A 43516-nucleotide genomic window follows, 5' to 3' on the forward strand; every position below is an offset into this window, starting at 1 on the left:
ACAACGGATGACAAAACGGATTTTCGGCATAAATCCCCAATCGGACTTTTTTCCTCTTCGTCAGTTCCTAAATTCCGAGCTTGTGGAAAAAAATCTGGTTCCGCATCTTCGCGTCCTTCAGAACCTTGTCCCAGCTAATAACTTCGACATACAAGTTAATATTGCCCATCCATTGAAACCAACCGAGACGGTCGGGCATCGGCTTGAAGTCCTTTTCGCGCTCAAGCCAGGATTCAATTTTTTGAGTCAAATCGCAGACCACATATCCGTAGAATGGGGTGTTGTCGCTGACCAGTATCTTGCGCCCTTCAGGTGTCTTGTATTTGCCGTCGCGGATATCGTTGACGTAGCGTACGATCTGCTGGACCGGGTCTTCCTTCGAAGACGGATTGACGAAATCGTCCCTTTGTGGTTTCTTAAACTCGAAAATTGTGATCGGGTTACTTGCTTCATTATCACCACGAAAAAGAACGCGTTTGTTGTAAACAATAAGGTCTGGGCGTTCTGTATTTTTTCCACCCAGTGGAATGTCGGACGAAACATAAGTGGTGAAATTCAAACGCTCATCTAAAATCCAAAGATTGTGATCCTTGAAGGACGTGATCTCCGTGTCACCCTTTCGCGGAAAGATGATGTCATGGACAACGCCCTCAGATGAATATGCGCCTGTATCATCCATCTCAAGACTCTTACTAAAGATGTCCAGTATTTTCCGGCGGAGCGCAATGTAGTGAATCAAGTCGTTCTTACTGGTGCCGGAGATATTGCTGACAATTTCGAGAACGCTTTCTTTCACGTTCTCGAAATTGCTCTCAGTTAGCAATTTCTCAACATCCTTCTTGATCTGGATTTCCTGTAGGAACTTCTCTTTTTGCAGTTGTATCTCGATCTCTTCATACGATGGATTGTAAGGCATCCCGCTGAGGTCAATCTTTTCAAGAATATCTTTGTGCCACGGTGCTTCCTCGTCCACATATAACTGGACACGCTCTTTTTTCTTTTCCTGTCTTAAAATGATATCGGCGCCCATAGATTCCTTGGCAATCGCTGCGGCTTCTCGCTCGATATCAGCCTGGCCTATTTCAGAGATAAGGTTCGACTCCATCGGGAACTCGAATCCGCCTCGTTCCAGTGACACGTTGCGATCAAGGTACGAACTGAACACATAGGCCTTGATGATGTAGTTACGCTCGTGGTTGATCTCACCGCTACTGTCTTTCTCATAGAATTCGTCCTCGAACTCGGGGATATACTTGTGGATCGCGGAGCCTGAGACTTCCCTCTTGTGCGCTACAAGGCTAATCCGGCTTTTTTGATTCCTGGGAGAATATAGCTTGAATACTCGAACAAGAAACTTTTCATCAACGTTATTATCATTCAGGGTATATGTTTTCCTTTCAACCTGGATTTCTTTGATTACGGCAGACAATTCATTGATGACATAATCATTCAGCTTGATGGCGTCGCTCCCATCCAATTCAGATAGTATGATCTCAGGACATACATAATTCTGCGTGATGAAGTAGGGAAGAATTCGCTCGACTAGGTTTCTGGCTATGGTCGAAAGTTTTTTGTCAAAGGACCGTCCCTTCTTCAAGGTACTCAAGGTCACGACAGTACCGGATTCCTGTTGCTCGCACGCCTCAACTTTTTCATGAACGATGATGTCGTTATCTTTACCCATTGAGAAACGACGCGCCTTGAAGCCGTCGCCGTCCCGAAAGATGCTCCTGACGAAAAGGTTTTCGAAGTATTTAAGGCAGGTAAAACGGCCAAAACCCTTGCCCCCTTCCTTGATCCACAGGTCGGTATAGAGTGTGTCGAACGAGTTCCGATGAACATCGGTAAATCCTATGCCATTATCCTCGATCTCAAAGCTGTTGATTTCCGGAAGACTGTCGTCAATCTCGATTTGGATACTTCGCTGTACACGAATTGAAACTTTTCCATCTGTCTTGCCGACTTCGTCAATCGCCTGGATGGCGTTTACGATCATCTCGATGACCGGTGTGTAGACCGTAGTATTGGCCCGGATGTTTTCGATTGCTCTTTTAATGTTGACGTTGCTCATAGTGGAACCATCACTTCGTTCTTCAGTTGCGGGGCTTGCGAGTACAGGATACCCCATTGCTAAGCGCCTCGATATGGTCCTTGTTAGGCTTGTCGCTCAACGGTAATGAGTTAGCGACATAATGCATGCGTCACCCGGGGCTGGTTGTTTCGGTGATCGGGTACACACGGTTCTTGAGGGGTATTTTCCCCGGATGTTCTCTCCGTCGTCTGTCAAGGCACTTCACTGAATGGTTCCCTAAGCATCTTTGTCACTGTCCCATCCAGATTTGCCGTCGCACACAGCACAGCCCCAATAGTAACTGTTCTCTAAGTTGCCGGTAGAGAGACTATTGCACCAATCGCAATAATCAATCTCTTCAGAATCGTACTTAGTAAAGCACTGTGAACAAATCCAGGTGTCATTGACTTGGACAACCATCTGGTAACCGCCGCATTCTCCACAATGAGCCGATTGGTCAGGGTTGTCTTTGTCATAATACATGCAATCCTTGGTAAAAAATGCCTGGACGTCGTTCTCGTCGAATTCATGGTGGCACTTATCACACTCATGCCAAGGCTCTCCGATTAATTTGTTTTGCTCACCGCATTCGGGGCATTCAACCACCAAACCCGTCTTTCGGACTTTACAGACTAAACATTCATAATCCAATATAGGCTCATCGCCTACGCCTTCTTCGAATGATTCAAAACCGCAAGAAGGACAGATACTAAAGGTAGTTCCACGATTCTTGATGTCTTCTGCAAGCGCGTCGAATTTTGCCTTGAGGTATTTTCGATGCTCGTGCATCGCCTTGTCGATTTTGGCGATTTCTTTTCTGTAACTTTGGAATTGTTCGCTCCATCTCCCGAATATTTGACTCATGTGGTACCAGGCCAAACACTGCTCAACTACGATTTTCTCCAATTCGGCTTTGTTACCTGTATAGCCTGGGTGATAAAAGTGGACCATACGGTTTCGGTGGTCAGAGAGGCGCAAGAAGCATTCGTACTCCGCTTTGTTCAGGCCATCCTGAACGACTGACTCGAGCCGGGCCTTCGCATCCTTGATGCTGACGGACTGAAAATCTCCCGAGCGAAATCTCTTCAGGTTCGCAGTTTCAGGTCGGGTAATGATCAAAGTCCAATGTTCCCAAAGCAGGCGGGCCTTCATGATTAGCTCAACGGCTGCATGGAAATGGATTACCGAGTACTTGGGTTCTTTGTCGAATTCTTCTAGTGATTTCTTGAAGAAATTGAAAGCATTTTCCACCACAAGATTGAAGTCGCTTTTTGCTTGTTTGGGTCTCTTCATGATGCCTCCCGCTTTAAAGAACCTGCACCTGTATATTCATTTTCACCGAACCCAATCATCGCACTTCCGTCTTCTGTTGGCAACGTTTGGAAATTGACCCAGGGCGACAGTTGGTTTTTGACTCACCCCCAATCAAGTGCAGGAAAGTGGGTGTCCCGTAACTGCGGGTAAGAAGATATCCCTAGACAGGTGGATCAATTTCCAAGCGGCGTGTACACCAGGTTAGATTTTTTGGTTCTGAGCTGTTAGGTGTGGATAGAGTTGGAGGACGCTGTCCCCCAAACCCCCTGGGATTTATCGCTTTCGTGCCAATCCCGAAAAGTTTAAAATTGGAAGAAGGACGGAAGATCCCGTCCCTCTTCGGTCTCGGCCTCTGGGTCGGCGCTCCGGTCGCGTCCCCGCGTCGCCGTATCCTCCGCCCAGGCCAAGCGCATTCTAAAACATACGGAAAGAATCCTCAAGAACATGAATGAGAAAGAATTGTTTCGTCTGGCGTTGGGGCTGGCTGCTCCCTGGCAAGTGAAGTCCCTGGAATTTTCGGCGGAAAAGAATCGTCCCCTCGGCGGAAAGCGCATCCTCACCCCCCAGGAAATCGCCGCTCTAACCAAAGCCGCCTATCAATCCTCCTACACCAGCTGCGGCTGCTACGATCCCGCGGTAAGCCCTTTTTGCCGGCGGGAATGCTCCTTGTTTTCAATCAATTCCTGAACGTCATCGGCGATGAGAAAGAAGGGGGATTTTCGCTCCGGGGGCAAGGGGTTGTTTTCTTGGATCAAGCGGCTGGCGGTTAAAAAAGCGAGAAGCCAGACCAAGTGTTCCTCGCCGTTGGAGTAGAGCACCGCCGTGGCATGGCTGCGAATCGTGGAATACATCCCCCGCCGGGCGTGAAAGACCGGATTTTTGATCCAAATCCATTGCCAGGTATTGAGAATGCTTTGGTAAAGCGGCGAGCGTTTTTCCTGGGGATCGATTTCCCGAAGCGCGTGGATGAGATCGAGGACCGTCGGATAGCCTTCGCGCAGAATGCGCTCCGGCGGCCACTGGGCCAGCAAGCGCTGCAGGGCTTTATAGCTGAAGGCGCGGCTGTCCTGTTTGCCGTACAATTCATGCGCCAGGGTGAGAGGGATCTCGAAAGCCCGGTGAAGATGGGCCGCGTCTTCGGTCTCAAAGAAAGCGTCGCGGATTTCGTCCAGGTGAAAAAGCGTGACCGCCTTGTCCGGTTCTTGCCGGAGATGTTCGAACTGGTTGAGTTTTTTCTGAAAAGCCAGAAAGGGGATCGAGAATTGGAGCAAGGCGCTCAACAATATTTTCAACAAATTCGTTTTCCCGGAGCCGGGGACGCCGACGACGATGACGTGTTGAAAGAAATCCTGCATGCGCAATGCGACGGGAAAAGCGGAACGGCAGTCATAGCCGATCAAAATCTCACCCGTAGAGACGGGGTCGCAACGCGTTACGGATCGAATTTGCCCCGGCGGAACCGGTTGCTGGCGCGCATACAAGGCAATCCGCCGTTTCATGGCCTCGTAGGCCGCCGGACTGTTTGTGCGAAGGTACGAATTCCACAGCGGCGTCAGATAGAGATCGCCCTGAAGCAGGGGGGATTCCAGCCACTTGGCGAGTTTGTCCGGATCGAAAGCATTTTTTCGTGATTCTTTCATCGCGATTCTCCCGAAAAAGAATTTTGCGCCAATCGAAACCAGGAGGCGGGATGAGCGCTTAACGCCGCATACACGGATTGGCGGAGAGCCTCGGCTTCGCGGGCGCAATCCCGATGGAATAGGAGTTTTCCGCGGGGAGGGATGAGAACCAACAGACCGCACTGCCGGCAGACGGGTTTGGCCGAGCGCGGGCAAAAACCGATCCATCCCTCCTGCTGGCAATATTGGCAATACAACCGCCGGCAGCAGCGGCTGATCCCTACTTTTTCGGGCTGGGCGGGATTGAGAAATTTCCCGCACGTGGGACAGGCCAATTGGCTCTGGAAATTATGGGTGTAGAGGCCTTGATTGGGGGTGAGAAAATTCACTTTCCCATTCGTGATCTGCACTTCTTGGGCGGCGGCGCAATGAATGATTTCAGTCCATAACTGCGCGTCCAGGAGATAATTCGGGTGGATTCCCAGTTTCCAACAAATCGCGGCTAACAGGGAAGGATCGTGGGAGCGGTCAATGAACATCGCGGACTCCTTTCGCCGGCCAAGCAATGGAGGGCTTTGCTAGTTTAATCCCCCAATCGACCGGCTCTTTTCGCAATAGGCTTCTCATCCTAAAGCCCGCCGTCGGGTAGTTTTGATATTTTTTTTAAAAAAAATCATTCCTTGCCGGATTCCCTCGGGGTTGATCTTCGCCAAAGACTGGGATTCAACCCCGCTCTTCGCATTTTTTTCCTTCAAAACTCACAAAAACAAACCCGTAGTTATAAGCCCTATTCCATCGGGAGAGACAGCTCGAATCGACGAAGGAAGGGAGAAGCCAAAAGAAAAATAAGGAGGAGTCAGACCATGAAAGGGGAAATCTCAACCCATCAATTGGATCTTTATAAATCGTTCTTCACCGGCCGCTTGGATGTCTATGGGACGTATGACTTGGCCGCTAGACGCGCGCGGGTGGTCAAGCAACCCGTGACCGATCGAGTGATCCTCGATCATTTGGCAGGGAAGCAACCTTACGGAGTTTTTCTGTTGGACGGGGAATGGACGCGGGCGGCGGCGGTGGATTTCGATTCCGGCGATGCCCATCCGCCGCTGGCCTGGGCGCGGCGGGCGAGAGAATGGAATATCGCCTGCGTCATCGAAAGGAGCAAATCCAAGGGATACCACGCGTGGGTCTTTTTCGAGCAACCCTGCCGGGCGGCTAACGCGCGCAGGCTCCTGCGGTCGCTCCTGCGGGACATTGGGCAACCAAATCCTGAAGTATTCCCCAAACAAGACCGGCTTACTCCAACCTGCCCGATCGGAAATTTCATCAATGCTCCTTTATTCGGAGCCCTCGTTCCCCAGGGACGAACCGTTTTTCTCGATCCGGAAGCCCAGTTGAAACCCTATCCCGATCAATGGGAATTCTTGCGTTCCATTCAACGCGTCCCGGAAGCGCTGGTTCGCCGCTTTCTCGCCGCCTATCCGGTCGAATCCCTCGCCCGAGAGGAAGTTTTTTCTTCCAGCGAACGGCCCAGCCAAAACCGGGATCTGCTTCCCTGCGCCCGCCGAATCCTGTCCGAAGGCGTGCAAGAATTCCAACGGGTTATTACCTTCCGTCTGGCCATTCATCTGAAAAATCGCGGGGACTCTTTGCAGACGGCCATCCGCTGCTTGATGCAATGGCGCAACAAAAACCGGCCGCGGAAGGGCCGAGGAATCATTCGCCCGGAAGAAATCGTCCAACAGGTCCAATTCGCTTATGCAAAGAATTACCGGCGCTTGGGGTGCGAAGACCCGGAGATTCGCCCTTTTTGCGATCCCCATTGCCCGATTTTTCGAAACCAACGCAAATAAAAATTTTCATAACAACGCTCCCGCCCCTAATTAATGAGGCAAGAGATCGATTTTCGCCATTCTCTTCCTCGATCCGAACGGGCCTGTCCCGCTCCATTCCCTCTAAGGAGATCAATCATGACGGAAGAAAACCTTGATTCCACCCCCTCGCCAACCATCCCGATGGACAAGCCGGAAAGCGAAGATTCGTTAGGGCGAATCCTGATGCGGATGGAGAAAAAACTCTCCTCATCGCAGGCCGACGCCCTCTGGGAAGAATTCCATCCCCTTTTGGAGGATTTCCGGCAACGAATTCTAGCCTTGCTCAATCCGATTCAGGGAATCGATTCCCTCTGCCGCCTGGCGGATTCGCTGCGCTGCGCCCAACAAGGGGACAAACGCGCCAAGCGAACCAAAGACGCCAGCGCTTGGCACGACACGCTCGTGGATGCGATGAAACGCATCGGCATCGAAATCATCGGCTCGAACGAACTGATCGGCCAGATGGCCGATCCCAAAATCGTACGCATTCGCAAAACGTCCCCCGCCGCCGCCGACCTTCCCCCCGGCGCCATCACCGAGATTCTCTCCTACGGCGCCCAAGTAGGAAGTTGCGTTCTGCGTCCGGCGGAGGTGGCGATTATTGCCTATTCGGAAAAGGAGACTTGCCATCATGTCTGAAAATACCCTCTCTCATAACCTGAAACCGTTTATAGCCGGAGAATTCCCCATCGATCCGCGCCGCTGCGCGCTGGGATGGGATTTGGGAAATTCGGAAACGAAAATCGTCATCGCGCATATGCCGCCGATGGACCAGCCGATCTTTCGCCTTCTCCATTTTAACGGAATCCCTTTTATTCCCAGTAAAGCCGCCCTCGACCGGGATAACCAGCTGCGTTTGGGCAGCGAGGCCGAAAACCTGGTTTATCTTGGCGAAGGGGCCATTTATTCGATCGGGAAAGACCTGCTGAAGAGCTTCGACGCCCCCTGCTTGTATTGGAAAAACCAACCCCTAAAACCGGCCGATTTGATCGAGAAATTCGCCGCCTTTATGATCCAGCAGGCAACCGCATCTCTTGGCTTTCCGGCGCAGGAACTGGATTCCTTCATCTCCTGCCCGGCCAATTTTGACAGTCAACAGCGCCAACTTTGGAAAGAAGCCATCGAACGGGCGGGAATTCGCCTGATCGGGATGGAAAATGAACCCAATCAAGCGGTCCGGTCTTTAATCGGATCTCTGCCGGTCAAAGGATACGTAAGCATCCTGGATATCGGAGGCGGCACTACCGACCTGTCGATTGGCGAGATTTCCCCGGAACGCCAACGGTTTTCCATCCTGGGGTCCGGGGCGTGCAATCTGGCGGGGAACAATCTGACTCAAATCCTGGTGGAAATCGTTCAGGACAAGGCGTTAGACGGCCAACCCTTAACCGACCCGGCGTTGCGCTCTCAACTTTATCAAAGCTGCGTCGCCGCCAAACACGCTTTGACCTATCAGCCCGATACCGTCGTTCCCGTTGCGGATGGAAAGCAATTCCAAGCCTGCCGCATTACTGGCGCGGAATTGGAAGAACGCTCCCGCCCTCTGCTCCAGCGCATTGGGGACGCTTACCAGGAAATCCTAGCCCAATCCGGCTTAGCCAGGAACCAAATCCCCACGCAACTCCTGACCGGCGGCTCCACGCTGACCCCCTTCATCCGTAATTACGTCCAACGGGAATTCCCGGACGCCGCCATCTATTTATCCAGCCATCCCCAGTTTGACGTTTGCCTGGGCAACGCCATGTCCGCTCTCGAGCAAACGGTGCGAACCGGCAAAGTCCCGCCTTCCCTTCACTATATTCCGCCGGTGGAAGTGCAAAACATCACTCTCCACGATATCTGCGTCGCCATTTGCCCGGATGCCTCCAAGCCCAGGGAACTCATCAACGACGGCCTGATTCCCCGGGGAACCTTGATTCCCACCGAGGTCTTGGCCGGGGAATACGCCCCGGTCTACCCCCAGCAAACATCGGCGCGAATTGTTGTTTCCAAAGGCGAACCGGAGACGCCGTTCACTCCCGATCAGGAACTGGGTTGGGTAAGGATCCCCTTGAAACCGCAATCCGGCGATCGGGTGGTCCAGGTCCGAGTCGAGATGCAAGTGGATTGCAGTTCCATCGTGCATATCAAAGCCCGCGATTTATTCACCGGCGACGAAAAGCAACTGGATTTATCCGTGGGAATCCGGGAAAAATCCTGAATTTTCCTCCCGCGCCTTTACGAGATTCGGCGAGTCGCGCCGATTCGCCGAATCCGGTAAAGACCGCCAAGCGCCCGGGAAAGCGTATTTAATCATGGCAAAAATCCATTCGACCGGAGAAGTCTCTCAGGCAATCCAAACGCTGGGCATCGGGCGCGAGGATTTACCGTTGACGATAGAAAAACTCACCCAGATCTACCAAACCCGCCTTATGGAGGCAGCGAATTATTTCACCACCGTCAACCGCGACAGCGAGGCGCATCGGGCGAAAACCGTTAAAATCAATGCCGCTTTCGTGATGCTGCGAACCACCTTCGCCCAAATCAATCAAAATCCCTCTCGGTTTTTCTGCTGGCAAGAGCCGCCTCCCGGCGCCCATCCCTCTCCGGCGCAGCCGCCAAGAGAGCATTCTTATAAATCCAGCACTCCGTTCTGGCAATATCCGGAGTTCTCTTCCGCTCGCGAAATGCTGGATTGGGAAAAAAAATTCTATCGTGCGTCGGCATTTTGTCTCGCGCAGGTTCGGCGGGGACTTCAACGGCTGCCGGAACAGGACAGACAATTTATCGGCATGGTGGGGATTATTGCGATTGGCTTTCTTCTGTTTCCCTCTTCGATTTTATTTCAACCGGCCAGCCCGGGACGAGGGAATCGCGCCTTGTCCGCCGGCGCGGCGTCCAGCAGTCCCGTCCAGCATCCTCCGCAAGGCTATGCGAAAACGTTCGATTCGCAAATTCATCCAACGCCGACTCGCTCTCCCAGAATTCTTCCGAATCCTACCCCCGCCGCGCCGACGGGGTATACCGCGCCCATTCCCCCCTCTCCTACGCCGATCTCCAACAAAGATCCGCCTCCGTCCGGGGTTGCTTTCCGCGCCCATTCCAATCCTTGGGGAGTGTTGCAAATTATCGAGAACCAGCGGGTCGTTTGGGAAGGGGAGGCGCCCATGCGAACGATCTATCTCCCGGCGGGGTCTTACCAACTGATCTTCGAATCGCAATCGCGGAGATTGATCCGCAACATCACCCTCCAGGACCCCATTTTCATCACGGCGAATTTGTACGAACAGACCATTCATATCGAAAGATTGGAGGAATAATCATGAACAAGACCGCTTTGTTTTTTTTACTCGTCATCCACTTCTTCCTGCGTGGATGCACAACCGCCGAATTGGCGGCGGGCGGGATTTTAGGGGGAGCGAGCTATCTGGCCATGCAAGACTCCCCCCGGTACGAGAAACCCGCGGCCGCGGAAAAGCCTCCCGCCAAAGAACCGAATACCTACGCCAAAGCAAATTCGGCCCCAGCCAGTCCTCCCGCTACGCAACAAAAACCGGCTTATTCCGTTCCGGAAGCGAACGCCCATTCGCCGGGAATGCCGGATGATTCCCCGGCAAGAGCGCGAACCCTCGTCAGCCAGGGAATTGACTTCTACCAAAAAGGGAAATACGCCCAAGCCTATGCCGCCTTGCGGCAAATCCAACTCAGCGGCCTCCCCGTATCCGACCAAATCCGCATCTATCTCTATTTGGCGGCCAACGCCTTGTTGCTCGGCCATTCCGCCGATGCGCGCTTTTGGATGGAAACGGCTTGGCAAAAATACAGTTACGTCGATCTCTCTCCCGTGTTCGACGATTTCCCGACCTGGCTTGGCAACGAATTAAAGGCGATGCTTCCGAAGCCGTAGAAAGGGAAATTCATCATGGACAAAAAAGCGGCCGTTAAAATTCGCGCGACGCCCGATCCCTTGATGGCGCCCGGCGTTTATCCGGCGGAGTGCCTGGGAGTGGAACTCTTCCAAGGTTATTTTCGATTTCGCTTTCGCATCCTCCATCCGGAGTTCAATACTCTGACCGTATCCGGTCTATGCCCTTCCGAGTTGTCTCCCCAATCGAAACTGAATGATTGGATCCAGGCGCTGACCCATAAAGAGTTGCTGGCCGGAGAGAAATTGGATCTGTAGGAATTGCAAGACGATGTCGTCCAAGCCCATTGCTTCGCTCAAATCGTCCACAAAGAGAAGAATGGCCGCGTCTACATGAACGTCGTTCGCTGCTATCCCAACAACGATCCGGGATTCATGACCCTGGGCAAGGGAAGGGATTGATCTCGTCTTTTTGCGCAAGGATTCATGCGGTTCCAATCGATCAATAAAAAACAACGGAAAGGAGAAGCGATCATGAAACCGGGAATTAACCTTATTAACGTATTCGAACGAACGACTGGAGAAAATGGGGAAGAACATTTCTCTGGGACTCTCGATCTGAACGCGCTCAAAAAGAGCAAAAAAGGGGAAGTGAGAGTCGTCTTGATGTACGGAGACCACTTGCCCGCCTGCCTTCACGGGCTGATCGGCAAAAATGCTGCGACGAAGTCCGGCCTGTTCCTGTTCGCCGAAACGGGACCGGAAAAATAACCATTAACCGAAGCCCTTCCGCTTTGGATGGGGGGCCGATGAATGCTTTCGTCGGCCCAGACGCAAGGCGGAGGAAACCAAAAACTGGGAACGAAGCGCCATGACCGAGACGATTACCCTGCTTACGCGCCCGGATGCGGCCAAATATCTGCGGATTTCTCTGCGTACGCTGTACCAGTTTTTGGCCGACGGCGAAATTCAAAAAGTCCAATACCGGCCGGGCGGCCGAGTCTTTCTCGACAAAGCCGATTTGGATGAATTCATCGAAAAAAGCAAACGCCGCGGCTAGCCGATCTTTTCAATATCGCTGTCCGTCGCCTGCAGATGGGCGTAAATTTGCGTGGTGGCCGCGTCCCGATGCCCCAGCCACGTCTGCACTTTGTACAGGCTCACTCCGGCAATGGCCAGCTGCGAAGCAAACGTATGCCGCAGAACGTGAGGTGTTATTCCTTCCAGTCCCGCGGCTTAGATGACTTTGTCAAATCCTCTTCGAAATTCATAGCGATATCGATCCTGTTTTCGTTCTTCCTCCCCTTCCGAAAATAGGTATCCTTTTTTTTTCTGATTAAGTCCCAAGATTTCTTTGATTTTCGAATGCATAGGAATCGTGCGGGAACGGCCGCTTTTGGGTTTAAAAACCTCCCCCTCCTGCACCACGATCATTCCCCGCTCAAAATCGAACCACTCCCATCGGGCAAAGGAAATTTCCCGCTTGCGCAGCCCTCCATATATCCCCAACAAAAACACCCAATGCCATTCCTGCTTCAAGGCCTTCGCCGCCGTTACTACGCGATCGATTTCTTCCCCCGAGAGAAATCGGGGCAGTTTTTTTTCGACTTTGAACTTCTCCACTTTCCGGCAAGGATTCTGGTCGAGATCCTCCCACTTGACCGCTCGCCCCAGAATCGCGCTGATATGGCGCAGGTAAATATTCACCGAAGAGGGCGCATCTCCCGCCTGGATCCGTTCCCGCTTCATCTGCTCAATCGCCGCGGGAGTAATATCGCTTAATCGTCTTTTCCCGCCCAACGCATGGAGTAAATGCTTTATCGCGCTGCGCTCGATTTCGATGGTGGCGGGCCGCTTGTGTTGAAGCGCGTATTCCCAATACCGATTCAAAAAAGAGAGAATTTCCCCCCGGCCTTTAGTCTCGTGATTCTCGGTAGAAATGGCGAGCTGATGTTCGAGTTCTTTGACTCGGGCGAGGGCTTCGGATTTGATCCCCGTTTGCAGATTCTTATGGAATTGTTTTCCAGCGATGGAATAATAACACCAAAAAGTCTTATCTTGTTTTCGGCGGGGGCGGATATGGACTTTGATCATGATCCTCTCTCCATTCTCATATTATATGGGAATTCTATGGAAAGAGGCAAGTGAAGGGAAAGTGTAAGTATGTAAGTCTTATAAAATAAGCAAGTTATTGGTCGGGGCGACTGGATTCGAACCAGCGACCACCTGAACCCCATTCAGGTACGCTACCAGACTGCGCTACGCCCCGAAAACGTTTTTAGTATATCCATCCATCTCCTTTCAGGCTAGTCCTATTTTATACCCGATGAAGAAAAAGAGACGATTTCCTTAGCGCATCGTCTCCGGCTTTTCGTTCCATGATTTTTCGATTCCAAGACGCTCTCTTTACAATTTGTTCATTTCATCGCAATATGATTGAATTCATAAGCATCGATTCATTCAGGGATAAATCGTTTCCCGCTTCCTGTTCCGGAAACGTTCTAAATTATCAAGGAGAAAGAATTATGGCAATCAACCGCAGAGGATTTTTAGGCGCCGCTGGCGCGGGACTTTCCACCTTAAGTTTCAATATCTCATCAGCGAGAGCGGCGGATATGGCCAGCGTGAAAATTGGAATGTGCGATTGGAATTTGGGCGGTTCCGCCAAGCCCGATTTAATCCCTCGCGCCAAGGAGGCCCATCTCGACGGCATCCAGGTCAGCGTGGGAACGGATCCCAGCAACATCCCATTGCGCGATCCTAAAGTGCGAAAAAAATATCTCGACCTGGGCAAAGAGAACGGCATTGCGTTTCATTCCGTCGCCGCTGGAAGCATTCTCAATATGATCCCTCTCGCCACGGAACCCCAATCGGCGGTTTACGTCATCGACGCCGTGGAAGCGGCGGCCGCTTTGGGCGCGGCGAACATCCTGATCGCCTTTTTCGGCAATGGCGATTTGCGGCTGCGGGATGGGATGGGACGTTATCGACTCTTGAAGAAGGAACCTTTTCAAGTTTTCGAGTTGGACAGTCAAAAAGTCAACCGCGTCGTCGAGGTTCTTAAGCAGATTGTTCCCCGTGCGGAGGAGGCGGGCGTGGCGCTGGGTTTGGAAAACACGTTATCCGCCGAACAAAACCTGGAGATCATCGACCGGATTGGTTCTCCGATCGCGCAAGTGTATTACGATATTGGCAATTCCACCACAAATGGCTATGATGTACCCAATGAAATTCGCCTCCTGGGCGCCGACCGCATCTGTGAAATTCATCTGAAGGATAATGGGAAAGACGTGCAAGTCTTCGATTCTCCCAATGCGGAGATCAAGTGGCCGGATATCGCCAAGGCGTGCAAGGATATCGAGTACGATAAGTGGTACGTTCTCGAAGAGAGCGGACGCGAAAATCGCCTCATCGAGGATACGCGGACGAATGTGGCCTTCGCCAAAAAAGTCTTAGGATGATTGGCGGCCCAAAATGCGGATGGAATGGGAGAGTGAGAGACTCCCTTCGCCCGAAAGGGATGGAGGGAGTCTTTCGTTTTTAGTATAATGCGTCTAAAGACGCAATTCCGAATCGCCGAAAAAAGAAGCGGATCTATTTATTCCGAATATGGGGGATTTGAACGATGCCCGACGCCATTCGCGTTCAATCTCCGCCAACGTTGACGGCTTCGGCGCAATCGTCCGGATTGGCGAATCTTCTTAAAGCGGGATCTTTGATGGGAACCGTTTTATCTCAGACGGAAGACAAAACCGTCGTATCGTTCCAGGGCCGGCCTTATCCCATCGATGTTAAGGGATTGGATATGAAGCCCGGCCAACAGGTATTGGCGCGCCTGGTTGGCGATCAAATTCAATTGGAACTTCGCCCTGAAGAGAGTCAAAATTCGGCAGCGTCCGCCTCGCGAACGCTTGGTTCAACGCTGGCCAATATGGGTCTGCCGCAAGCCAATGCTCAATTCATCGCGCAGGCGCTGCTCGCTGCCGGGATTCCCTTGGATCGCGCCGTATTGAATGAACTGTCGCAAATGCTTCGCAATTTGACGGGGGATCAGATTTCGGCGTTATCGTTCCTGTTTAGCCGTGGTCTTCCGGTCAGCGAATCTCTTGTTTCCTTTATCGCCCATCTCTTCGCTCAGCGGCGCCAACCCGCGCAAACCGCCGATCGGCTGTTAACGGAGCTGCAAGAGTTGGAAGAGGAATTGGATAAGGATGATGACGAAAAATCCGTTCCGCCGGATATCCGCCGGAAATTAAGCGAATTCCGCCATCTCATGCAAAGCCAGATGCCTTCGTTGCGAGATTCTTCCAGCCAAAAATTCCAGGAAGCGCTGGAGGAGTATTTGCGATCCGCTTTGAAATCTCCGGAAGCGTTTATTCAAAATGCCGGAGGAGAGGAAGTGAAATCGTTCGGCGAATTGGCGGTTCGGCTGTTGTCGCTGTTGCTTGAATTGCAGCCGCTTTTTGAAACGACGAAACATGGCGACGCTATCCATTCGCTGATCGAACAGGCGAAAACGCTGCACGAAAGCCTATCCGTACAGGCGTTGCGAAACCTGCCCTCGCAAGAGGATGGGAACGCGGCATTCTTTTTTCTGCAAGTTCCCCTGCGAGGCGACGGCGAAACGAAAAATCTGGAATTGCTTTATAAACCCAAAGGCCAAGATAAAAAATCCGCGTCCATCGAATTCCGCGTAGAGATGTCCAAATTGGGACCGATTCACGCAGACATGCAATGGAATCGTCCGAAACTGACGCTTCATCTGACAGCGAGCCAAGAAAAAGCGCGCCAATTTCTCGAAACGGCGTTGGATGAATTGAAAGAGGCTCTGATTCGTAAGGGGTTCGTCATAGACGGCGCCTTTGTGAAAACCGGAGAGATTCCCGATACGCTGCAACCAGAAAATCCAACGGCGTTCCCGATTTCTTCCAAAGGATTGGATGTCCGCGCTTGAGCCGATTTTTCCCCCGCATCATAATCATGTTTTTTTCATTCAAAATCAAATACGGATTCGCTTGCGAAACAATATCAGATCAACCGCCGCGAAAGGACAGCGCATGGAAACATTGACTTATTGCCGCAAGTGCGTTCTTCATTCCTCTCATCCGGGAATTGCCTTGGATGAAAACGGCGAATGCGATATCTGTCGTGGAGAAAACCGCAACCATTGGATCGAGAACTACGAAGAGATCGCCTCCAATTACGAAAAATTTCAGTCCTACAAGCCAGCGAACGGCGATTACGAATCCGTATTGATGTTAAGCGGAGGGAAAGACAGCATTTACATGCTTTGGAAATTGATCCATGAAGAACAAAGAAAGATATTGGTTTATACGTACAACCATCCTTTCGAAAGCGACAACGCTATTCAAAACGTCCAGAAAGTGTTGGATAAGATGGATGTCCAACATCTTTACTTCACCGCTCATGCCAAATATAAGGCCTTGATGCGAAGCGTTTTCGCGAAAGAGAATCGCTCCCATCAATATCAGAGTGAAATGACGCCGTGCAAGGTTTGCTCTTCGTATATGACGTTGACAGGCTGCCTGATGGCGTTGCGGATGAATATTCCTTTCGTGTTGTATTGCGCCGATCCTATTCAGATCATCGTTTCGGAATCGTTTTCCAGCATCAAGCGGCTGATAAAATTGTTGATGGAATACGTCGATATCGATATGTTGAACTATGTCTTCGATTGCGAAATCGCTTCCCTTCTCGAAAAGCAAGACGAGGAACTTCCTACTGTCGTCTTTCCTTACATTAGCATTATCAACGATTACGACAAAGATAAAATCGTATCCGTTATCAAAGCGAAAGGATTATACGATTCGAGTTCCATACAAACGTCCTGTTCGCTCTATCCTCTACTGGAATATTACGCCTATAAAAATTTCCGTTGTTCCACGGCTTCGGTGGAAATCGCCGCCGCCGTACGCCAGGGATATCTCCCGCGCGAGGCGGCGTTGAACAATCTGAAAGAATATAAAAAAATATTCTACGATATGCTTTCCAAACCCGACCTCTCAGAAGAAGATAAACTATATATTCGGGATTTCGCAGAAAGACAAATTCCGGAATCGAAGGAAGACGCCGATTACGTTTACGAAAAAATTATCGCCATCAAGGAAACCGCCAGGAAAATCGGCGTGGAATTATGATTTCCTACAAACATGGCCTCTTATTCGGAAGGCGGCGGATTGGGCGTTCGATCCGGAAAAATCAGTTCCGGATTTAGCGCTGGAGAATTATCTTCAATCGCTTTCCATTTGGGGAGATTCTTATCGCTTTCAAGGGCTAGAGCGCCGATCGCGAATAAGGATTCCTGAATTTTTTCCTGATCCCGCTGGGCGAGGGCTTCTTTGGCGTTTGCGATTTCCCGGCAGACGAGCAAGCGCCGCCGTTCCTCGCGGTCGGTGGATGCGGGAAGAGACAGATGGCGTTTTTCCAATTGGCCGATTAGGTTTTCGAGCTTGCCCCAGGATAAGGGTTGTTTCTTGCGCCGTCCAAAAAAATTCAAGGTACGGTCCAGATAATAAATGAACGTCCCGAAGATGACGATCGTAACTAAAGGCCAAACCAGCGCGGAAACCATTTGGGCATAGGCTTTTATGAATTCGACGATAAATTCGGGAATGCTCATTTTCGTCTCATGGCGCAAAACGTTTTATTCCCGCCGAACCGGCGGAACGAGCAAAGCAATTCTCTCTCGTATTCCATACGAGTTATTATGCGGATTTCTTTCCTTCCGTTCTAGGCGATAGGAGAGCGAACGGAAGTCTAGGGCAATTTTTTGGCTCTGGTTCGTTTATCCCCCCCGGTTAATTCGAGAGACCATCCCCGGGCGCGTAAAGCGGATAAGGCGATTTTTACCGCCGCATCCAGAGTTGTATTCTCCATATTAATCGTTAAATCGTAAACGCAGGGATCGTTGATATCGTGGCGATAATACCGTTTAATGAATTGGGCGCGTTCGCCATCAACGCGCTCGATCTCTTTCTCCGCCTCGGACGGTTCCACTCCGCGATAATCGGCCAAGTTGCGAATCCGGATTTCGATGGGGGCGATCAATCTCAAATGAAAGGCGTTTGTGCGGCGCAATAAAAAATTGGCTCCCCGTCCCAGGATCACGACGCCGCCTTGGAAGGAAATGGTTTTCACGGCTTCCGCCAAGGCGCGGAAATAATCGTCGCGCTCCACCAGCCGCTGGTTCAACATGCCTTGCACCCATATCTCCAACGCTGAGCGCTCGTGTTCGTCCAGCGATTCCACCATTTCGCTGCGTACGCCCATGTGTTCGGCGATGTAATTGACGATCTGCCGGTCAAAGAGACCGTAATGCAATTCATGGGCGAGCAGGTGAGCGAATTCCCTTCCCCGGCAGCCGCGCTGGCGGGAAAGCGTAACGACGGGTTTGGCTTTCGCGGGATGTTCCGCGCTTTCATCTAATTTCAGGCTTTCTTTATAAAGGGAGATTTCTTGGTTCCAGCGGTTGATTTGACGATTGACGATCTGATGAATATCGGTCATACCGGCGCCTCCTGTTTTGGAATCCTAGGGCGCCCTCTAAGGCCCCCCGCCTTTATTTTACTCGAAATCCATCTTTGGCGATCGAAATATTCCCTTTCCTTCGCAGCACGAAGAGTCGGGAGAAAATCTCAATTCCTCGCCGCCCTCAATTCTTCCAACCAGGAAAGGAATTCATCGAGACCATCGCCATTCTTAGCGGAAATTTTAAAAATTTCAATCTCCGGATTGGCGGCGAGAGCGTCCCGTTCCATTCGTTCTACATCGCAATCGACGTACGGAAGAAGATCCAGTTTGGAGATGACCATCGCGGCGGAAACTCGCAGGGCGACTGGATATTTCGCCGGTTTGTCGCCGCCCTCCGTAACGGAAATGACGGCGATTTTGATATCCTCGCCGATCTCGCAACTGGCGGGACAAACGAGATTGCCGACGTTTTCGATGAACAAGAATTGCTTGTCCGGGATGGGAAATTCCGTCAAGGCGTTTTCCACCATCTTGGCGTCGAGGTGGCATGCGCCGATAGTGTTGATTTCATAGGCGGGCAGGCCGCAGCGTTCGATGCGCCGCTTATCTTCGTCCGTCTGCAAATCGCCTTCGATGACCGCCGCTTTGCCTTGCAGGCGCGGCGCCAGCGCTTCCAAGAGGCTGGTTTTTCCCGCGCCCGGCGAACCGATCAGGTTCACGGCGTAAATGCCTCTCTTGCGGAAATCGGCGCGCAAAGCTTCCGCGATTTCCCATCCTTTGGCTTTCACTTTTCGATCGAGCTCAACCTTCGTCGTCATCCAATTCGATTTCCTTTACGTAAAGTTCCATTCCCTCCGTCAGGACGGCTTTTCCGCCGCAAGCGGGGCAAATCGGTTCCGCATAACCGTCTGAGGAATAGCGTCCGCAATTCGCGCAGAACCATTCGGCGGCGGTCTCTTCGATTTCGATTTCCGCTCCCTCCATCAGGGTGCCTGCGGAGATGGCTTCGAGACAGAAGAATAAACTCGCCTTTTCCAGCCCGGAATACTTTCCCATGCGCAATTTAACGCGCAACGCTTTGCGCGCCCCATGCCGGCGCGCTTCCTCTTCCACGCAATTCAATATTTGTTCCGCAAATCCCAGCTCGTGCATACGATCGTTCCCGTTATGGGAGAGCGATTATTCCCACTCCAAAAAAGCAGACGTTGGAGCAAATCCTCATTGGAAGATTCCCGGCGCGCCATTCGCGATTATGGCAAGAGATTTCTTTAGAACCTCGCCGGGAATAGAGTAAAATAAGGATAAAACTTATGTTTCATCATTGTAACCGGTTCGCTCAAGACTAACAACATTCGCGGATGGAAACCTTTTTCAATAACTCATGTTACGTATCCGGGAATACGGGCATCCCGCCCGCAAAAGCGAAAAACGATCGCATGAAAGCCCTTAACTTTTCTTGCGGGATATAGAAAAATGTTGACCGATGAGTCACTTACCGAGGAAAGGCACTCGGCGATGGCAGAAAGAAAAGCCCTGCCGCCCCGCCGTTGAAACGGCGGGCTATTGTCGTTTGCCCCTTTAAAGGGGCATATGAAAATAGCCCAGCCTTTCAAGGCTGGGATGGCGGTTTGCCCTTGCTACCCAACCTTTTGGGTACATTTTACGTGACTTATAAAAGTGTTTTCTTAGGAGTTGTCTTACGAAATAGACCCATAAAGAAACGGATTAAAATATCAGCAGTTAGATTCCATTGGAATTTTCGATGGAAGGCGGCTTTTTCTTTCGCCGAATTTTAACCTATTGGACCGGATTCCTATATCGGCGCTGGATATTTCGCGCCGCGATGCAGGATGACGTCATGGACGGTAGCTGTGGCCATCAAAGAAACGATTAACGCTCTCTGCGCCAAACTCGCTTCCGAAAACCTAGCCAATCCCCAGGTATTAGCGGGAATTCATTCGCAATTCGAAGAGATTGGCCAATGGGCGAAGGAGCATTCCGAGCCGAACGTCATCGTCGCGGCGGAAGAGATGGCGAACCTGGTCGAAAAAATCATCTTGGAAGAAGTTCCGGATCGCGATGACTCTCTCGAAGCCGTCCGAAAGACGGCGTCCACACTTCTTGAACTTTATGGCGAAGAGGAAAAATCTGGAGGCGAGGACGCTGCGCCTCGAACGGATGCGCCGAAGATCGATATACAAGAGATCATCGAAACTCTTTCGGAAACATTAGTCTTATCCAACCTCAACGATATGCAGGTTTTAGCGGGAATTCATTCCCAGTTCGAAGCTATCGAACGCTGGGCGCAAACGCAATCCCAAACGAAAATCACGGCGGCGACAGCGGCAGCGATGAATATCATCGAAAAGTTGATTTTTCGGGAAATTCCCGATCCTTCCAGCGCCATCGATACAATCAATAAGACCGTTTCCGTATTGCAAGCCGCGATTTGCGAAGGCCGAAGAGAAAGCCAAACCGAATTCCCGCCGGAATTGGAACAATATCCATTCGAGAAAAAATCGCAACTATCGGCGCTGCTAACTCAGAGTAAAGCTCCACGCCAGGAATCCGCCGCATTATCTCCGCCTCCCGGCGTAGAAGAAGCCATGTTCGCCGATTTTCTCACTCGTCAGAACAGCGCCTTGGAAGAGATGGAAGAACTTTTTCTCATCTTGGAGAAAGAAGACAATGAGGAGAATAAGCGCGCCCTGCATCGGTTGATTCATACCCTGAAAGGGGAATCCGGCATGTTAGGGCTGCACGACATCGAGCGCCTTTGTCATGCGGCGGAAGATTTGATCAAGCGAATTCAACCCAGCCTGATCATCGATATTCTTTTAAACGTGAAAGATTGGCTTTCGCAAACGTTCGACGCTTATGCGGGGAAAAAACCTAAACCTGAAGCGATCGACCGTCTCTTGAGGCAAATCGAAAAAGCGGAAGAACCGCTGGCGGAGGAAAAACCTGAAGCGCCGCCGCCTCCAGAAAGCGTAGAGCCTCCCGCCCCAATCGCCCTTCCCGCCGAAATGGATTTGGGAATTCTCCATGACTTCATTTCCGAGGCAATGGAGCATTTGGACGCTTCAGACGTGCATCTTCTCACATTGGAAACGGAACCCACTCATGAGGAAGCCCTCAACGCCGTCTTCCGCGCATTCCATACCATCAAGGGCGTAGCAGGTTGCCTGGAACTGGGGGAAATTCGTTCGTTGGCTCACGAAGCGGAAAGTTTGTTGGATCGCGCCCGAAAAGGAAATCTCGTTTTGGAAGGGGAAGCGATCGATATCACTTTCGCCGCTGTGGACGCGATGAAATATCTCGTCAACAATCTCAAAGAATCCTTGGCCTCTGGCGCTTCTCTATCTCCATACGAAGATTTACCCCAAGTCGTGGCCGGAATCCAGGCCGTAATATATGGGCGAAAAGAGGAAAAACCTCCCTCACCCATCAAAGCGGGTCCCATCCCGCATAAAGATGTTCAATTGCCGCCGAAAACACTAGCTGAACCCCAAATAAAACCAGCGCCCTCACCCGCGGTCCAATCCGCCGCCGTCCCAGCGACGGTGGAAAAATCGGTGACGGTTTCGCCAAGCGCCGTCACTCCCCCCTTGGCGGCGAAATCCTCGATGCCGGGTCAGGGCATTAAAATCAAGGAAGTGGTGAAAGTCGACGCCGCTCGTCTCGATCACCTGGTGGAAACGATCGGCGAGCTGGTCATCGCCTTCTCTATGGTGCGGCAATCTTTCGAAAAAGAGGACATACACGCCCAGCGGTTGGACCGTCATCTCCGGCAGTTGGATAAAATTACCCGCGAGTTGCAGGGAATGGGAACGTCTTTGCGCATGGTTCCCATCCGCGCCACGTTCCAAAAGATGGCCCGTCTGGTTCGGGATTTATCCCACAAAACGAACAAGCCCATCGAGTTCGTCCTTTTCGGCGAAGATACGGAATTGGATAAGGCGGTTGTGGATAAGATCGGCGATCCGCTTGTGCACATGATGCGCAACGCCGTCGATCACGGCATCGAGGAGAGCAAGGAAAAACGGCGGCTAGCCAATAAGCCCGAAACGGGACGGATCGAATTGCGGGCTTTTCACAAAGGGGGGAATATTCTGATCGAAATCGAAGATGACGGGCGAGGGCTTGACCGCGAAGCCATCCTGGCCAAATCGCGAGAACGGGGCTTGATCCGCGACGGCGACTCTCTCAGCGAACGCGATATTTTCAACCTGATCTTCGAACCGGGCTTTTCCACGGCGAAAAAGATCACCGAAGTGTCGGGACGGGGCGTGGGGATGGACGTGGTGAAACGCAACATCGAATCGCTGCGAGGGCAAGTGGAAATCCGCTCCGAATTCGGCAAGGGAAGCGTCTTCACCATACGGCTTCCGTTGACGTTGGCGATCATCGACGGAATGGTCGTCCGAGTGGGGAACGAGCGGTATATTCTACCCACACTTTCCATCATCCAATCGTTGCAACCGCGCCGCAGCGATCTTACCACCGTGATGGACCGGGGGGAGATGTTGAAACTGCAAGGCCGATTAGTGCCTATCTTTCGGCTGGGGCGACTCTTTCAATTGAAAAGACAAGAACCGGATCCTACGGAAGCATTGATCGTCGTGGTAGAAGACAACGAAAAATTGGCCGGGCTCCTCGTCGACGAATTGATCGGCCAGCAGCAGATCGTCATCAAATCCATCGGTGAAATTTTTCAAGGATTGCCGGGGATTTCCGGTGGAGCGATCCTTCCGGACGGCCGCGTTGGTTTGATATTGGACGTGGGCGGATTGGTGCGGCTGGCGAACGACAGTACCGCCAAAAACCGTTCCCTGCGAGAATCGGCGGCGATTCCAGATGAGTACTAGTGGTTCATTTCATTTGAAATAGTTCCCTCGCCCTCTGGGAGAGGGTTAGGGTGAGGGAGTTTTTCACAGTTTAATTACAAAAAATCAATTGAAATAGACCACTAGTCTCATACCGATGAAAAACAGAAGGAGTCACGGAAAAAATGAACGGCGAAAAAGTTTCCTCCCGCAATGGGGCCGATTCCGGCTTGGAGAGCAAAGCGGGTAAATATCTCACATTCCGGCTGGGCAAGGAAGAGTATGGCCTCGAAATTATGAAAGTCGTGGAGATTATCGGCTTGATGGAAATCACAACGGTGCCGCGCACGCCCGATTTTGTGAGGGGAGTGATCAACTTACGGGGCAAAATCATTCCCGTCATCGATTTGCGGCGAAAATTCGAATTGCCTTCAAAGGAAGATACGGAAAGAACGTGCATTATCGTCGTACAGATCGATCAATCCGTTTCCCAAGTTACGATGGGCGTTATCGTCGATGACGTCTCCGAGGTCGTCAATATCCGCGCCGAACAAATTGAACCTACGCCTTCTTTTGGGGCGAATGTGAATACGGATTTCATTTTAGGCGTCGGCCAGGTTGGAAAAAACGTTATCATGCTGTTGGATATCGGCAAAATCCTTTCCTTCGAGGAGATCAGATTAATCGACCAGGTCTCGCACTGATGGATTGTGGCGGATAAAACGAATGGGAGAATGCAAATTATGACGATTCATTTCAATTTACGGGCGAAACTCTTATCGATTGGATTAATATTATCGGTCGCGCCTATGGTCATTACCCTCGTTCTTGTATTGAAATCGAACCAAAAGATGGAGAAAGCAGCGTCGGAAGAGTGCATCCAATTGGCGAGGGCGGACCTCGACCATATCGTCAAGGGCGTTTATGCCATGTGCCAAAGCCACGCCGAAGTTCTGCAACAAGCGGTAGACGCTTCTTTATCCGTAGCGGATAGCGTGATGAAAACCTACGGCGCCGTCAGTTTTTCTCCCAGCGAAATGGTTTCCTGGTCGGCCATCAATCAATTTACGAAAGACGGCAGCGCGATCAACCTGCCCAAAATGATGGTGGGCAACGTCTGGCTCAAGCAAAATAAAGAGATCGACATAGACTCTCCTATCGTTGACGATGTGAAGAAGAAAGTAGGGGGAACTTGCACCATCTTCCAGCGGATGAACGAGGCGGGAGATATGCTCCGCGTCTGCACTAACGTTTTGAAACTGGATGGAACTAGGGCCATCGGCACTTATATTCCCAAAACCAATCCGGATGGCGCGCCCAATCCCGTCGTCGAAACCCTGCTCGCCGGCCGAACCTACAGAGGTTTGGCTTATGTCGTCAACGCATGGTATATAACGGCCTATGAACCGATATTCGATGGCGGCGGAAAAGTGATCGGTGCGCTCTATGTCGGCGTGCCCGAAACCGTCTCTCGGGAGATCAAAAATATCAAAATCGGCGAAAGCGGCTACGTATACGTCCTCGATTCCAAAGGAACCTACGTCATATCAAAAGAGGGAAAGCGAGATCAGCAAAATATATGGGATTCCAAAGACGATGCGGGCCGATTTTTCATTCAAGACATTTGCAAAATAGCCGTCAGTTTGAAACAAGACGAAATCGGCGAACAAATCTATCCTTGGAAGAACGAAGGCGAGGCGACGACTCGTTCCAAAATCGCCCGTATTATGTATTTCAAACCCTGGGATTGGATCATCGGCGCCGGAGCGTACGAAGACGAAATCTTTCGAGCGGAGAGAAAAATTTCCCAGATCGGCCGCACCAGCAATATCTTATTATCCATCGTTGCGGGCGTGAGCATTCTCGCCGCCATATCGATCTGGTTCTTGGTGACGTTGGGAATTACCCGGAAAATCGGTTTCTCCGTAAGTCGGCTGGCCGAAACGACGGAGAACGTTACGACGGCGGCGGACCATATCGCCCAATCCAGCCAACAGCTGGCCCAGTGCGCCAACGAACAGGCCTCCTCGTTGGAAGAGACGTCGGCTTCCTTGGAGGAAATGTCCTCCATGACCAAGCAAAATGCGGAAAACGCCCGTCAGGCCGACGCCATGACGATGGATTTGCATAAATCCGCCGAAAGTTGCCGCGATTCGATGCGGAAGATGACGAAGGCGATTCAGCAAATCAAATCGTCCTCCGATGAAACGGCGCATATCGTCAAGACGATCGACGAGATCGCCTTTCAAACTAATCTGCTGGCATTGAATGCGGCCGTGGAAGCGGCCCGCGCGGGCGAGGCGGGCAAGGGATTCGCCGTCGTGGCCGAAGAAGTGCGCAACCTGGCTCAACGCAGCGCCAAAGCCGCCCAGAACACGTCGAAACTCATCGAAGAATCGCAAAAGAATGCGGAGCACGGCGTTTCCGTTTCGGATGAAGTGGCGGACATTTTGGAAAAAATCGCCTCCGGAATTCAACGGGTAACCCAGCATATCGCGGAGGTATCCTCCGCCAGCAACGAACAGGCTCAAGGCATCGGACAGATCAACGAAGCCGTGATGCAAATGGATAAAATCACGCAATCCAATACGGCTTCCGCCGAAGAATCCGCCGCCGCCAGCGATGAACTTTCCGCCCAAGCCAAGTATCTCAGCGATACGATGAAAACCCTTGTTTCCTTGATCGGCGATCAAACAGCCCAAAAAACAATGGTGAACGAATGGGAACGCGGGAGAAAAGACAAGACGGGAAAGGATAAACAAGCGTTCCAGAAACGCCAACCCCTTATGCTGCGCCAAGAGACCAAGGAAAGAAAACAATTGCCGTTATCAAAGAAAAATTCCCAGAAACTCAGCCCGGATGAGAGAAAAAATCTCCGTCCGGAAGACGTGATTCCGCTGGATGACGATTTTGGGGATTTTTAAGGAAAAGAAGTAACTAAGTAGAGGCTCTTGCAAAATTAATGAAATCCGTCTTAAAATTCTCCCCCCAAGATTGGGGGGAGTTAGAGGGGGTTGATTTTAATGGACTTATGTCAACCCCCTCCTAACCTCCCCCAAGCTTGGGGGAGGAATAAAGGAATTTTGCAAGAGGCTCTATATAAAACAAAAAAATAGAATCGATGCGATCGCAATAATTTTATTCTATTCGCGGGAATGGGGACTTTGAATAACAATTATATTAATCCATTCGTGGAAAGCGTTTGCGATTTTTTTTCCACCATGCTGGGCAGCGAAGTGAAGCGCGGCGACATACGACTTACGCGCCGCCAACCTGTCGGCGCACGGGAAATCGCTGTTAAAATCCAATTTGCGGGAACGACCAATGGCATATTGGTCTTTTTTCTTCCCGCCGCTACGGCGATCGAAGTTGCGCATCGGTTCATCGGATTGGATATGGAAACCGTAGACGATTGCGTTTTGGACGCCGTCTCCGAGTTCGCCAATATTGTGGCGGGAGGCGCGAAATCGAGAATACAGGCGGGATTGAACGGTCCGCCCCTTGATCTTAGCCTTCCAGAAATCATTCGAGACAGCCATAATTTCACCCAAATTCTCTCCCGCTCCGCATGGCTGGAAGTTCCTTTCGCCAGTGAGATTGGACCTTTTGAAATCTTGATCCACCTTGAAATGAATAATCGAAAGAGGAGAAATGATGAAAGCGTTGATTGTTGACGATTCGGACGCCATGCGCAGGATTCTGATGCAATCTCTAATCCAGGCGGGCATTAACGAATTCGGACAAGCTTCCGACGGATTGGAAGCTATGGCCGAAGTCGAGAAAAATCAATACGACGTCATTTTAATGGATTGGAATATGCCAAAGATGTCCGGTTTGGAGGCATTGAAGAAAATCCGCGATGCGGGAAAAACGATGCCGGTCATCATGGTTACGACGGAAGCGGAAAAAGGCCGAATCATCGAAGCGCTCAAAGCGGGCGCCAACAATTATATCGTGAAGCCGTTCAAAACGGACACGATTATCATCCGCGTTCAAGAGACGCTAGGGAAAAAATAATCGAGCGTAGAATCCCCTACAGCATTTAACGCTAACGGACTGGAAATTGGATTCAAGGAGGCTCGACGATTCCCTTTCGACGCCGAGGCCAACGCGAATCGGCGGATGTTGTTACATTGAGCAAACGACTGAGGTGGTGAATTTTTTTGACCATTCAAACCTACAACGCCAATCTATTGAATCGTTTTCCGCAAGAATCTCAAAATCTTCCTTTTCGCTTTTCGGAGATGGACGCTGCTTCCTACGAGCAGTTCCGAACCATCATCTACGAAAAAAGCGGCATCTCTCTAGGGACGGGGAAAGAGTCGTTGGTTTCCGCCCGCATCGCCAAAAGGATGCGCACTCTCGACCTAAAAGATTACAAAGCCTATCTCAACCACTTGTATTACGACGAAACCGGCGAGGAAATTTACAATCTCCTAGACGTCATTTCCACCAACGTTACCAGTTTCTTTCGCCAACCTGACCACCTGGATTTTCTAAGCCAGGTTTTTTCCCAATGGATCGAAGAAGGCCGCAGCCGGTTTCGTTTTTGGTCTTCCGCCTGCGCTACGGGAGAAGAGCCGTATTCCTTAGCCATGAAACTTCTCGACGCGGCCGATAGACGGCGCGTCGACATTAAGATTCTCGCAACGGATATTTCCACTCGAGTAATTAAAGAGGGAATGCAAGGACTCTACGAAAAAGAAAAACTGAAGCCGGTTCCCGGTTATTACATTCCGCAGTATTTCCAGGCGCTTCATGGAGAAGGAAAATCGTTTTACGAGATCAAGCCATTCGTGAAAGAATATATCCTATTCCGCAGGCTCAATTTATCCGCTCCCCCCTTTCCGATGCGTGGACCTTTCGACGCCGTTTTGTGCTGCAATGTTCTGATCTATTTCGACGACGCCGTGCGCAAAAGACTGCTGGAGAACATCCATCGGCTCCTAAAACCCGATGGATATCTCTTTATCGGCTATTCGGAAAGCATAAAGCTTCTGGCGAATAACTTTCGCATGATTAAACCCTCTATATATATAAAAGAATGAGGATCCTAGAGAAAGATGGTTCGAGTTTTCGATCGGCCACTCAGGAATTTTTCGAGCATTCGTAAAAAACCTAACCATCTTTATCTTTTTGAGGGATAACCGCGGCTTGATATAATCAATAATAGAATCTGCTTTATCCCGACAATCGACGGCCATGAAAAAAATACAAGTCCTCATCGTTGACGACTCGCCGCTGGTGCGAAAAATATTTACGGAAGAATTGTCGCGCGATCCTGACATTGAAGTCGTTGGTTCGGCTCCGGATCCCTATATCGCCCGCGATATGATCGTCTATCTCCAGCCGGACGTCATTACCCTGGATATCGAAATGCCGCGTATGGACGGCATCACCTTTCTGCGCAAACTGATGCACTATTACCCGCTGCCGGTCATCGTCATCTCCTCTCTGGCGCCTGAAGGAGGGGAAGTGGCCCTCGAAGCGATGGAGGCGGGAGCGGTGGAAGTGATGTGCAAACCGAAAAAAGGGTACTGGATCGGCGACATGTCTGTGGAATTGATCGATAAGATCAAGGCGGCGGCCCAGGTGGACGTGCAAAAGCGGGATGTCCGATTAGCAAGTCCTTCCGCACAAGCGAAGCGCCTCCCATTAAAGAAAACTCCCAATAAAATCATCGCCGTTGGAGCGTCCACCGGAGGCGTCCAAGCCTTGCAGATTCTTCTTCATAAGATGCCGGAAAACGCCCCGGGCATGATCGTCGTCCAACATATGCCTGAACATTTCACGTTATCTTTCGCCAACCGCTTAAACCAGATTTGCCAGGTCGAAGTTAAGGAAGCGGAGAATGGAGACTCCGTCGTTCCTGGCCGAGCGCTGATCGCGCCCGGCAATCGGCACATGACGCTGCAAAAAAACAAGAACCAGTTTCAGGTGGAAGTAAAACAAGGGCCGCTGGTGTGCCGGCATCGCCCTTCCGTCGACGTGCTCTTCCAATCCGTAGCCCGAAATGCAGGAGGTCAAGCCATCGGCGTCATTATGACCGGAATGGGAAAAGACGGTTCCAAAGGATTGTTGAAAATGAAAGAGAACGGCGCATCGACCATCGCTCAGGACGAAGCCAGCTGCATCGTCTTCGGGATGCCGAAGGAAGCCATTAAATTGAACGCCGTAGATTACGTTTTGCCCCTAGAGCATATTGCGGAAAAAATACTGCAACTCTGCGACTCGACTTAATCCGCTGTCAGAAATAAGAAATAATCGGCCCAAATAACCCGTCTGTGAAATCGCCATTTCTTTACTCTTCCTGGCCGCGATAGGTCATAAGGCGATTCTCATCCACATAATCCGTCTTGAACGTAGACATAGTCTGGGAAAGGGATGTCGATTGGGCGGCGTTTTCCTGGGTGGATTGGTCGATTTCAGATAAAGCTTTGTTGACCTGATCGATTCCCTGGGCCTGTTCGTTGGAAGCAACGGCGATTCCTTCGACGAGATTGGAGGCTTTTTTGCTTTTATCAGAAACATCGGAAAACGCTTCGCTTGTCGTCTTCAACAAATTGCCGCCATATTTGATTTTTTTCACCGTGTCTTCGATGAGCGCCGCCGTATTTTTCGCCGCTTCGGCGGATCGCATCGCCAGGTTGCGGACTTCATCGGCCACAACGGCGAAACCCTGCCCCGCTTCGCCCGCTCGCGCCGCTTCGACGGCCGCATTCAAGGCGAGAAGATTGGTCTGAAAAGCAATTTCATCGATCGTTTTTATGATTTTCGCCGTTTCGGCGCTTCCTTCCGAAAGTTCCTCCATCGATTTATTCAGCGAGAACATCGAACTGTCGGCCTGGTTGATTTCCTTGATGATATTCTGCATGAGTTCGTTAGCTTCCTGAGCTTTGGAGGCGTTGTGCTTGGTCATGCTGGCGATCTGGTTGATGGAAGCGGAGGTTTGTTCCACGGCGCTGGCCTGTTCCGTCGCGCTGCTGCCTACGACGAAAGCCGCTTGTTGCGCTTGCGTAATTACGGCGTTCAGTTTTTCGATAAAAGAATTGAACAAGTTCGCTACGATGCCGATTTCGTCATGGCTCTTGATAGGGATGCGGCGCGTGAGGTCTCCTTCGTCCTGTTCGAAGAGTTGCAGTAAATTCACGAATTTTCCCAGAGGTGCGCCTACGAAGCGCCGCACAAGAATAAACATGGCGACGACGATGACGACGATGACGCCTAATATCGTATAAACGGAATTATGAAAGCTGCCTTCCTTCATGACGGCTATGGTAGCCGTCGCTTGCCGTTCGACGTCCGCCAAGGCCTTGGTCGAGAAGCGAAAATAGGTAGTGCCTCCATTTTCTCCCATTTTCCAGGCATTGTGGCAACGAATGCAATCTTGAACGACGGGTTGGGGCTGGAAGATTTCGATCGCTTCGCCAATATGCCGCATAATCATATCGGGATGGCTCAACAAACGGTCTTTGAGGTCATCCGGCGCTTTTTTTCCGATATTGGCGGCGTCCGAGGAGTGTGTAACGACGCCATTGCGGTCGAATAAAGAGAATTCCAACAATCCTTCCACTTCTTTTTGTTCTTGGAGCAGTTGAGTGAATTTCTTCATTTCACCCCTCTCCAAAGATCCGGCGATGGAACGGTCCACCGATTTGTAGATATTTTTTGCGTTTGTCTCTTCCCGTTCGCGCAAAATACGGATGTTGCCGTCCGACAGGCCGGTGATTTGCTTCACCATGCTTTTATATTGGAGGAGTTGGGCAAACGTGACCACGACGATCAAGCCTGCCAAGAGCGATAAGATCAATTTCGTATGAATTCTCATGAGCTCACTTCCCTAGGCCTTGTTGGACTCGCCTTTCCGATAGAAGGGAAAGTCGGCTTTGGATGCGAAAGTTTCCGAAGCGCAGCCGATGCAAGGAGCGCCCGCCTTGATGCAAGTGTTGGTATGGGAGTTCCAATAGCGCAGCGTACAATCCGCATGAGTCTGCGGACCGAGGCATCCTAACTTAAAAAGACAGCCTTCGGAGGACAAGGTCTGGGCAAAGGACTCCCGCTCGTAATCGGCGAAGCGGGGACATTGTTCGTGGATCAGCCGGCCGTAAAACATCTTGGGACGATTAAAGCCGTCTAGTTCCGGCAGACCGAATTGGAGAAGATGAACCAGCGTACCCGTCAACCAATCCGGATGGCAAGGACAGCCCGGCAGCCGGATAAGAGGCTTCGCTATTCCCTCGTTTTCCAGAAATCGGGGGACGCTGACGGCTCCGGTCGGATTATTCTCGGCGGCGGGAATGCCGCCAAACGCCGCGCAAGCCCCAATGGCGATGACGGCGTTTGCTTTTTGCGCGGAACGGGAAACCAGGCTGGCGATGGACTCTTCGCCCATTTTGCAGGCTTCCGGCATTCCCGCGGGAATGCTGCCTTCCACGACGAGATAAAATCCCCCCTCTTGAATCATGCGATGAACGATCTCCATTCCAATCTCGCCCGTGGCGGTGGAAAGCGTCGAATGGAAGCGCAGAGAAATCGATCCCGTGAGTATTTCGGCGGGAGTGGGGCTGTCTGCGTTTAAAAAAGAAACGGAACAGCCAGAGCAGCTTTGACCTTGCAACCAAACGACCGGCGCCTGGCCGGCGGCCAGTTGTTCCAACGATTCCGCGATGCGGGGAGCGGCGGTTGCGCCCAGACCCATCATAGCGGCTAGTTTTACGCTCCGTTCCAAAAATTCCCGGCGGGTTATACGCGGCATGGGATCACTCCTTCTCAATGTACGGCGCAGGCGATGCATGGATCGAACGAGCGCACGACGCGCGCCGCTTCGATCGGATTCTTTTCGTCGGCGATCGGCGTATTCAGTAACGCTTCTTCCACAGGCCCCCGCGCGCCGCGATCGTCGCGTGGAGAACAGTTCCACGTCGTAGGCACTACGCATTGGTAATTGGCGATGCGGCCGTCGCGAATTTCCAACCAATGGCCCAATGCTCCCCTCGGCGCTTCATGCAAACCGGCGCCCGTCGCCGATGGAGGAATCTCGAAATCGTGATAAGTGGGGGCGCCGGGCTTCAATTGTTCAACCCATTCCGCACATCGATCGGCGACGATTTTCGTCTCGATCGCCCGCGCCGCATGGCGTCCCAACGCGGAATTCAACACTTCCGGACCGCTGTAGAATCGAGTCAATACGGAATCGACCAAAGATTTCACAGCGGTATTTGTCCCTCTATGATAGGCGACGAGAATGCGGGCCAAGGGGCCAACTTCCATCGGTCTTCCGCCATAGCGAGGCGCTTTAAGCCAGGAATAGGCTCCGCTCTTTCCTGGCGCGGGAACCGTCGCGCCTTCCGAAGGACGCAAACCGGAAGGAGACGAGAAGAAGGAGCTGCGGACGTCTTCGGCAATCTTGCCGGCTTCGAATTCTTCCAATTTTCCGTCGATCATCGCCCCGGGAGGGAAAAGCCGGGCGGCGCCATCGGACGATTCGGGGAAGACGCCGTAGGCGAGGTAGGCGCCGATGCCTTTGCCGATGCTGAAATAATCGGGAAAGACGCTCGCCACAGCCAATACGTCGGGGATATAGCATTCATCGATAAAGGTTTGCACTTTTTTCAGTTTCGAACGATAAGCGGCGATTTTAACGGCGTCGATGGTTTCCGATACGCCGCCGGGAACCAGAGTGGCGGCGTGCGGCAATTTCCCGCCGAACAAAGCGGCCATTTGGTGAGCCAACGCCCGCATGTCGAGCGCTTCCAGATAATGTTTGATGGCGGAGATATTGATTTCGGCGTCCGAAACGTATTGCGCATCGTATCGGGGCAGAAAAGGCGCAGCGGGATAAAGCGCTTTGGATTCCAATTGATGCGTTACCCAATCTTTTAGACTGACTAATACGGCATCCTTGCCCTGATAATTCGCAATAGCGGCGATGTCGATGAAATCGAGCGCGCAAAGGTGATAAAAATGGATAATGTGCGATTGGATAAAGTTGGCGCCAAGGATCAAGTTTCGAGCCAGGCGCCCATTATTAGGAGGTTGTACGCCATAGGCGGCGTCCTGAGCAAGAATGGAAGCCACTCCGTGGGAAATAGGGCATACGCCGCAAATGCGTTGAGTAATTTGTTGGGCGTCCAACGGATGGCGCCCCCTTAGAATGACTTCAAAACCGCGAAACATTTCCCCGGAACTGAAAGCGTCCGTCACGCGGTTATTTTCCACCTCCACGCGAATGGCCAAATGGCCTTCGATTCTAGTAAGCGGATCGATATGAACCGTCTTAGCCATGAGTTGCCGCCTCTTTTCCGTCTATATATCTCTTGATAAAAGAAAAGCGTTTCCGTTCCCAATTAAGAAATATTTTCGGCTTTTCCCTAATTTAAAAAGAAAAAATCTTCTTCTCTTTATATGAAATAAACATGACGTTTTTACGGATTAAGTATTATTTCTTAATAATAACAGAGAAAAGGGTTTATTTTATAGGGGCTGCGATCGGAATTATGTCGATAAATTTTCCGGATTTGGGCGTTATATAATCAAAATTCATTATCTCATGCCGCGCGTCTGAAATCGCGGGCATCGCATCCCTAAAAAACAAAAAAAATCATGGCGGGAACCTTTATCTCCGCTCCTTCGTATAAAGAGACGAAATGGATGAACGAGGCGAGGCGCAGGGTATGGAAGAATGGGTCGAACAGTGCCGCAACGGCCAGGCGAGCGTTTACGCCAAGGTCGTCAAGGCGCTGCAACCGAAAGTGCTGGGATTTCTCTACCGCATGACCCAAAACCGCGAACTGGCGGAAGATATCGGTCAGGAAGCATTTTTACGCGCTTTCCGGCTTTTGGATCGATACGATCGGAAGAAGGCCGCCTTCTCCACCTGGTTGTTTACGCTGGCTCGAAACCTGTGCCTCGATGAGTTGCGTAAAAGCCGAATTCGTTCGGTCAGCCTGGAGGAGGCGGCCGCAATTCCAGCGGAATCGGAATCGAATCCGCATCGCGCCGTCCAGGAAAGGGAATGGGAGCAACGCATCGCCGAAGCAGTCGGACGATTGGAACCGGAATACCGGGAAGTCTTCGTCCTGCGGGAATATCAGAATCTGCCGCTTGAAGAGATTGTTCAAATCACCGGTTTTCCGTTGGGAACGATCAAATCCCGGCTGCATCGGTCGCGTCTGCGGCTGCAAGAAATCCTGGCGCCGATGATGAACGACTTGTAAAAACGGGACTGGGTGACAAGGAGCTGGGAGACTGGGAGACTATGTCCCCAAGTCTCAAAGTCCCAAAGTCTCACAGTCTCAAAAAAAAGGGGCGAATCATGGACGAATTATGCCGTCGATACCAAGAAAACTGCGGAGACGCCGATATGCCGGAGGAACTGGCCAACCACGGCGCGTCGTGCGAAAAATGCCTGGCGTTTTGTCAGCGGCAAGAAGCATTGGCTAAGGTCTTGCCGTCGTGGAAAACGCCCGCCTTTTCCGAAGATTTCACCCTCGGCGTCATGTCGCGTCTGGCGGAGGAGCGCGCGCCGCGCCGCGTTCGCGATTGGCTGCGCGGTTTATTTTCGGCCCGGTTAACGGCGCCGGTTCCCGCCGTCGCTCTCGCCAGCCTTCTGCTCGTCGCATCTTTGGGATTAAACCTGTTCTTCTGGACTAATTCCGGAACGGATAAGACGAACATTTTGATCGCGCCTGGGGGGGTCTCCACGATTCCCAACGCCATACCCGCTTCCGGTCCCTATTCGCTATTTCCGCGAGAATGGAATGCGGCGGGCGCATTTTTACTCATTCCAATGGTGGATATCGACCTGTTGAACTCCGAAAAAGAATGGCTCGTTCACCCGACCGTCAAACCATCGAACAAAATATAACGAAACAAGGAGAAAGAGAAATGAAAAGGTCTGTTTATAAAATAAGTTCATTATTGATAATAGCGATTTTTTCCGCAACGGTTTGGGCGGAAGACGCCGCCTTGAGGGCGAAAGTGGAGGCGTTATACGCCAGCTACAAACAAGCGATCGAAGCCAAGGACGTCGACGCCGTCATGGCGAATTATTCTTATGATTATCTTGCGATTTTCATGGGCATCCCTAAGGAATCGCAGCGAGATATGATCAAGGGTCTTTTTAATCTATGCCAAGGCGATATTCGGTGGTCGGCTAAAATCGAATCGGTCGAGCAGAAAGGCGATTATATCAAGGTCGTATCCAATATCCTGCTCGAAGAGAAAAAAGACGCGAAATGGACGCCGATTTCCAAAAATGCGTACGTGGAATTCCTGTCGGAGGAAAAAGGCGCGCTCAAGATCCGGTCCAACGCCGCTATTAATAAAGAGCGGTTGAAATGGATCGACGGCAATCAATACAAAGATGGAAACACTGGCGTTTCGTTGACGGCGCCGAAAGATTGGACCATCATTCCTATGATCGTCCCCAATATGAATGACGGCGTGGCCGTCATCGCTCCCGACGCCGTCTGCGTCGGCGTACTGGGGATGTTGGAGTTACCGGGAAACATTGGAGGAAAAGAAGCGGTGGAGGGGGATGACGCCGCCGCGAAACGGTTGGCGGGCGATTCCTACAAATTGTTCCAATCCGGTCCGCGAACGGTCGGCGGCGCGGAAGGATACGAGAGCGTAAGCCAATTTCAATTGGTAGTCGATAAAGCCGTATTCCCCGAACGGAAGCGATGGCGTGTTTATTTCAAATCGGGTGGATTGCTTTACATATTCAATTTCGACGCCTTCCCGCCGGATCGATGGGAAAAAGTGAAGCCGGGATTCGAATCCATCCTCAATTCCTTCGCTCTCTCCGCCGACGCCAAGGCTAACGCCGCGAACCGGCTGCGGGAAAAAAAGGCGGGCGGCGAAGTAACGGGACGCATCTATACCAACCGCGAATACGGCTGCCAAATCGCCGTGCCTGAAGGGTGGAAACAAAAACCGACGACGTTGGGAGATGCGTATCTTTTCACGGTGGAAATGGCTCCGCCGCAAGGGAAAAGCCTAGTTCGCTTTTTAGCCGTGGACACGAAAGGCAAACTTGGTTTGGACGATCTCGTGAAAGGCGATATCGAAACGATTAAGATATTGACGAAAGATTTTACCAGCGAACCCACGCAGGATATTCAAGTTGGATCCCTCAAAGGCAAGACATACAACATTCAATTCTCCTTGGAAGGATTGGGAACCGTGAAACGGAAATGCGCTATGTTCATCGTCAAGAATATCGCCTATTTCATTATCTGCGACGCTAATCCTCCAGCGGAATATCCGACGTTGGAATCTAAATTTAATGAGATTATCGAATCGTTGACCATCAATTGAGGCGAAAGGAAATGCAGGGGCGGCCGCGGAAAGGCCGCCCCTGCGGAATCATAAAATTTCAATAATCGATTGAAAAAAAATCGAGGCATAAGATGGAAGCGGCGATCGTCATAGAAAACGTCACAAAGCGATTCCGGCATACCGTCGCGTTGGATCAGGTGAGTTTTTCGATCCCGCGAGGCGAAATCTTCGGTCTTCTCGGTCCCAACGGGGCCGGGAAGACTACCCTTATGAGAATTCTCGTCGGCATTTTGGGAGCAGATGAAGGACGCATCCTATTCCGCGGAGAAAGCGACAAGCCCTTGAAACACCGTCTCGGCTATTTGCCGGAAGAACGTGGGCTTTATCAAAAAATGAAAGTGATGAAATTCCTTCTGTATTGCGCTTCCATCAAGGGCGTCGGCAAGAAAGAAGCCTTGCGCCGGATTGATAAAGGCTTGGCTCGGCTCAACCTGCCAGGCGTAGAGAACCAAAAGATCGAAGAATTGTCTAAAGGCAACCAACAGCGGATTCAGTTGCTTATTACTCTCCTGCATGAACCAGACCTCTTGATCCTGGACGAACCTTTTTCCGGCCTCGATCCCGTCGGTTCCGACCTGATGAAGCAAATCTTGATCGAGGAAGCGGAGCGGGGCGCGGCGGTGATGATCTCCACGCATAACATGGAAACCGCGGAGCAATTATGCCGCCAAATCGCCTTGATCCATCGCGGACGCCTCCTTCTCTCCGGTTTGCTTTCTCGCATCAAGCAGGAACAAGGCCAAGGCGAATTGATCGTGAATTATCAAGGCGATTCTCATCAAGCGGAAAACCTTGAGGGCGTCGTCCTAGAGTCCGCCGAAGATCATTGCCTGCGCTTGCGCTTGGCGCCGGAAGCTTCTACGCCGCAAATCGTCAGAGCCTTGTCCAACCAGCTAGACGTATTCAGCGTAACGCGCCGCGAGCCGTCGTTGCACGATATCTTCGTGCAACTCGTAGGGGGAGAGGAGAAAATATCATGAACATGAGTATGCGCAACATCATTCTCGTCGCCAAACGCGAATTGGGAGAAATTATTGGAACGAAGGGATTTCTCTTAATGTTGTTTTTGCCGATGGCGATGTTGTTTCTCATGGGCGCCTTGATTCCATTAGCAGACAAAATGATGCGCAAAGCTAACGCAACGCGGACGCAATCCTATCGCATCGGCATCATCGGCTCCACTCCGGAAATCGTCAAAGCATGGCGCGAGAAAATTCTGGATCGCAAACTGGCCAACGGGCTTCCTATGTTCGAATTAATTCCTCTCTCATCCCTCACTCTTCCCAAAGAAGCGCTGGAAGCGAGCGCCAAAAGCAAAGTGCGGGGCAAGGAATGGGACGCCTATGCTATGATTCAAGGCGACATCCTCGAACAAGGACGCTGCGACTTCAACAGTATGCGCGGCTTCGATATGCGGTTGACGGGCGATTTATCGCGCGCCTTGGCCGACGTGACGCGGAAGGAGCGATTGAAGGCGGAAGGATTGGATCCGGCGCGCATCGACCATCTTACGCGCTGGATCAATTGGAACGAGTACGAACTATCGCCTGCGCCGGCGGCGGATGGAAAAGGCGGCGATAAAAGCCGCGCCGGTTTCGATAAGTTGTTCATTCCCGCTTTAGTATGCATCATGCTGATGTTCTTCTTGACCTTCGCCACCACCCAGCGCATGTTGCGCACCATCGTGGAGGAGAAAACATCGCGCGTCGTCGAGGTGCTGCTTTCCTCGCTCTCTTCCACCGAACTCTTGGCGGGAAAGGTTTTCGGCTATTACTTGATTGGTTTAATTCAATTCGCGGTTTGGGTGGGATTCGGCCTCGCCGCGTTATATTATAAGCAAATTCCTATCGCCAATTATGTTCCTGCCGGTTATTTCTTTCATTTCCTCATCTTTCTCACTACAGGATATCTCTTTTACGCCGCCGTATTCGCCGCCATTGGAGCGGTTGTTGGCGACGAGACGGAATCGCAGCAACTCCAAGGAGTGGCGACGATCGTCATCGTCATTCCCTTGATGTTCAACATCGTACTGATTACTCAGCCGAATTGGTGGCCGGTGCGGCTGCTCAGCTTCGTGCCATTCTTCTCGCCCACCGTCATGGCGGTGCGGATGGTGGTTGTTTCCATTCCCTGGTGGGAAATGTTGGCGATCGCTTCAACTACTTTATTATTCGCCATAGCGGGGATTGGCTTAGCGGCGCGCTTTTTTCGGATTGGCGTATTAATGACAGGCAAACGGCCTTCCCTCAAGGAATTATGGCGATGGTGTTGGCTGCGGGAAGATCAAAGCGTTGTGGAAAACGAATAGAATCGAGGCGATGAACATGCGTTCGAATCTCCGGAATTTTTGCAAAATGAAAATAATCGTTTTGGCGGGAATCGCCTTGTTCTGCTTCGCTCGCGCCGGTTTTTGTCAGGACGTTTCGCTGAAAGAAGGCGAAGCCATCATCGAAACATTGGATGGCATGATCTTGGCGGGAAATATTGAAGAGAGTACAAGCGGCGAAGCGGCGCTGCGGACAGAATACGGATTGCTGCAAATCCCATTGAACTGCATTCGCCGCGTCAATGGCGACCGCTACGATCCCGCTATCGGCATCGTGCGGGAACAATCCATCGCCATCGAATCAGACGGAGACGTAGTCTTCGAATCCATCGTTCCCATTTCCAGCCGTTCGCAAGACGGCTACGTCAATATTCTCATTGAGGGAAACGTTTTGGACATCAAGGACCTCAACGACCATTCCTTGCCTTTCATGGGCCGCCAATTCAGCGGCTTTACGCGCTGCGCCGTTCAAGTTCCATCCTATCGCCTATCCGCGCTGCTCGTGCGATCGTTAATCAAAAAGGGCGCATTGGCTGACAACGATAACATTCGTTACGCCTATCAATACATTCCCCAAACCAACCAAAATTACCGGCTGAGGCTTACGCTCCCGCCCAATAGCCTTCAAGTAGAAGCGGCCCCCGAATTCGTGCGCGACGCTTCGGGAGCGTTGATATGGGAGCGTTCCTTGAAACGGCAAGAGAAAACCGATTTCGAAGTATCTTTTTGTTTGCCTCCCAGCCAACCATAGTTATGTAGTTGTGTAGGGTTGACTCAAAGCGAAGCGTAGCCCACCATTTTCCCTTAATCCCTTTCTGGACATAGCGCAAAAAAATCTCTCTAACCGTTTGCATCGGATTTTTTTTGCGCTATAATGCAAGTAAGCGCTTGCTTTATAAAAGGAGCATGAATATGGATGCAAATCAAACGCACGAACGCATTCTCCAGGCGGCTTTGAAAGTATTCAGCCAATCCGGCTACAAGGGCGCATCGACGCGCGCCATCGCCAAGGAAGCGGGAGTCAACGAAGTTACGCTCTTCCGGCATTTCGGAAACAAGCAGAGCCTCTTCGCCGAGATGATCGAAAACTATTCCACCATCCCCTATATCAAGGCGGCGCGGGAAAATGGCGGAAAATCCCTAGAAAACCGCATCTCCCGCCTTGGAGTACAGGTCATAAAAGTTTTGGAGGAACGGCGGGATTTATTGTCCGTTCTCCTTTCCGACGGCGCCCGGCTTAAAAACCAAGGCGAAGATTTGCTGCGAGGAGGGCCAGGAAGAGTATTGGAACATTTGATTTTATGGTTTCGCGAGGCGAGAAAGGCGGGAGAGATCAGAAAGATCGAACCGGAAGCGGCGGCGCGGGTTTTTATGGGCATCTTTTTCTTTTATATGATCTTTCAAAAAATATTGCCGGGAGAAAAATTTTTCCCCGTGAATGAGAAAGCGATGGTTGGCGAATTCGTTGAAATACTGCTGCGAGGCATTTTGCCATTGGAGAAAAGAACATGAAGCGTTTAATCCCTCTAGCGATTATCGCCGCGCTCCTCGGCGCCTGGTGGCGGCATGAAAGCCTTCGTTCCGAATCGGCGCAATACTCGGGAACCGTCGAAGCGGAAGATGCGGCGTTAGGGTCGAAAGTCGGCGGCCGCGTCGTTTCCGTTCCGGCTAAGGAAGGCGACGCCGCCAAAACGGGGGATGTTCTCGTGCGGCTCGAACGCAATGCGTTGGAAGCTCGCGTCAAAGAAGCGGAAGCGGAGCTGGAACGCTCGCGGCAGCAGCTGCTCGAACTCGAACGGGGCAGCCGCCCGCAGGAGATCCAGCAAGCCAAGGCATTACTGGAGGAAGCGCGTTCGAATCTACTGCTCATGCAAAACGGATCGCGCCAGGAAGACATCCGCGCCGCCCAGGCCAACGTGGATGCAGCGAAAGCGGAGATCGAACTCGCTGCTTTGACGGAGAAGCGCCAAGTGGAATTATTCGCCAAGAAAAACACTAGCGAGGAAAATCTCGACCGCGCCCGCAAGGAACTGCGCGTCGCCCAAAACCGGCTGCGGGCGGCGCAAGCGGAACTGGATCGGCTGCTAAGCGGCTTCCGTACGGAAGAGATACAACAAGCGCAGGCGAAAGTGAATGCGGCATCCGCCGCGCTGACGTTGATGGAGGAAGGTGAGCGGGAAGAAACGATAGCTCAGGCCAAGGCGGATGCGATGCGCTTGGAATCGGCGCTGCAGCGCGCCCGCATCGACCTGCAGGAAGCGGATATCCTCGCGCCGTCGGAAGGCGTGGTGGAAACATGCCGCTTGCAACCCGGCGACTTGCTTTCGCCCAATCAGACGGCGTTGACCATGATTCTCTATCAACCGTTATGGATTCGGATTTACGTTCCCGAAAGCCGCTTAGGACAATTTTCCGTAGGGGAAGAATTGGAATTGACAGCGGCTTCTTTTCCCGGACAACGATTCAAAGGCCGCATCGCCCAGGTCAATCGCCGCGCCGAATATACGCCGCGCAACGTGCAGACGCCGGATACGCGGGACGATCTGGTTTTCGGCGTGAAGATCGATATCGAAGATTCGAAACGTCTGTTGCGGCCCGGCATGGTCGCCGACGTTTTTCCAATGTCTAAAAATGAGGTTGCGCCATGAAGCCCGTTATCGAAGTGGACAATCTAACCAAGCGTTTCGGCCATTTTACGGCGGTGGACCGCGTCAGTTTCAGCGTCCCGCGCGGAGACATCTTCGGTTTTCTCGGCCCCAACGGTTCAGGGAAATCGACGGTCATCCGTATGCTTTGCGGGCTGCTCTCTCCCACGGATGGCGACGCGAGATTGTTGGATTTCAGCGTGAATGACAATCCCGCCGAGATCAAAAAACATATCGGGTACATGTCCCAACATTTTAGCCTCTACCGAGATTTGACCGTACGCGAAAATATGCGCTTCTTCGGGCGTCTTTACGGATTATCCTGGCCGAAAATCGACGAACGCCAGAAGGTCCTTTGCGATTACCTGGGACTGACAGACTATCTGAATCGGCAGGCAGGGATTCTTTCGGGAGGCTGGAAGCAGCGGCTGGCGCTGGCTTCGGCGTTGATGCACGAGCCGGAAATCGTCTTTCTAGACGAACCGACGGCGGGAATCGATCCTGTGGCGCGGCGGGAATTGTGGGACCTTCTGTTCGATCTTTCCGCTAACGGCATCACGTTTTTCGTCACCACGCATTACATGGACGAAGCGGAGCGTTGCACGCAAGTCGCTTACATCTATCTTTCAAAACTGATCGCCTGCGGCGAACCATCCGCGTTGAAACTCAATCCTGAAGTAACGCCGGAAGGCTGCCGGCGCCTGGAAATTTCGGCGCAGCCGGTAACGCGGCTTTTAGAACGCTTCCGCCGCCATCCCCAAGTCCGATCCGCAACGATCTTCGGAGAGGCGGCGCACGTAGTAGTAGAAGAGTCGTTTGACGAAAACGCCGCCGCGAATTATGCGCGGGAAGAAGGTTTTCCCAGCGCAGATATAAGAGAAGTGTCGCCGACGCTAGAGGATGTTTTCGTTTCCTTGACGCTGGCGGAAGAAAGGAGGCGGCGATCATGAGAACGACAGGATGTCTCGCTATACTGCGTAAAGAAATCATCCACATGCTGCGCGATCCAGCGACGCTGATTTTTTCCATGCTGCCGCCGATCGTGCAAGTCATCGCCTTCGGCTTCGCCATCAATACGGACGTGCGCAATCTCTCGACGGTGGTTTACGATCAGGATGGACGCGAATCGAGCCGGGAGTTGATTCATTCGTTCGTTAACACGGGAACCTATAAGATTACGGGCTATGTCTCTTCGCATGAAGAATTGATGCGCAGCCTGATAGAAGGACGCTCCACCGTCGGCGTGGAGATTCCGCCGGATTATACGGATCGTTATAAGCATGGGAAAAGCGCTTCCGTCGGGGTTTTTCTGGACGGGAGCAACAATACCATCGCGCTGCAAGCCATGTCCACGGCCAACGGCATCGGTTTGCAATCGTTGATGAAACAGTTGACGCAACTAACCGGCCAGGAAAATCCGGAACGGCCAATTGACATTCGTCCGCGCGTGTTGTTCAATCCCGACCTACTCTCCGCCGACTTTTTCGTGCCGGGAATCATCGGCGTGGCTATTCAACTTTCGTTGACGATGCTGGTCGCCTTCGCCATCGTGCGCGAGCGGGAGGTGGGAACGCTGGAGCAGCTCATGGTCAGTCCGGCAACGCGCCTGGCGCTGCTTTTGGGAAAACTGATTCCCTACGTTTTCCTGGCGTTTTTCCAGATGAGCGTTTTGATCATCGTCATGAACGCCGTATTCAACATCGAAATTCAAGGCGATGCGGGACTCCTATTCGCGTTGTCCGGCATTTTCGCGCTCGCTGTCGTCGGCATCGGCCTTCTCATCAGCACGGCGGCGAAGAACCAGGTTCAGGCCACCCAAATGGCGATAGCGACGCTGCTGCCATCGATCTTCTTTTCGGGATTCATCTACCCCCGCGATACCATGCCCTTCATTTTCTATGCATTCAGTTATCTTTTGCCATTGACGTATTTTCTCAATATTCTCCGGGGAATCGTTCTGCGAGGCGCGGGGATTGTAAATTTATTGCCATCGGTTATTCCCCTCTCGGTTATGGGAATATTGCTCTTTACGATGTCGGTGTTGAAATTCCATAAACGGTTGGATTGAGAAAGGAATGATGAGTGATAAGCTTCCTTACCGAGGAATTCGGCGATGGTAGAAAGAAAAAGGACCGAGGAGTCTTGGCTCGGCGGGAGCCTCGCCC

43 protein-coding genes and 1 tRNA gene are annotated in these 43516 nt (G+C 51.7%); 30 read left to right on the forward strand and 14 right to left on the reverse strand.

Annotated elements, in window-relative coordinates; genetic code table 11:
* Positions 1-67 precede the first annotated feature (67 nt).
* Positions 68-2128: an ATP-binding protein gene (locus AB1656_24580; protein ID MEW6238574.1), complete on the reverse strand. Its 2061-nt coding sequence runs from the start codon at positions 2126-2128 to the stop codon at positions 68-70.
* A gap of 180 nt (positions 2129-2308) precedes the next feature.
* On the reverse strand, positions 2309-3364 hold the full coding sequence (locus AB1656_24585) for a hypothetical protein (GenBank protein MEW6238575.1): 1056 nt from the start codon (positions 3362-3364) through the stop codon (positions 2309-2311).
* A gap of 465 nt (positions 3365-3829) precedes the next feature.
* On the opposite strand from AB1656_24585, the gene AB1656_24590 reads away from it, so the two are divergent.
* The gene (locus tag AB1656_24590) at positions 3830-4072 is read left to right on the forward strand and encodes a hypothetical protein (protein ID MEW6238576.1); all 243 of its coding nucleotides are present in this window, start codon (positions 3830-3832) and stop codon (positions 4070-4072) included.
* Here AB1656_24590 and AB1656_24595 read toward each other — a convergent pair.
* Complete coding sequence (locus tag AB1656_24595) at positions 4009-5025, reverse strand: hypothetical protein (GenBank protein MEW6238577.1); 1017 nt, start codon at positions 5023-5025, stop codon at positions 4009-4011. The genes AB1656_24590 and AB1656_24595 overlap by 64 nt on opposite strands.
* Positions 5022-5543, reverse strand: a complete 522-nt coding sequence (locus tag AB1656_24600; protein ID MEW6238578.1) for a hypothetical protein — start codon at positions 5541-5543, stop codon at positions 5022-5024. Before AB1656_24600 ends, AB1656_24595 begins: the two co-directional genes overlap by 4 nt.
* Before the next feature lie 324 nt (positions 5544-5867).
* Between AB1656_24600 and AB1656_24605 the strand changes: the two genes are divergently transcribed.
* From AB1656_24605 to AB1656_24645, 9 genes are all read left to right on the forward strand, one after another.
* Positions 5868-6857: a hypothetical protein gene (locus AB1656_24605; GenBank protein ID MEW6238579.1), complete on the forward strand. Its 990-nt coding sequence runs from the start codon at positions 5868-5870 to the stop codon at positions 6855-6857.
* A 117-nt stretch (positions 6858-6974) separates the two neighbouring features.
* Positions 6975-7517 (forward strand): hypothetical protein, encoded by a 543-nt coding sequence (locus tag AB1656_24610; GenBank protein MEW6238580.1) that lies wholly within the window; start codon positions 6975-6977, stop codon positions 7515-7517.
* Positions 7510-9078 (forward strand): Hsp70 family protein, encoded by a 1569-nt coding sequence (locus AB1656_24615; protein ID MEW6238581.1) that lies wholly within the window; start codon positions 7510-7512, stop codon positions 9076-9078. The genes AB1656_24610 and AB1656_24615 overlap by 8 nt, the downstream gene beginning before the upstream one ends.
* A gap of 94 nt (positions 9079-9172) precedes the next feature.
* Entirely contained in the window at positions 9173-10177 is a 1005-nt protein-coding gene (locus AB1656_24620) for a hypothetical protein (GenBank protein ID MEW6238582.1), read from the forward strand.
* Positions 10178-10179: 2 nt separating this feature from the next.
* Positions 10180-10764 (forward strand): hypothetical protein, encoded by a 585-nt coding sequence (locus AB1656_24625; GenBank protein ID MEW6238583.1) that lies wholly within the window; start codon positions 10180-10182, stop codon positions 10762-10764.
* 15 nt (positions 10765-10779) lie between these two features.
* A complete protein-coding gene (locus AB1656_24630) occupies positions 10780-11040 on the forward strand; it encodes a hypothetical protein (GenBank protein ID MEW6238584.1) in 261 nt (86 codons plus the stop codon).
* A gap of 3 nt (positions 11041-11043) precedes the next feature.
* Positions 11044-11184 (forward strand): hypothetical protein, encoded by a 141-nt coding sequence (locus AB1656_24635; GenBank protein MEW6238585.1) that lies wholly within the window; start codon positions 11044-11046, stop codon positions 11182-11184.
* A 72-nt stretch (positions 11185-11256) separates the two neighbouring features.
* Entirely contained in the window at positions 11257-11493 is a 237-nt protein-coding gene (locus AB1656_24640) for a hypothetical protein (GenBank protein ID MEW6238586.1), read from the forward strand.
* 100 nt (positions 11494-11593) lie between these two features.
* A complete protein-coding gene (locus AB1656_24645; protein ID MEW6238587.1) occupies positions 11594-11782 on the forward strand; it encodes a helix-turn-helix domain-containing protein in 189 nt (62 codons plus the stop codon).
* Here AB1656_24645 and AB1656_24650 read toward each other — a convergent pair.
* The 3 genes from AB1656_24650 to AB1656_24660 form a co-directional block, all read right to left on the reverse strand.
* Positions 11779-11949, reverse strand: coding sequence for a tyrosine-type recombinase/integrase (locus tag AB1656_24650; GenBank protein ID MEW6238588.1), 171 nt, complete (start codon positions 11947-11949; stop codon positions 11779-11781). The two genes, AB1656_24645 and AB1656_24650, sit on opposite strands and share 4 nt — an antisense overlap.
* 9 nt (positions 11950-11958) lie before the next feature.
* Entirely contained in the window at positions 11959-12816 is an 858-nt protein-coding gene (locus AB1656_24655) for a hypothetical protein (protein ID MEW6238589.1), read from the reverse strand.
* A gap of 98 nt (positions 12817-12914) precedes the next feature.
* Positions 12915-12991 (reverse strand) — tRNA-Pro (locus tag AB1656_24660).
* Positions 12992-13247: 256 nt separating this feature from the next.
* Between AB1656_24660 and AB1656_24665 the strand changes: the two genes are divergently transcribed.
* From AB1656_24665 to AB1656_24675, 3 genes are all read left to right on the forward strand, one after another.
* Positions 13248-14183, forward strand: a complete 936-nt coding sequence (locus AB1656_24665) for a TIM barrel protein (GenBank protein MEW6238590.1) — start codon at positions 13248-13250, stop codon at positions 14181-14183.
* A 164-nt stretch (positions 14184-14347) separates the two neighbouring features.
* Positions 14348-15676, forward strand: a complete 1329-nt coding sequence (locus AB1656_24670) for a flagellar hook-length control protein FliK (GenBank protein ID MEW6238591.1) — start codon at positions 14348-14350, stop codon at positions 15674-15676.
* A 103-nt stretch (positions 15677-15779) separates the two neighbouring features.
* Positions 15780-16880 (forward strand): hypothetical protein, encoded by a 1101-nt coding sequence (locus AB1656_24675; protein ID MEW6238592.1) that lies wholly within the window; start codon positions 15780-15782, stop codon positions 16878-16880.
* Positions 16881-16900: 20 nt separating this feature from the next.
* Here AB1656_24675 and AB1656_24680 read toward each other — a convergent pair whose 3' ends face one another.
* The 4 genes from AB1656_24680 to AB1656_24695 all read right to left on the reverse strand — a co-directional run bounded on the left by AB1656_24680 (position 16901) and on the right by AB1656_24695 (position 19365).
* A complete protein-coding gene (locus AB1656_24680; protein ID MEW6238593.1) occupies positions 16901-17362 on the reverse strand; it encodes a hypothetical protein in 462 nt (153 codons plus the stop codon).
* A gap of 137 nt (positions 17363-17499) precedes the next feature.
* Entirely contained in the window at positions 17500-18249 is a 750-nt protein-coding gene (locus AB1656_24685) for a cytidylate kinase-like family protein (protein ID MEW6238594.1), read from the reverse strand.
* Positions 18250-18377: 128 nt separating this feature from the next.
* Positions 18378-19031 carry a hydrogenase nickel incorporation protein HypB gene (gene hypB / locus AB1656_24690; GenBank protein ID MEW6238595.1) on the reverse strand — a complete coding sequence of 218 codons (654 nt, stop codon included), beginning with the start codon at positions 19029-19031 and terminating at the stop codon, positions 18378-18380.
* On the reverse strand, positions 19015-19365 hold the full coding sequence (locus AB1656_24695; protein ID MEW6238596.1) for a hydrogenase maturation nickel metallochaperone HypA: 351 nt from the start codon (positions 19363-19365) through the stop codon (positions 19015-19017). Before AB1656_24695 ends, hypB begins: the two co-directional genes overlap by 17 nt.
* Before the next feature lie 698 nt (positions 19366-20063).
* Here AB1656_24695 and AB1656_24700 point away from each other — a divergent pair.
* The 7 genes from AB1656_24700 to AB1656_24730 all read left to right on the forward strand — a co-directional run bounded on the left by AB1656_24700 (position 20064) and on the right by AB1656_24730 (position 29279).
* Positions 20064-23081, forward strand: a complete 3018-nt coding sequence (locus AB1656_24700; GenBank protein ID MEW6238597.1) for a chemotaxis protein CheA — start codon at positions 20064-20066, stop codon at positions 23079-23081.
* Between the two features lie 143 nt (positions 23082-23224).
* Positions 23225-23743, forward strand: coding sequence for a chemotaxis protein CheW (locus AB1656_24705; GenBank protein MEW6238598.1), 519 nt, complete (start codon positions 23225-23227; stop codon positions 23741-23743).
* Between the two features lie 39 nt (positions 23744-23782).
* On the forward strand, positions 23783-25963 hold the full coding sequence (locus tag AB1656_24710; protein MEW6238599.1) for a methyl-accepting chemotaxis protein: 2181 nt from the start codon (positions 23783-23785) through the stop codon (positions 25961-25963).
* A gap of 240 nt (positions 25964-26203) precedes the next feature.
* Positions 26204-26713 carry a chemotaxis protein CheX gene (locus AB1656_24715; protein ID MEW6238600.1) on the forward strand — a complete coding sequence of 170 codons (510 nt, stop codon included), beginning with the start codon at positions 26204-26206 and terminating at the stop codon, positions 26711-26713.
* The gene (locus AB1656_24720) at positions 26691-27056 is read left to right on the forward strand and encodes a response regulator (GenBank protein ID MEW6238601.1); all 366 of its coding nucleotides are present in this window, start codon (positions 26691-26693) and stop codon (positions 27054-27056) included. The genes AB1656_24715 and AB1656_24720 overlap by 23 nt, the downstream gene beginning before the upstream one ends.
* Positions 27057-27202: 146 nt before the next feature.
* A complete protein-coding gene (locus AB1656_24725; GenBank protein MEW6238602.1) occupies positions 27203-28087 on the forward strand; it encodes a CheR family methyltransferase in 885 nt (294 codons plus the stop codon).
* Positions 28088-28241: 154 nt separating this feature from the next.
* Positions 28242-29279, forward strand: a complete 1038-nt coding sequence (locus AB1656_24730; protein MEW6238603.1) for a chemotaxis response regulator protein-glutamate methylesterase — start codon at positions 28242-28244, stop codon at positions 29277-29279.
* Positions 29280-29340: 61 nt separating this feature from the next.
* Here AB1656_24730 and AB1656_24735 read toward each other — a convergent pair whose 3' ends face one another.
* Genes AB1656_24735 through AB1656_24745 form a run of 3 tightly spaced genes read right to left on the reverse strand, consistent with a single transcriptional unit; the run spans position 29341 to position 33323 of the window.
* Positions 29341-30867 (reverse strand): methyl-accepting chemotaxis protein, encoded by a 1527-nt coding sequence (locus tag AB1656_24735; protein ID MEW6238604.1) that lies wholly within the window; start codon positions 30865-30867, stop codon positions 29341-29343.
* A 12-nt stretch (positions 30868-30879) separates the two neighbouring features.
* Positions 30880-31794, reverse strand: coding sequence for a hydrogenase small subunit (locus tag AB1656_24740; GenBank protein MEW6238605.1), 915 nt, complete (start codon positions 31792-31794; stop codon positions 30880-30882).
* 14 nt (positions 31795-31808) lie between these two features.
* Positions 31809-33323 (reverse strand): nickel-dependent hydrogenase large subunit, encoded by a 1515-nt coding sequence (locus AB1656_24745; protein ID MEW6238606.1) that lies wholly within the window; start codon positions 33321-33323, stop codon positions 31809-31811.
* Between the two features lie 362 nt (positions 33324-33685).
* On the opposite strand from AB1656_24745, the gene AB1656_24750 reads away from it, so the two are divergent.
* The 10 genes from AB1656_24750 (at position 33686) to AB1656_24795 (ending at position 43419) form a co-directional block, all read left to right on the forward strand.
* A complete protein-coding gene (locus AB1656_24750; protein MEW6238607.1) occupies positions 33686-34255 on the forward strand; it encodes a sigma-70 family RNA polymerase sigma factor in 570 nt (189 codons plus the stop codon).
* Between the two features lie 98 nt (positions 34256-34353).
* Entirely contained in the window at positions 34354-34905 is a 552-nt protein-coding gene (locus AB1656_24755; protein MEW6238608.1) for a hypothetical protein, read from the forward strand.
* Positions 34906-34925: 20 nt separating this feature from the next.
* A complete protein-coding gene (locus AB1656_24760) occupies positions 34926-36359 on the forward strand; it encodes a hypothetical protein (GenBank protein ID MEW6238609.1) in 1434 nt (477 codons plus the stop codon).
* 92 nt (positions 36360-36451) lie between these two features.
* The gene (locus tag AB1656_24765; protein ID MEW6238610.1) at positions 36452-37360 is read left to right on the forward strand and encodes an ATP-binding cassette domain-containing protein; all 909 of its coding nucleotides are present in this window, start codon (positions 36452-36454) and stop codon (positions 37358-37360) included.
* Positions 37357-38688 carry an ABC transporter permease gene (locus tag AB1656_24770; GenBank protein MEW6238611.1) on the forward strand — a complete coding sequence of 444 codons (1332 nt, stop codon included), beginning with the start codon at positions 37357-37359 and terminating at the stop codon, positions 38686-38688. The genes AB1656_24765 and AB1656_24770 overlap by 4 nt, the downstream gene beginning before the upstream one ends.
* A gap of 46 nt (positions 38689-38734) precedes the next feature.
* On the forward strand, positions 38735-39457 hold the full coding sequence (locus AB1656_24775) for a hypothetical protein (protein ID MEW6238612.1): 723 nt from the start codon (positions 38735-38737) through the stop codon (positions 39455-39457).
* Between the two features lie 161 nt (positions 39458-39618).
* A complete protein-coding gene (locus AB1656_24780) occupies positions 39619-40218 on the forward strand; it encodes a TetR/AcrR family transcriptional regulator (GenBank protein ID MEW6238613.1) in 600 nt (199 codons plus the stop codon).
* The gene (locus AB1656_24785; protein MEW6238614.1) at positions 40215-41354 is read left to right on the forward strand and encodes an efflux RND transporter periplasmic adaptor subunit; all 1140 of its coding nucleotides are present in this window, start codon (positions 40215-40217) and stop codon (positions 41352-41354) included. Before AB1656_24780 ends, AB1656_24785 begins: the two co-directional genes overlap by 4 nt.
* Positions 41351-42301: an ABC transporter ATP-binding protein gene (locus AB1656_24790; GenBank protein ID MEW6238615.1), complete on the forward strand. Its 951-nt coding sequence runs from the start codon at positions 41351-41353 to the stop codon at positions 42299-42301. Before AB1656_24785 ends, AB1656_24790 begins: the two co-directional genes overlap by 4 nt.
* Complete coding sequence (locus AB1656_24795) at positions 42298-43419, forward strand: ABC transporter permease (GenBank protein ID MEW6238616.1); 1122 nt, start codon at positions 42298-42300, stop codon at positions 43417-43419. Before AB1656_24790 ends, AB1656_24795 begins: the two co-directional genes overlap by 4 nt.
* The last annotated feature ends 97 nt before the right edge of the window (positions 43420-43516 follow it).

The organism is Candidatus Omnitrophota bacterium (assembly GCA_040755155.1).
GTDB lineage: Bacteria > Hinthialibacterota > Hinthialibacteria > Hinthialibacterales > Hinthialibacteraceae > JBFMBP01.

Excerpts from the sequence above, each read along its gene's own strand:
- AB1656_24580 (MEW6238574.1), bottom strand. The coding sequence starts at position 2,128 with ATGGGGTATCCTGTACTCGCAAGCCCCGCAACTGAAGAACGAAGTGAT.
- AB1656_24585 (MEW6238575.1), bottom strand. The coding sequence starts at position 3,364 with ATGAAGAGACCCAAACAAGCAAAAAGCGACTTCAATCTTGTGGTGGAA.
- AB1656_24590 (MEW6238576.1), top strand. The coding sequence starts at position 3,830 with ATGAATGAGAAAGAATTGTTTCGTCTGGCGTTGGGGCTGGCTGCTCCC.
- AB1656_24595 (MEW6238577.1), bottom strand. The coding sequence starts at position 5,025 with ATGAAAGAATCACGAAAAAATGCTTTCGATCCGGACAAACTCGCCAAG.
- AB1656_24600 (MEW6238578.1), bottom strand. The coding sequence starts at position 5,543 with ATGTTCATTGACCGCTCCCACGATCCTTCCCTGTTAGCCGCGATTTGT.
- AB1656_24605 (MEW6238579.1), top strand. The coding sequence starts at position 5,868 with ATGAAAGGGGAAATCTCAACCCATCAATTGGATCTTTATAAATCGTTC.
- AB1656_24610 (MEW6238580.1), top strand. The coding sequence starts at position 6,975 with ATGACGGAAGAAAACCTTGATTCCACCCCCTCGCCAACCATCCCGATG.
- AB1656_24615 (MEW6238581.1), top strand. The coding sequence starts at position 7,510 with ATGTCTGAAAATACCCTCTCTCATAACCTGAAACCGTTTATAGCCGGA.
- AB1656_24620 (MEW6238582.1), top strand. The coding sequence starts at position 9,173 with ATGGCAAAAATCCATTCGACCGGAGAAGTCTCTCAGGCAATCCAAACG.
- AB1656_24625 (MEW6238583.1), top strand. The coding sequence starts at position 10,180 with ATGAACAAGACCGCTTTGTTTTTTTTACTCGTCATCCACTTCTTCCTG.
- AB1656_24630 (MEW6238584.1), top strand. The coding sequence starts at position 10,780 with ATGGACAAAAAAGCGGCCGTTAAAATTCGCGCGACGCCCGATCCCTTG.
- AB1656_24640 (MEW6238586.1), top strand. The coding sequence starts at position 11,257 with ATGAAACCGGGAATTAACCTTATTAACGTATTCGAACGAACGACTGGA.
- AB1656_24645 (MEW6238587.1), top strand. The coding sequence starts at position 11,594 with ATGACCGAGACGATTACCCTGCTTACGCGCCCGGATGCGGCCAAATAT.
- AB1656_24655 (MEW6238589.1), bottom strand. The coding sequence starts at position 12,816 with ATGATCAAAGTCCATATCCGCCCCCGCCGAAAACAAGATAAGACTTTT.
- AB1656_24665 (MEW6238590.1), top strand. The coding sequence starts at position 13,248 with ATGGCAATCAACCGCAGAGGATTTTTAGGCGCCGCTGGCGCGGGACTT.
- AB1656_24670 (MEW6238591.1), top strand. The coding sequence starts at position 14,348 with ATGCCCGACGCCATTCGCGTTCAATCTCCGCCAACGTTGACGGCTTCG.
- AB1656_24675 (MEW6238592.1), top strand. The coding sequence starts at position 15,780 with ATGGAAACATTGACTTATTGCCGCAAGTGCGTTCTTCATTCCTCTCAT.
- AB1656_24680 (MEW6238593.1), bottom strand. The coding sequence starts at position 17,362 with ATGAGCATTCCCGAATTTATCGTCGAATTCATAAAAGCCTATGCCCAA.
- AB1656_24685 (MEW6238594.1), bottom strand. The coding sequence starts at position 18,249 with ATGACCGATATTCATCAGATCGTCAATCGTCAAATCAACCGCTGGAAC.
- hypB (MEW6238595.1), bottom strand. The coding sequence starts at position 19,031 with ATGACGACGAAGGTTGAGCTCGATCGAAAAGTGAAAGCCAAAGGATGG.
- AB1656_24695 (MEW6238596.1), bottom strand. The coding sequence starts at position 19,365 with ATGCACGAGCTGGGATTTGCGGAACAAATATTGAATTGCGTGGAAGAG.
- AB1656_24700 (MEW6238597.1), top strand. The coding sequence starts at position 20,064 with ATGACGTCATGGACGGTAGCTGTGGCCATCAAAGAAACGATTAACGCT.
- AB1656_24705 (MEW6238598.1), top strand. The coding sequence starts at position 23,225 with ATGAACGGCGAAAAAGTTTCCTCCCGCAATGGGGCCGATTCCGGCTTG.
- AB1656_24710 (MEW6238599.1), top strand. The coding sequence starts at position 23,783 with ATGACGATTCATTTCAATTTACGGGCGAAACTCTTATCGATTGGATTA.
- AB1656_24720 (MEW6238601.1), top strand. The coding sequence starts at position 26,691 with ATGATGAAAGCGTTGATTGTTGACGATTCGGACGCCATGCGCAGGATT.
- AB1656_24730 (MEW6238603.1), top strand. The coding sequence starts at position 28,242 with ATGAAAAAAATACAAGTCCTCATCGTTGACGACTCGCCGCTGGTGCGA.
- AB1656_24735 (MEW6238604.1), bottom strand. The coding sequence starts at position 30,867 with ATGAGAATTCATACGAAATTGATCTTATCGCTCTTGGCAGGCTTGATC.
- AB1656_24740 (MEW6238605.1), bottom strand. The coding sequence starts at position 31,794 with ATGCCGCGTATAACCCGCCGGGAATTTTTGGAACGGAGCGTAAAACTA.
- AB1656_24745 (MEW6238606.1), bottom strand. The coding sequence starts at position 33,323 with ATGGCTAAGACGGTTCATATCGATCCGCTTACTAGAATCGAAGGCCAT.
- AB1656_24750 (MEW6238607.1), top strand. The coding sequence starts at position 33,686 with ATGGATGAACGAGGCGAGGCGCAGGGTATGGAAGAATGGGTCGAACAG.
- AB1656_24755 (MEW6238608.1), top strand. The coding sequence starts at position 34,354 with ATGGACGAATTATGCCGTCGATACCAAGAAAACTGCGGAGACGCCGAT.
- AB1656_24760 (MEW6238609.1), top strand. The coding sequence starts at position 34,926 with ATGAAAAGGTCTGTTTATAAAATAAGTTCATTATTGATAATAGCGATT.
- AB1656_24765 (MEW6238610.1), top strand. The coding sequence starts at position 36,452 with ATGGAAGCGGCGATCGTCATAGAAAACGTCACAAAGCGATTCCGGCAT.
- AB1656_24770 (MEW6238611.1), top strand. The coding sequence starts at position 37,357 with ATGAACATGAGTATGCGCAACATCATTCTCGTCGCCAAACGCGAATTG.
- AB1656_24775 (MEW6238612.1), top strand. The coding sequence starts at position 38,735 with ATGAAAATAATCGTTTTGGCGGGAATCGCCTTGTTCTGCTTCGCTCGC.
- AB1656_24780 (MEW6238613.1), top strand. The coding sequence starts at position 39,619 with ATGGATGCAAATCAAACGCACGAACGCATTCTCCAGGCGGCTTTGAAA.
- AB1656_24785 (MEW6238614.1), top strand. The coding sequence starts at position 40,215 with ATGAAGCGTTTAATCCCTCTAGCGATTATCGCCGCGCTCCTCGGCGCC.
- AB1656_24790 (MEW6238615.1), top strand. The coding sequence starts at position 41,351 with ATGAAGCCCGTTATCGAAGTGGACAATCTAACCAAGCGTTTCGGCCAT.
- AB1656_24795 (MEW6238616.1), top strand. The coding sequence starts at position 42,298 with ATGAGAACGACAGGATGTCTCGCTATACTGCGTAAAGAAATCATCCAC.